The sequence below is a fragment of the Bacillus cereus group sp. MG20 genome, from assembly GCF_040459885.1.
GTDB lineage: Bacteria > Bacillota > Bacilli > Bacillales > Bacillaceae_G > Bacillus_A > Bacillus_A cereus.
The window spans coordinates 634,388-691,744 of sequence record NZ_JARVHF010000001.1 but is presented as its reverse complement, the minus strand read 5'-3'; the positions used below and the strand labels follow the sequence as shown (position 1 = coordinate 691,744).

The following is a 57,357-nucleotide window of genomic DNA, read 5'->3' as shown; positions in this document are numbered from 1 at the left end:
AAAATACAACTTTTTCAGGAAAACGAATAAAGCGCGGCATATATCGTTCAGCAAATAAAACTTTAATTCATGCAGATGTAAATGCTGCGGCTAACATTTTACGAAAAGTAATCCCAAATGCATGGACAAATGGGATAGAGGGGTTAAGCGTGAAACAGCTCGCTAATGTGTTAACTCCCCTGACGTTAATCGTCCGTTAGGTCGAAACGTTAGAAACCCCCACTTCAAGCTTTGCTAAGTGGGGGAGTGTTCATTGCTTTAGAAAATGATGTATGATATATTGTCAACGCAACTTATTAAAAGTGTTTAATAAGTATGTTGATTAAGGTGGTGAGCGATTTGAGTGAACAATTTGTTACTCAAAAATCGATTAAAGAGACGATCCTTCGCGGCATTCGTACAGCTCTTCTAGAGCGAGGTAGTGCAACGAAAGTTGAACTTAGTAATACATTAGAAATCAGTTTTCCAACGATAAGTAAATTTATAGAAAAAATGAAACAAGACGGTGAAGTCACTTTAGCCGGTTTAGATGATTCAAGTGGTGGAAGAAGAGCAAAACGATATGAATATAATCCAGAATATATGTTAGGTTTAGCGATATTTTTAGAAAAAAATGAGACGAACTATACAATTTTTAACTGTTTAGGGGAAGTAAAAGAACAAGGCAGTACTTCAAGTGCATTAATCGATACGGGTCTAAGTGTATTGACAGAACATATAGAAAGTCTTATAGCTACGTTTCCAAAGATAAGTTCAATCTCAATTGGTGTTCCTGGTGCTGTCGATAATGGGCGTATTTTCTATATTCCTGGATATGAAAAGTTCCAAAATTTTAATTTGAAAAGTCACTTGGAGGAACTGTTTTCTATACCAGTAGTAATAGAAAACGATATGAATGCTGCAGTACTCGGCTATCATAAAAATACTGGAAACAATGAAAATTCCTCTCTTGTATATTTGTATTCAGGTCAAAATGGCCCAGGTGCGGGGATTATGGTAAATGGAGATGTCGTACGCGGAAGCACATTTTTCTCAGGAGAGATATCTTTCGTCCCGCAGTACGATAATAAAAATTTCTTGCAAGCTTTGAGAAGTGAAGATTCGAATAATCCAGAGGAATATAATATAGATGCTATTACTCGTTTAATAGCTACATGTATAGCTATTATTAACCCTCATGGATTCATCTTCTGTGATGATGAAGTGAACCAAATTGTAATAGATCAGATTGTAAAAAGTTGTCCGCAGTACATTCCGGCAGAACATATTCCGAAAATAACAGTGAGCAACTGGAAAGAAGATTATTTATATGGGTTAAAAAGCCTTGGACTTGATCTTATGATTACGAGAACAAATAAAGAAAATTAAATGTAATGGCAATGAAGCATCCAATTGCCAGTTGAATAACATAAAAGAAAAGGTGTCGATTATGAAAATTGAACATGTAGCAATTTGGGTGAATGATTTAGAAAGAATGCGTGATTTTTATAAACAGTACTTCGGTGGTGAAGAAAATAGCTTATATCACAATCCGAAAAAGCAGTTTGAATCTTATTTCATAACTTTTGAAGGCGGTGCGCGTCTAGAACTTATGAAGCAGGTAGGGATAGACGAGAAAGTACAAACACAAACAATAGGATATGCGCATATTGCTTTTTCAGTAGATAGTAAAGAAAAAGTGAACGAATTAACTAATACATTAAGAGAAGCAGGATACTCAGTGTTAAACGGGCCGCGTACTACAGGGGATGGTTATTATGAAAGTGTAGTAAGTGATCCTGAAGGAAATCAGATTGAGATAACAATCTAACATTATATTTACTAATAATTGATAAAAAATAAAATTTTGTTGTTCCCCCAAATGTGTACGAGAAACTTATTATTTCTGCAGAAAGGGGGGACATAACGTTGAGTGAAATCATTTTTATTTTCTGTATATATCCATTGCTTGTTTGTATTGTTTCAATAGCTGGAGCATATAAAGTAGGTACATTTTATGTGATGCCAATAGTAACATTTCTTATTTTTCTTATGTTAAATGTTACAGTGCACGATCCAGCATTTTTCTTTTGGGTGGGCATGTATACTATTCTTTCATTTATTGTTTCTTATATAACTATCCTTTTTATAAAGGGATATAAAGTTGTAAAAAGAGAGCGTTAATATCATTTTGGGGAAATAGGGATTTACGGTGAACGATAACAACCTCATTTCACGTTGTAATGATGGGAAATGAGGTTGTTTGATTTCTATTTTTTATTGGAGTGATGAAAATCGCGAAGAATCTTCTCAATGACTGGATGAAGAGTACTAGGTAACTCATCAAGCGGAAAGAAACGTAATTCTTTTGACTCAGTTTTATCACATACAAGCTCCCCATAAAATTCTCGGCAAATATAAACAACGAGTACACCGTGTACTTGATCGCCATTTGGATAGATTTGAAAGAAATCTGGCCCTGAGTATGTACGGAATAGTTCTGGATTTTTAATAATAAGTCCAGTTTCTTCAAACACTTCTCGTTTTAAAGCATCTTCTAATGTTTCGTTATATTCTAAAGCACCGCCAATAATGCCCCAGCGGTTAAAATCTGTACGGAGCTGCAGCAATACTTCATCTTTTTCATTTACTATAATGGCGTGCGAACCTATTAAAATAAGTGGATGATTTCCTACTAGATTTCTCATATCTTCAATATAACCCATGTCATTGCTCCTTGTATTTAATAATAGTTAGGAAGTTCTTTTAACATTCTTTCTGTTTTACGTGCTGTAAAGGCTAAGTTATGGTCATCTTTCGTTCTAAAAAATAATGTGCGTAAAAAGGTTTTAATGTTGGCACATAAAATACAATACTCATTAAGCGAAAGGCGTTTTCTAATTTGAGGAAGCCTTTTTATTTTTTTTTGAATAATAGAAATTAACTCGTTTTGAGGAAAATCATGATACAGCATTGCTAGTAATGGAGTAACGATGCGCTCATCTTCGTTATTATGAAAAAGGTCAGATGGAATAAAGATTTTATTTAATAAACAATGAATTAATTCTTCGTACCATTCAAAAGTGGTATACGTATTATGAACAATTTCAGTAAAGGCATCAGATACGTGAGCAAGACAATGAGCCCATCCTTTATTTTCGATATAGCCCCGAAAATCTGTTTCTAAGTTTGTGTAAGTAATGAGTTTATTTTTTATTTCTTCGATATCCTCCTCTGTACAAAAGTAGTGCGAATTAGCGAATTGGAGTATTAACGCAATTAACGAAACAGTGTAAGAACGTGTGAAAACCCCATCTGTATGTGGGGAGTAAATGTCACAATATAAATACTCATCACTTAAACAAGTTTGCAGAAGTAATTTCAGTTGATCATCCATAAGGAATTCATGATGAATGAAATGCGCAAAACATTTATATATAAGTTGGTAACGAACGTAGCTATCAGTCGTTCCGATATACTGAAGCATGTTCAAAGTTAACTCATTTACGTCTATATGCTGTAGTTGCGTATAGTCATTTTGTTGTATAAGCTCTAACTGTTGTTGCAATGCTGTAATATCCACTGGAGAACCTCCTCCGCACTTTAAAGATGCGATCTTTTCTAGTATTCTATATATTCAAGGACAATCCTGCTCATGCAAGGAGAACGATTAGAAATTCGAGTATGATATAGATGAGGGAAGAATATGACGACGATAGAACAGTTAGAAAAATATTTTAAAATAAGAAGAAATGTTTCTTCTATTATGATAAAAGAAAATAATGCAGAGATTTTTACAGAAGAGCAATTAGAGGAAATGATGCAATATTGCGTTGTTGAAGCTAAAAAAGATGGATTAGAAAAACTATATTTTGAAATCTCTTCAAAAAGTCCAAATTATGATGTGTATAAAAAATGTTTTGAAACGTATTCATTTGAATATGTTACGGAAAACATGATTGTATTTAAAGATATATATGAAGTAGAAGATGTAGAAAGTGAAATTGATTTTAAGCTTATTGAAGAAGTTGGAGAAGAGGCTTTTTATTCACTGTGGAATGAAGCGACGGGAGAACCAGTCGCTCATGATCAAGTTGTGCATATGATGCTACAAGAAATTGGTGAGCAATGGAAAGAACATTGCTTAACAGCGAGTGTCGATGAAAAGCAGATAGGAATTGTAATCCCGCATATTGAAAGAGGTACGTTAGAAGAAGGGAAACTTATGTACTTCGCAGTTACTCCAAATATGCGTAATAAGGGATATGAAGAGGCATTATTTGCAGGTGCGATGTTTGTCTTAAAGGAAATAGGTGCATCTTATTATATTGGTGAGACAAATATACAAAATGAATGGATGAAGGATGTTTTTGAAAAGAATGGATGTCAGTTGCTGAGTTGTACTGAGCGGTATGTGAGGGAGTTTTAAGATATACTCTGGGACACATCTAGTGGGAACCCGTGTACAAATTTTGAACAAGTAAAAGAACTTTTCGCCTGTTTGTAAGATAAAAAGAAAAATGAGAACGACAAAGAAGTTATTCCTATAATAAAATAGAGTAAGATTTGACTATAAGAGAAAGCGTTGGTGAAAGAATGGAGCAGCAAAGAAATTGGCTACAAGCAACTGTAGAGAGAAATGAAGATAATACGTTACAAATAAAATGGGAAAATAATATAGAAGAAGTTCGTATTTATTGGAGTACTTCACCAGAACATGTTGAAGAAACTGGAGAATTACTTGCAACGGTAAATGGAGAATTATCATATACAATTGAAAACCCGAGTGAAAATGAACGTCCATATTTTAGATTAGTAGGAAGTAATGGACAAGCAGTAACAGTAGCTGAGCGTAGACTGCCATTACAAGGCGCGTTTAACTTCCGTGATATGGGAGGATATGAAACGACAGAAGGCCGTAAAGTGAAATGGGGCAAATTATACCGTTCTGAAGAATTAGCCGGACTAACAGAATGGGATATTGCGTATTTACAAAAGTCTGGCTTAAAGTTAATTTGTGATTACCGTACAGACTTTGAAGTGAAGCATAAGCCGAATCCAGAAATTACAGGTGCTCGTCAAGTGTGCTTACCAGTTATGCAAGACTTAGCGAAAGACTTAAATATAAATGAGTTTTTCCAAGTTGGTGACCTTTCTATGTTAGGAAAACCAGGTGAGTATCTTGTGAAAATGAATCAGGATTTTGTAAGTGGCAACGAGGCATTCGTGAGCTTCTTAAACTTAGCGCAAAACCCGGAAAACTTACCGTTAGTAAACCACTGTACAGCTGGAAAAGATCGTACTGGATTTGGTTCAGCATTATTATTACTTTTACTAGGTGTACCGGAAAAAACAGTAATGGAAGATTACTTATTAAGTAACGGATTCCGTGAAAAGTTAAATGAAAAAATGATGGCCTTTTTAGGTGCGAAATTACAAAACGATGAGAGCAGAGCGATATTAGGTGCAATGTTTGAAGCGCGCGCCGAATATTTACAAGCTGCGATTGATGGAATCCAAAAGCAATACGGATCAGTTGAAGCATACGCCGAAAAAGCTCTTGGCTTTACGAAAGATTCGTTAGAAGAAATGAAAGTGTTATTGCTGGAAGATTAATAATGAGAAGGAGGCTGATTTGGATTAGCCTCCTTTTACTATTGTTGTTATAATTTTGTTAATGAGGATGTTGTGCACCGAGGAGAAAATGGATGAAAAGAACTTAAGAATCGGGGGATAAAATGATTCATACACGTGTAAAAGCAGAGGGGTTAAGAGAAAAGCTGGTAACAATACTAAGTCAAGAGTATAAGGAACTAGCTATTCAAGATTTAAAGGTGATTGGAACGGGAGTGCAAAATATTGTTTTTCAAGGAGATTCAGAAAAGGGGTCTTTGGCATTTCGAGTACCGTGGGAAAGGGAAGTGGAAAATATAAATGAAGACTTATTTAACAGTCGGATTTCGTTGCAAAAGGAAGCGGAGCTGTCTAAGTATTGTCATTCAAAAGGTATTCCAGTACCAAGGATACACGGATTGCATCTTTCAACCGAACTTGATTTTTTAATTTCGGATTGTGTGTATGCTGATCATATGCCAATTTCCGCATGCAAAATAGGGGAGTTAGTGAGCAAGCTTCATAGTATGCCAATTGATGGTTTGTATTACAAACAAAATATTAGAGAGCCCATTAGTAAGTATATAGCAGAACGAATTGTGAAACGGATAGAAGGGTTTAATACAATCACAAACTGTAAAATTAATCTTCCGGATACAAAAACAATTGAATATATTCTTAGTACAGCAGATCATGTAAAATGTTTATTACATATGGACATTCGACCAGCCAATTTAATCGGGTATAATGGAGAAGTTAAAGCAATAGTTGATTGGGATAACGCTTTAATTGGTCATCCATTACTGGAGCTTATGAGAATAGCTGAAACAAATGAGGTTAGTTGGGATGAATTTAAAGATGGATATAAGAATGATAGTATCTTTAATGTTACTCCTCATATTGTTAGTTTATTTTATAGACTAGATACAGCAGTCATGCTAGCAAACTTATTTATAGCACATTTGAAAATAAAAGATAAAGGTGTATTCTATAAAGAGCGGGTTAAAGCGCTTCATCACGAAATATATAAAAGTTTATAAGCAATGAGAACGAAGCTTTTAAAATAGGAATTGAGGAGAACATCATGAAATACAAATTTATATTATTCGACGTAGACGATACATTATTAGATTTCCCAAAAACGGAAAGACACGCATTACACAATGCGTTTGTACAGTTCGGCATGCCTACAGGGTATAATGATTATCTTGCAAGCTATAAAGAGATTAGTAATGGATTATGGAGAGATTTAGAAAATAAAATGATTACGCTAAGTGAATTAGCAGTAGATCGATTTAGACAATTATTTGCACTTCATAATATAGACATAGATGCACAGCAATTTAGTGATGTATATCTTGAAAATTTAGAGAAAGAAGTACATCTTATAGAAGGCGCAGTACAATTATGTGAAAATCTACAAGATTGCAAGTTAGGTATTATTACGAATGGATATACGAAGGTGCAACAATCAAGAATCGGAAATTCGCCTTTATGTAATTTCTTTGATCATATTATTATTTCTGAAGAAGTTGGTCATCAAAAACCAGCACGTGAGATTTTTGATTATGCATTTGAGAAATTCGGAATTACGGATAAATCAAGTGTACTAATGGTTGGAGATTCGCTAACTTCTGATATGAAAGGTGGAGAAGACTACGGCATTGATACGTGTTGGTATAATCCGAGTTTGAAAGAGAATAAGGCAAGTGTTAAGCCGACTTATGAAGTGGAGAGCCTGCTACAAATTTTAGAGATTGCAGAAGTGGCTGAAGAAAAGGTAGCTTCATTTTAATTGTGTTGAAATTTAATGAATCGTCGATATAATTTCATATACTAAGATATGGAACAAAAAAGATGGCACCAAGTCAAAACAATTTTACTGAAGAAAACAGAAATAAAATCAGAACCATTTAAACAAGCTGGAATTAAAATTGAGGGTTAATGTGGAGAAGGTTTTGGAAAACAGAAATAACACGAAATAATATTTTAAGCAATTTGTAATGACAAATTACAAACTGCTTAAAAATAAAAAAAGATTGCCTCTTAGGATATGAGCAATCTTTTTTATTTTGTTAGGAGATGAAATGTATATTTTTGTACCCTATCTCCATCAAGTAAAAAAATGTTTGGTCCCTAATAATGAAAAAAATGAATTTAATTTTCATAAATAACTGTAAAGTGGTAAAAATTTCGTTTTGGAAGTAATTCGAAATTTTAAGTTAATGGGCATAGGTTGGAACCATTTCCTTGTTTAGACTGGATATCCGCCTGTTGGCGGTGGCCAAGCACTAAATAATCTGCGGATCAGCACAATTTCTCCTAAATGGTAGGAGTTGTGAGATGCAATATTGCGTAGAACACCGCCAGTGGTTTCACCAGGCCATTCCTCCAATATTTTGTCCAATTGAACAGTTTGGGCAATCGTGCATGCCTGTTCAATCCCTTGAAGAAAATACTGAATAATCTGTTGCCACTCTTCTTCACTGGCAGGACATTCTTCTTCAGGCCAGCTCTCTTTTACATGGGCGGGCAATGCAGGCTTCTTCCCCTGGGCGGATAATAAGAGAAAATCTTGCCAGTAGGTCATGTGTTTTACTAATTGATAAATAGAATAAGGTAGTTCCTCTCTGCGTTTTCCCGCAAGCACCATGTCTATATCCGACAAAGCATTTTTGATGGGAAGATGTCCTCGTTCTCCTCTTAACGATTTTACTAATGCTAGGCTAAATGCCTTATTTGATTGATCCATAATAATTGACTCCCATCCTGTTTTATTTTCTAATTTGCTGATTTTAAGGTTTCGTCTCTTTTATATGTACTAAATAAATTATAGAAGATTTACGACTATTAAGAGAAAGTAAAATAAGGAAAAAATAACAAGAATCACTTACTTCTTAACGCACAGGAAATCGTTGTTTTTTATTTGAATAGTACCTTAATATACAATTGTAGTAACAGATAAATCAAAGGTTCGAATAACAATATCCAGGTCTGCGATAATGTCAGCCACTTTTGATTTTAGCTATTCCAATCCCTACTGAATTTTGTCCAATTGATTTTATTGTGAATGAACTATGAGTTGATTATAATGGTTAGAGTGAACTCTAAGTCAAGAAAAAATAATAAAAGGATAGTTATTCTATTATGAGGGAGTTCGTAAAGCGAAAATAGTGTTTCTATACTAAGGTCATTTACGTGTTATAATACATAAATTAAATGTGTATATATACATAGTTTCTCAGAGTGCTGCAATGTTAGGTATGAACTGTGTAACAACTAGAGGTGAATAAAGGATGTTAACGTTTTTATTTGAGTTAGACAAGAATCTCCCGCAGAAGGATGAGCCACGGTATGTTGCTTATACAAATGGTTTTATCGAAGGGGATTTAACAATTTGTATGGGTGACAGAGTATTTTTTCAAAAATCATGTATGAAGGTTGCAGAGCTGGGCATTTATTTAGGTCAGTGGATGGAACAAGTTCAACACGGGCAAAACGTGCCTATGAAATATGAAACGGCTGACCGTGAAGAGGTCATTCTTGGTTTCTTCTATGAAGAGGATCATAACCAATGGAATGTTTCTTCCAGCTGGCAAGAATTTGAACTTCAAGAGCGTATCTCTACTGAAACATTAGTAGAGAGCGTTCAATGCTATTTATATGAGCTAAATAAGGAACTGCGTGCGATAGAATATCCTGTGACGTTTGATCAGTACTTAAGAGGAGAGCGAATGATGCAGCTTTCTTACAAACGACTGTGTGATAGCAAAGCAGATACGACGCCGATAGAGTTTTATAATGGAAGTGAGCAAGTAGGCGTAGTACGGGGTTATTATAAAAATACGTTGATGAGAGTGCTGGACTTCATTCCGAAAATTGGTAGTAATATCATTTATGAAATAAAGGATAGTAAGGGAAATATTCGCGTCATTGCAAAGGATGTAAGTAGGCAACGCCAAAGAAAGATTTTAGTAACGTACATCGATAATAATGATGCAGAGCATGAAATACTTGTATGTGACGGAAAGTTATTGGATGCAAATTTTATATTTACCTTTACATATAAGGCAGAAGAATATGTTGTTCATAAAACTTCATTTGGAATGGGAAAATTATTACGAAAAGGCTATTTAATCGCAGATTGGAATATTCGTCTTGAGGAAGATATGTATTACATCGAGATGAATGCATATGATGGAGATTACATGGAGGATCAATACTTACTATTAGGCGTATTTCATGCGGTTTTATATGGATAATCGATGAGAAATACCGTCATTCTTCTTGGAAAGAATGACGGTATTTTTTTATGTGATTCTTGTGACTAGACGCCTTTAATTAATCCTCGAAAATAAAAATCTCATCAATCGTACTATGTAGTGCCTTCGCTATATCGTGAGCAAGTTGTAAGGAAGGATTGTATTTACCTTTTTCGAGATGACTAATTGTTTCACGTCGCACACCAACGCTCTTTGCTAAATCTTCTTGTGTCATGTTCAATTTGGCGCGGTATTCTTTTATCCTCGTTACGAACGCCATGGTGCATCTTCCATTTCATCAACAGGTTTATCATAAAAGAACATAGAAAAACCGAACGTAAGAATGAGTGTGCCGAAAATAAGAGCGATATCAATTTCTTGTAGCGCCGGGTTTGAAAATAACATTTCAATAAATATAATGATAGCGGTAGTGAGTAATGTAACGATAAATGCATTGCGACACGATTTATTGACAATTTGTTCAAACAGTTCATCGTGTTGAACTGTTCTATACGATGTGAAAAAGGAGAAGAAACAGAACATAGTAAACAATCCTTTTTCATAAAAAAATCCGAGGAAACCGAAGAAACCGAGAAATCCTAAATATTTTATCCAAGTTGTTTTCATGATAGGTCCTCCTTACGTTGTTAGAAATAAGTCACGTTATGTTACAAATATATCACAATTGGATAGGAATGGTAATAATAGTTTTCCAGTTTGCTTCATAATAATAGTAAAAAGAGGAAATATGCTGCGAAATAAAGAGGATAATATTGTAAAATGATTGTAAGGAGGGGGAGGAAGAAATGCTAACTTGGATCATGATTGTTGTATTACTTGTAGTGATTACTGTCATTGCGACGGTGTTAATTGGGCGGAATGGTGATGCAAATTATAGCAAAGCGACAAAGGGGAATATTAAACGATTAACAATGATTTATATTATACTAGCTGTCGTTTTAGTTGTTGGATTAGGGGTGTATATTTATTTTAAAGGTTAAATAAACTGAAAAATGTAAAAATCTTAAAATAGAAGTATGCTATAATATCAATATAGTTATTTGGTAATTAAGGAAAGGATTGGATGGAATGATTGAAATTAAGAATGTGTCAAAAAGTTATAATGGGTCTACCTATGCAGTAAAAGATTTAAGTTTATCTGTACCTAGCGGCGAAATCTTTGGATTTTTAGGACCGAATGGTGCGGGTAAATCCACGACAATTAAGATGATTACTGGCATTCACGGGGTGGACAAAGGGACTATTACGATTAACGGAAAAAATATTATGGAAGAGCCGATGGAAGCGAAGAAGACGTTTGGTTATGTGCCGGATAGTCCAGATATGTTTTTACGTTTAAAAGGAATTGAATATTTAAACTTTATGGCAGATATGTATGAAGTGCCGAAAGAAGTAAGACAAGAACGAATAGAGTCTTTAGCGAAGAAGTTTGATCTTTATAATGCATTATCTGATCAAATTCAAAGTTATTCGCACGGTATGAGACAAAAAATCGTTATTATTGGTGTACTCGTGCATGAGCCAGATGTATGGATTTTAGATGAACCGTTAACAGGGCTTGATCCGAAATCTGCATATATTTTAAAAGAAATGATGAGAGAGCATGCGGATAAAGGAAAGATTGTATTTTTCTCTACACACGTATTAGAAGTAGCAGAAAAAATATGTGACCGCGTTGCGATTATTAATAAGGGGAATTTGCAGTTTAAAGGAAATTTAAATGAAATGAGAGATCATTTTAAATCCAATGAATCACTTGAAAAAATGTTCTTGGAGATGACGGGAAATGAGTAAAATTTGGACGTTAACGAAAGTATTATTGAAATTAAATTATGCAGATTTCATAACAGATAAGAAGAAGCGATGGGCGTATGTATTTTCATTTGCAGCTATTTTATTTGTTGGCTTTTTAATGTTTGGTTCTATAACGCACGCAATGTATGAGGGAACGAAACAATTAGGGCAAGACCCAGGAATGATTATCGCAATGGGACTTGCGATTGCGAGTATATGGGTATTTTTAATGAGTATTACGAACATTTTAACTGTATTTTATTACAGTAATGACATTGAAATGTTACTACCATTACCATTAAAACCAGCGCAAATTATTTCGGCAAAATTTTTAACAGTATTAATTACACAATACGTAATGAGTTCATTCATTTTATTACCAATCTTTATTACGTACGGGTTAAAAAGTGGCGCATTTATTACATATTACATATACATGATTTTGATTTACTTACTCTTCCCGATTGTGCCGTTAGTATTAGCTTCGTTACTTATGACAGTAATCATGAGATATACAAATATAGCGAAAAATAAAGATCGAGGCAATATATTTATCGGAATCGTAAGTATACTATTTATTGTAGGAATTAACGTATTTATGCAGTGGAAAAATAAAAGTGCGTTTTCTGAAGATGCAATTGCGAGTTATCTTGCGAATAATCAATCCTCTCTTTTAGTACAAATGACAAATTATTTTCCAACTACATATTTTGGAGCAGTGGCATTAGTAGAAAATGCAAATTGGAAGGGACCTTTATATGTAATAATCTTTGCAGTTATTTCATTTGTCTTCTTTGTGTTGTTTTATTACATAGCAGAGCGTACATATTTAAAAGGGGTTATTGGACTTTCAACGAGTACAGCAAAGAAACAAGTTATTTCGGCGGAAGATTTACAGAAATCAACAGCACAAAGTTCGCATTTAAAAGCGTATGTGAAAAAAGAATTTAAAACGTTATTCCGTACACCACAATTTTTCTTAAATTGCATTGTACAAACTTTCGTTATGCCAATTATGTTGTTCTTTATTTTATTTGTGCAAGATGGAAATTTAAAGTTTATTACAGAGTATATTAACAATCCAAAGACAACGGGATTTGCAATTGGTGTTGGCCTTTGTGCATCGTTATTTTTAATGGGTAGTAATGTCATTGCAACAACGTCATTTTCGCGAGATGGAAGCTCTTGGTTTGTGAATCGTTATTTACCAGTAAAGGCTTCGGATATCTTTTTTGCGAAAGCAATCACTGCTTGGTTAATTAATGTAATCATTTTAGCAGTATTCGGTATTACGATGGCAGTTGTAGCTGGGATTTCTCCAGTCTTCATGATACTGTGGTTTTTACTAAGTGCGAACGGGTTACTGTTAATTAATTTAATCGGAACACGCTGGGACGCACAAACTGCAGATATTCATTGGGATACAGAGCAGAAACTATTTAAAAGTCGATATACAACTTTATGGAATTTTTTAGCTAATATTTTAATAGCTTTAATTATTGTGGGGGGAGTAAGTGGATTATACTTCTTCCTTCAAGTAGGACTTTGGGTTATGTTTATCGTTTTATTTGTAATGTTTACGATTGTAAACTATATCTTTATTAAAATGTTAAAATTAGGTGCTGAACGTATACTGTCAAATATTCAATAAGAAGATAGATCCTCTGTATTCATGCAGAGGATCTGTGTATAGATGGAGGAGAAAAAGGTGAAGAAAATAGCAATTGTAACAGGGGCAACTCGTCTGAATGGAATTGGTGCAGCTGTATGCAAGGTGCTTGCTCAAAAGGGGATAGACATTTTTTTCACGTACTGGCCAAAGTATGATAAAGCGATGCCATGGGGAATGAGTGATCAAGAACCCTTTTTGCTGAAAAAGGAAATTGAAAGTTACGATGTACGATGTGAAATGGCAGAAATCAATTTATCGCAGTCTTATTCGCCAAATCGTTTGTTTTATATGGTATCAGAACGGTTAGGTGATCCATCTATTCTAGTTAATAATGCAGTATATTCTACTCATACGAGAATTGAGGAATTAGATGTAGAGCAGTTGGATAAACATTATACAGTTAATGTTCGGGCTACTATGCTATTAAGTTCATTGTTTATAAAACATTATTCACTTAAAATGGGCGGGAGTATTATTAATCTTACTTCAGGACAGTCAGTAGGTCCAATGCCAGATGAACTAGCATATGCAGCAACGAAAGGGGCAATTGAAGCATTTACAAAGTCAGTAGCACCAGTTGCGATGGAGAAGGGGATTACAGTGAATGCTGTAGATCCAGGACCGACGAATACAGGATGGATTACAGAGGAGCTGAAGCATCATTTAGTATGGAAGTTCCCGCAAGGTAAAGTAGGAGAACCGGTGGATGCTGCGCGCTTAATTTCTTTTTTAGTAAGTGAAGAAGCGAAATGGGTTACTGGGCAAGTCATTCACTCGAATGGTGGTTATTCATAAAAATATTATGTTAACAAATGTTGAGAAACAAAAAACGAAAGAAAATTTTATTTTTTTGTATAAATAAAATGTCAAGAAAGATAAAAATTTGATAGAAGAGTATATCGTCATATGAAGATAGTAATTCTTAATGTGACAATATACTCTTTTTCTTTTACTTGCAAGTAGAAAAATGAAGTAGAAGAAACTCGAATATTAAAATGAGTTTATCAGTTTTTGTACGTATTATTATGAAGATTACTGTCGGAAAGATGGTAATTCGTATGAAAAGGGATTTTTTAAGGGGGAATCGAATCGTAAAGGGGAGGATAAATTATGTAAAACATAGGGGGATTTATATGAAAATGAAAAAGGTCGCTATCGCATCGATAACAATTGGTACAATGCTTACTATGGCAGCTTGTAGTCCTTCAGCAGATAAAGAAACGGAAAAGAAAGAGCAAGTAACTGCGCAAAATGATGGAGAAGCAAAAACGACAAGTGCAGATGAAGCGTCAAAAACAACGAAAGATACTGAAAAAGAAACAAATACTTCTTCAAATGAAAAAACAGATAAGGATGCAAAAAATACGAAAGAATCATCAGGGACAGAAAGTAACGGAAAAACGTCAACTCAAAACGAAAATGTAAAAACAAAAGAAAAAGAGACGACAGGAAAAACGAATGATCAAACGACTAGCGGGAAAACAACAGATCAAAGCACAAGTACAAGCACAAACAATAACGGAAAGACAACGAAAGATCCGAAGAAAAGTGTTGCTGTGAAAACGAATGTTAAAGAAGTTGTAGCATTAATTGATAGCTTGGACAAGCAGTTAGCTGCTAATCCGAAATTGGAAACAGTGAATAAGCTTGGCAAACAAATTAATGAAAAGTGGGATGTGATTGAAAAAGAGCTAGAGGCATCACATCCGACGGATTCTAAAACAATCGGTCAAAGTATGTATCCGTTAATTGTAGGAGCGGAGAAAGAAAAAATCGATATTAATAAAATGAAATCTTTAACGACGAAAACGAAAAAAGATTTAAATCAGTTATTGACGAAACTTTCGTAGTTTCAAAAGCCTACTCGTGTCAGTAGGCTTTTTTGGTTGTTATACTGTGCACAGTATAACTTATTTATTTTCATTTTCAATTACGATGCGAAAGGAACTAAATGCTTGTTGACTGATATAATCTTCTTCGCTAACTTTATAAGGAAATGGAAAAGCGACGAGTTGAAAATTACTTTCCTGATCCACTGAAGGCAATATGAAATTAAAGATTTGCCTCGTTTCAGGTGCAACTTTAGTATAAACGACTTTTCTATTGTTAAATATTTCAACTTGTTTCCAATCTTTAAAAGCCACGATTGCGTAAGTCATTTCATCATTCGTTTCATTACCGTTTGATAGGGTTAATTGCTTGCCTTCCTTTTCAAAGAAGACAGTTTGTAAGTTCTCTTCACGGTTCGTAACAAATAATGGTTCGTAAAGACCATCTTTTAAAATAGCATCTGGATCTATATGGGAGAGTTTTATTTTTTCGCTTTCTTTCTGAGGAAGACGCATTGAGTATCGCATACTTAGAATATCTTCTAAAATGGCTGCTTTATTTAAGTTATTATCTTTTAATTTGTATTCAGGTTTTTTAATTATTAAAAAGGTTAATTCACTTGCATTAGGAGAAGTGTGTAAAGAGATTTTCGTAGTCATTGAACTGTTTGGCTTCATATCAAAAAAATAGTGTGATATTTCATTAGTAGTATCTTCTATTTTAAAAGGTTTTTGTTCGTAATCTTCTAGAACAATTAATCCATATTTTCGGTTTTCGTTAATAGTATGTACGAATGATAATGATACATTAATTTTATTATCCTCACTAGTAATTGTACTACCGTTGTTAATATGTTGGCCTTGATTATCCTTCAATCCGTAAGAAATAGTATTGGTTTGTTGCCCTCTCTTATTTTCTTTAGAAGGTGGATGAGGTTGTATGATTGAGGTATTGAACAAAATATAAATTGTAAGTAATGAAATGAGTAAAACACCGATAATAATATATATTTGTTTCATAAATAGCACCTCAATATATGTAAAGTATTAGAGAAAAAAGATATGCAAGATGCATATCTTTTTTCTCTTTCTTACCAGAAGGCTTTTGTTTCGTGATTCACATCATTATAACCACTTAATTTATAGGTATGATTACCGATAGCGTAATCATCTCCATAATAAACGCTTGTGTTGGTCGCTGTAGCACTGACAAAGGATGATTTTTTTGCACTATTACTTTTCGTATTTACTAATGAGCCATCGCCATTGAAAGTTCTTGCTTTTGCATAAACATAGTCTTCGGTCGTAGTTGATTTCGATTTAGCAACTGCATATGGGTTACCAAAAAAGGGAGTATATACGCTAATGTTAGAGTCATTCTTAGGTGCAGCTGCAACAGTCAAACTAGGAACACTAGATGTTTTTGTTGATTGAATTGTATCAAAGTCAACTAAAACGGGCTGCTTGTCTACAGTATCGACCTCTGAAGCACTTGCGTTATTAGTAAAACCAAAACCTAAAACCGCTAACCCTAAAGTTGTCACCGATAAAGATTTTTTCATATTCACTAATTTTCCCACCTTTTTAAATTTTTGAGTTCGAACTCAATTCATACAATATATGAAAATTTCGAAACTCTCAATGGTTTATCCCATACTTAACTTTTCTTTTACTTTCGATTCAAAATGTCTTCATTTGCAAAAAAGCGAATATATCTTCTAATGCTTAGCCAGCAAGGGATACAGGTTTAATTTTATGAAATTCATGTAAATTTAAATCTATTCATGTCAGAATCTCTGTTATTTTTAAGTTCATATGGGAAACTTATTAAAAAAAGGATGGTGACAAAAATGACAATCGATCGAATTTGTACAATTGGACCCGCAAGTAATAATAAAGAAACGTTAGCACAGTTAATAAAGAATGGTATGAAAATTGTTCGACTGAATTTATCGCATGGCACGCATGAAAGTCATAAAGACATCATTCGTTTAGTGAAATCATTAGATGACTCTATTAAATTTTTGGGTGATGTACAAGGTCCTAAAATAAGATTAGGTGAAGTGAAGGGAGAGCAAATTACACTTCAGGCAGGAGATTCTTTTATTTTACATACACAACCAGTTACAGGGAGTAATACAGAAGCAAGCGTTGATTATGAAGGAATTGCGAATGATGTGAAAGTAGGCAGTAGAATTTTAATTAATGATGGAGAAGTTGAATTAATTGTTGAAAAGATAAGTACGGATAAAATAGAAACGAAGGTAAAAACAGGTGGCAATATCTCATCTCATAAAGGAGTTAATTTACCAGATGCGGCTGTTCGTTTACCAGCTATTACAGAGAAAGATAAAAAAGATATTCAGTTTCTTTTAGAAGAGAATGTTGATTTTATCGCGTGTTCTTTCGTAAGAAAACCTAGTCATATAAAAGAAATACGAGATTTTATACAACAGTATAAAGAAACGTCACCTAATGTAATTGCAAAAATAGAAACGATGGAAGCAATCGAGAATTTTCAAGATATATGTAAAGAAGCAGATGGAATTATGATTGCAAGGGGCGATTTAGGAGTAGAGTTACCGTATCAATGCATTCCGCTTTTACAGAAAATGATGATTCAGGAATGTAATCGAACGAATACATATGTCATTACAGCAACACAAATGCTTCAATCTATGGTAGATCATTCTATTCCAACAAGAGCAGAGGTGACTGATGTGTTTCAAGCTGTACTGGACGGGACGAATGCAGTTATGCTTTCAGCTGAAAGTGCATCAGGAGAACATCCAATCGAAAGTGTGAGAACATTACGTCTCGTTTCAGAATTTGCGGAGCATGTTAAAAAAGATGGACCTTTTGCGATGAAAGATGTACTGGAGTTACTGCATAAATCACTGAATGAGTGATGAATAAAAAAAAGAGGGTGGATATGCATCCCCCCTCGTGTTTACTCTTGTTCTTGTTCATCTAAAATCTTATCAAAAGCAGCAGATACTTTATCAAACTCTTCATCATTTTCAATGTATGAAAACTCATTATCTTCTTCTACTTTTAAAAAGAAAATATCAATGTCTTCCTCAGTTTCTGTTTGGATATCTTCAACAAAGGCAACTGCAATATATTCTGCACCTTCGACATCCATTGCTCCAAGTACTTCTACTTCCTGATCCTCATTATTCTCATCGCTAAGTGTAAACACTTCGCCAACTTCAATATCAGACATATTCATTCTCCTCCTGTTCGACTCTAAAAATAGAGCACTCAAACTGTATACATACTAACATATCTTTCCATGAAAAACCAAATTCATACGTAAGAAAACAATTGATTCTTCTTTAGTATGAGTATACAGCTATTAGGAGCATTATTTGTCTGTGCTATATTACTTAATCCATTCAACAATTGTATCCATAGTCTGTCTTGTTTTATCACGCTTTGGCTCTTCTTTACGGTAACCAAAGGCAACCATAACTGATACTTCAAGATTATCGCCTTGTATAATGCCTTCTTGACGAAGTAAAGAATCTACTTCCTCTTTATCAAATCCTTCTATTGGACAAGAATCAATACCGATTTGAGCTGCACTCGTCATCATATTACCTAAAGCAATATAAGTTTGTTTAGATGTCCAATCAAATACAGCACGATCGGATTGTAATAAGTTAAAATCTGTTTCCTGGAACTTTTTGAAGAATGCATATCTAATTTTTTGAGTGTCTTCAGGCAATCCAATAATATCGTTCATCATATATTTAATATACTCTGCATCATAATGCATATCTTTAATGTTTCTTGAAAGAACAATAACAAAATGACTAGCTGTTGCAAGTTGCCCACCAGCGCCCCATGAATACGGTTGTAGTTTTTCTCTTAATTCTTTATTTTGTACGACAATAAATTTCCAAGGCTCATATCCAAAAGAAGAAGGAGATAATCTGCCTGTTTCTAAAATGAATTTGAAATCCTCTTCTGAAATTTTGTGCATAGGATCGAATTCTTTACATGCATGTCTGAAATGAAAAGCCTCCATAATTTTTTCTTTTGTAATTTCTTTTGTAATTTCTTTTGTATTTGTCATAAAAGTTCCTCTTTTCATGAATTTATTTTTGTAAGTAAATTATATTTTTAAAGTAACATAGATACAAGTACGCACATTTATGTGGTATAGTATCAAAAAAGATACTAATGTTAAGGGAAGGGATTTATTATGGATTGTCCAAACGAAAATAATATAAATTACCCATTTTTAAATAAATATTCTTGTCCAGTTGAAGCTATGGTTGAGGTGATTGGAGGGAAATGGAAAGGGGTAATTTTGTATCATTTATTAGATGGTACAAAGCGGTTTAATGAATTAAAAAGATTAAAACCAAATATCACACAAAGAATGTTAACACTGCAGCTGAGAGAACTTGAAGCAGATGGCATCATACATCGCGAAGTATACCGTGAAGTGCCGCCAAAAGTAGAATATTCATTAACTGAGCTTGGTGAATCTCTTCGTCCAATGATTTTATTAATGATGGAGTGGGCAACTCATAATATGGAGAAGGTTTTGGAGAGTAGGAATACGAAAGATAATAATTAAGAGTTGAAATTGGTATAGATGAGATATGTGAAATAGTTGTAGAAATAAAAGGTGTTTCCATACGTGAAAACACCTTTTATTTCTATATTTTTACTTTTTAACTTCAACTGCTGAAGTTGGAAAGTTATTTAAGTTTGCAATTTGACCATACCAATCAGCATGTTTAAAAACAACACCTTTTCCATATCCTTCAGTTGAAGTACGTTCCCATAGTGTTGTTGAATAGCTAGCGGTAGGGGATGCTGTACGTACAGAAACAATTTGATTTTGCCAACTAGCAGACAAGTTTTTATAACCGCTACTTAGAGAAAAATACTCGCTACCTTGATTTGTGCGTTTATAGAAGTCTGTACTACCAGGTCCGCTTCCTCCAACACCAAGGGGAGTGATTGAATTATTCAACCTTTGTTTATCTTTTTCAATAAAAGCCTCTAAACTTTCTTTGCTCGAAAATCCATAAGATAACCAGTCACCATTTTGATTTTGTTTCGGTAGAACTAACGTTATTTTTACGTCTTCCTTTAATGGAGCACTCAATTTGTTAAATGAATCAACAGTCTTTTCATCTACAGTTACATATTCGAAAGAGGAAATCGTATAATCTTTTTCGGTACTAGCTGATACTAATCCCATTCCTCCAGTTAACGACGAAACAGTTAATAATGCACCTGCTACCAACTTTTTAAGCATGGATTCATCTCCTTAAAACTTAGATTTTTTACATAACTAAAATGTATGTTAATTCGAATGTATTATAAATATTTAGAAATTTATAAAAATTAAACAGAATATTCTTTTATTAGTCTTGAGTAAGGAAAGTAATTAAAAATGAAAAAAGGTTTACTTAAAAAGTAAATCCTTTTTGCCGACCTATCTCAAAACTCTATGGATTAAAGTTTCATTTTATCCATCTATGAATCATACACTTCTTTTGCATTCATAGAAACAGCATCTAATAAAAGAAAAATGGCTGCTATAATATGTAGAAGGATTTCTATATAAGGAAAGAAGGCAACTAGAGTAACGATAATACCTATATAATGAGCGTACGTATTCATCCCTGCTTTTTTAGCTAATAAAATAGTAGTGATATGTAAAGCAATCAATAGTAGTAAAGGTAATCCATCTAGGTTAACAAGACTTGGAAATAAATAATAACAAGGAATTAATAAAAGATGATAGATTCCTGTGATCCACTTTAGTGCTTGTATGTAAGTTTTCAAAGTGAACCCTCCTAAAACAATCCATATCTGTATATTACCAAAAATAATAGGTGATTGGATATTAAATACTTGTGGTTTTTAGTTGAATATAATCTTTTTATGTTAACTAATTGTTTCTTGTTCTATAAAATAGAAAAACCACCCAAACGAGGGTGGTTCGTATTATAAATAACTACTTAAAGAAGAAAGGGAGACCTTCACCTCACTACCTTCCTTCATATTTCGCAGCATAACGGTTTCTGTACTAAGTTCGTCTTCACCAATGATAAGCACATAAGGGATATTCTCTTTATTGGCATAATTAAGGGCACGTTTTAATTTGCGTCCTGCTAGTTCAAGTTCAACTTTTAAGGAAGTGGTAGAACGTAATTGCTGGGCAATTTGTAAGCATTGTAATTCTGTCCCGAGTGGGATGATAAATAGATCCGCTGTAGAGGATATTGTTTCTTTCTGCGATAGTGCTGTATAAATAACGTCTAAACCGAATGAAATACCAACTGTTGGATAGTTCATATTATCACCACGGAATGCTCCGATAATGTTATCGTAACGGCCGCCACTACCTATGCTAGATGTAATTGAGCCATCTTTTAGGAAGATTTCATATACAGTCCCTGTATACATTGTGAGTCCTCTTGCTAAAAACGGATTGAATATCGTATTTTCATTTATTCCGAGAGCGATTAAATATTGCTGTAATTGTTGTAATTCGTTTACGCCATCGGCAACGAGTTGGTTATTGAAAGCTTCTTTAAAGTCAGCAATTGTAAGCTTTAGACAAGATAATACAGTATTACATATTGTATCAGCCATTTCTTCAGAAATTCCGCGCTCTAATACATCTTTTCGTACACCATCAATCCCAATCTTTTCGATTTTGTCTAATGATAAAATGACGTCACTCGTTAGTTCAGTAGGGATGTTAATGGACTCGAGAATACCGTTTAATAATTTTCGGTTATTATATTGAATCGTTACTTCTAAGTTTAACGTTCGGAATAGTTCAAACGCCATGCTCATAAGATCAGCTTCTGCCATGACGGATTCTACACCGACTATATCAACGTCGCATTGTATAAATTCACGGAATCTCCCTTGTTTAATTGGCCCATCTCGAAATACTTTCCCAATTTCATAACGTTTAAAAGGGAGGCGAATATTCGGATTCATCGCCACGACTTTTGCGAATGGAATGGTTAAATCGTATCGTAAGGCAAGGTCGCGTTTTCCTTGATCCTTTAGCGTATATATTTCTTTTAATATTTCATCGCCACCGCCGTACTTGTAAGACATAAGCTCATACATATTTAACGTTGGTGTCTCTAACGGTTTGCATCCGTATCGTTCAAACGTATCTTCACAAGCCCTTTTAATTTTATTTCGCAGCACTTGCTCCTCTGGTAAATAGTCTTTCGTGCCTTTTACATTTTTCATTTCCATTGTAATCACTCCTTTTTTAAATTAAAAAAAGCTATGCAGGTATAAAAATACCCACATAGCTTTATGAACGCTTCGTGGGTCAACAGGAAAAGCCCTGTACCCACGAAGAAAAATTTTTCTTCGGATACACGGCGTTACGTATGATGATGAAGTTGGAAAGAAGTATTAAAATTTCGCATTACAAATCTCTCCTTAACATAAGTTTTTCCAAATTATATCAGATGATTTTTGAATTATCAATATTTTTAGTTTTGAAATATACGTGAAGTTATGTAGGAGAAATGGAAAAGGGTGTATAATAAAACTTAATAATATGAAATAACCTTTTAAGGAGAACGTTATGAAAAAAGATAAAACAAATGCGATGCGAATATTAGATAAAGAAAAAATTGAATATTCGATGATGTCATATGATCCAGACGATGGGAAAATTGATGGCGTATCAGTAGCCGAGAAAATTGGACGAGAAGTGAGAGAAGTATATAAAACGTTAATCGCTCAAGGGAATAGTAAAAATTATCATGTGTTTATTATTCCGGTAGATGAGGAACTAAATTTAAAAGCTGCCGCAAAAGCAGTAAGTGAAAAGAAGATTGAAATGATTGCTGTGAAAGATATTACGAAAGTGTCAGGATATATTCGTGGTGGTTGTTCACCAGTCGGAATGAAGAAGTTATTTTCTACATGTATTGATGAAAGTGCCCAATCACTTGAAACGATGATAGTAAGCGGCGGGAAAATTGGTATACAAATTGAGCTTAAAGTAGATGACTTGGCGAAAGTGACGAGAGCGCAGTTTGGAGAGGTAACGAAGTAAATATACATAGGAAAAGAAGTTCTTGTTTTATTAAATTTAGATAAAGATTTATAGGATAATTAGTCCATTATGAGGACGGATTATCCTTTTTTCTTGCTACTGATCATGAGACGTTATGTTAACCGAGTGTGTATACAATATTCAACCGAAAACAAACAACATATCAACTCTATAAAATGGTAAAATAGGGAAAAGGGCATTCTGAATAATACCTTTAGAAACCACTATTTATCACATAGGGGTTTTCAAAAAAGTAAAGGGGGGGATAAATGAAATATATTAATGGATTGTACATAGCACTTATATTGATGATGTTCATTAATTTACTTAATTTCACAATTTTTGATAATAAATACTCAGGGATAACAATGTATCTTTCTTCCGTTATATTCATAATTGGGAGCGCATTTTTTGGAAGTGCAAAACGGCTTAAAATGAGTGAGAAAAAATAAACCTTTTAGGAGGTTATAATCATTAATGAAACAACAAGAACAAGTAATCTTTCGTGAGGTTCAGCGATCCCCAATTTGGGTATGGATACTCATATTAGGGATCTCCATGCTGATGTGGTATGGATTTATTCAACAAATTATTCTTGATATCCCGTTTGGAGATAAACCAGCTTCTAATGGTGTCTTAATTGTTATGTGGTTGTTGTTCGGGATTGCCTTTCCTGTATTAATGCTTGGAGTATTGAAACTGATCATTGAGGTCCGTGAAAAAGGTCTTTATGTCCGCTTTGTTCCTTTTCATTTTCAATATAAGCAGTACCTTTTCAAAGATATACACCATTATGAATGCATTACTTACAGTCCAATAAAACGATTTGGAGGATGGGGAATTCGTTTTAACCTTAAGAATGAAAAAGCCTATAACATGAATGGAAATAAAGGTATAGAGTTAAAGTTGCAATATAACACAGTAGTAATCGGCACTCAAAAATCAGATGAATTAAAAAAAGCACTGGACTCAGTACAAAAAGTATAATGAAAATTAAACTTTAACAAATGGGCACAATTCAACAATTTCTACTAGGTATACCTACTTTAAAAACAACTTAAATTTACTTCCAATATCGAAAATTATGTAAATAAGTTGTTCACTGGATTCCCATAGAAAACTGTGATGAGATGAAATGTTTGATTTTGAAGCAATTCAAAATCTTAGCTAGATGGCTATGTATCGGTACCGACATTAAAAAGGCAGGAACATATCAAATATGTTCCTGCCTTTGATTTTAGACAGATGTTTCCTAACAGTTGATTTTGTAAATGAAAGTCGAATTTAAATCCATATTTTGTGTGAAATATAAAACATATAATAAAAGTATGAGGTGATACAGTGAGAGAGATTCATATTCATAAAATCATTGCGAATAAGAGAAAAGAAAAGGGAATTACGCAGGAAGAGTTAGCGGCGTATATCGGTATTACGAAGGCATCTGTTTCCAAATGGGAGACGGGGCAGAGTTATCCGGATATTACATTTTTACCACTATTAGCATCATACTTTAACATTAGTATAGATGAACTAATTAGTTATACACCACAAATGGAGCAGGAAGATATTAAAAATTTATATCATCGACTAGCCGAAGCTTTTAGTGAAGAACCGTTTGATGAAGTAATGATGGAGTGCAGGGGAATAATCAAAAAATATTATTCTTGTTTTCCATTATTAATTCAAATAGGAATACTTTTTATTAATCATCACATGTTAACAGAGGACACGGATAGAGGAATTGAAATTTTAGAAGAGGCAATGAATCTCTTTAGCAGAGTGCAGGAAGAAAGTGACGATGTTTCTCTTGTGAAAGAGGCGGCATCGTTTCAAGCAACTTGCTATCTTATACTCAATAGACCAAATGAGGTGCTTCAATTACTTGGCGAAACGATACGTCCTAACTTTCCAGAGGAAGATCTAATCGCACAGGCGTATCAAATGCTTGGAAATAATGAGAAGGCAAATGAAGTGATGCAAATTAGTATGTATCAACATTTAATACAACTCGTTGGGACAATACCGAATTATGTAGTAGTAAATGCTTCAAGCGCTGAAAAAGTAGAGGTAATTTTAAATAGAGCTTTTATGTTAATAGATATATATGAATTAGAAACGTTACATCCCAATATGACTTTAAAAGTATACTATGCTGCTGCACAAGTATATTGCATGCAAGGGAATTTTGAAGGTTCATTAGAAATGCTACGGAAATATGCAGCGGTTTGTACGAATAGCTTCACAGTAAATAGCCTGCATTTACACGGCGATTCCTATTTTGATGCGATTGATGGATGGTTTGCAGAATTTCCACTTGGTGCTAAAACAGTTAGAAATGAAGAGATTATAAAGCGAAGCATGCTACAAAGCATTGCAGAGAACCCGGCTTTCGTTCCGATGAAAGATGTAAGAGAGTACAAAAATATAATAGCGAGTTTGAAATTCAAATTAGATATAACGGAATAGAAGGAGGATTAATATAATGATCTTTGATGAATATGAAGTAGCGGTAAAAAGTGAATTAACTTTGCAAGGTACGATTACAAAGCCAAAAGCTGGTGGGAAGCATGCTGCTGTTGTAATTATCGCTGGATCTGGAGAAGTTGATCGTGATGGAACGATAGTACCGCTAAAGCTTGAGTCGAACATATATAAAGACTTAGCACATGTAATGGCGCAACTTGGAGTAGTGACGCTCCGTTTCGATAAGCGCGGAGTAGGAAAGAGTAACGGAGAAATTCTGAAGACTGGAATGTGGGATTTAGTTAGTGATATAGAGGCCATGATAACGTATTTAAAAGAACAACCATTTGTTGATCCAGAAAATATCATTTTAGCTGGTCATAGTGAAGGGTGTATGTTAGCCACTGTAGTAAACGCAAGAACACCAGTTAATGGACTCATACTTATTACAGGAGCTGCAGAATCATTAGAAGAAGCTACAAAAAGACAAAGAGAAATTGCTTATAAAGAACTAAAAGAGCAGAAAGGAATAAAAGGAAAACTAATGCGTCTTCTTAATGTAGAGAAACGCGGAGAAAAACAGATGGAAAAAATAAAAGAGAAAATGATGAACACAGAAAAAGATACGATTAAAGTTGGTTTTAAACCGATGAATGCAAAGTGGTTTAGAGAGCATTTTCAGCATGACATCTATAAAGACTTACAACAAGTAACATGTCCAGTACTAGCTATTGCTGGTGATAAAGATATTCAGGCTGACCCTGAAAGAGCGAAGCGGATCGGTGAGTATGTGAAGGGTGATTCTGAAGTACGTGTAGTAAAAAATATGGATCATAGTTTAAAAAGTTTTGAAGGTGAATTTAAAGCATTAGAGTTTAAAAAGAATTATGAAGAAGGGGCAGGAAAGCCACTTCATCCAGAGTTGGAAGAAATAATTGTGAATTGGATGGAAGCACATTTTATCCAGGGCAGTAAGGCTTTTACATCAAAATTAGGTGAGGAAGTTGGGAAAGAAAGAAACTGCTTGTAAAAGATTGGTTGTTGAGTGGGAATCTAGTTTAGTATATAAAATTTTTTAATGAAAAAAATCTGTTAAGAGATAGGTTTTTTATCCTATTTTCATTTAAAAACGAACATTTTGAGTTATTTAATCGAAAATGTTCACTTTTTTTCTTGCGCATATACTAGTAGTTTGTTATATTATCCATATAATAATTTTGAATAACATCACTCGTATATACTCGGTAATATGGTCCGAGCGTTTCTACCTAGTTCCCAATGAAAGAACTGGACTACGGGTTAAAGTATTCGGGCGCTCTATGTAATGTGCGCTACCGATTTATAATTTTGCATGTGCTTAATTAACTTTGACTACCGTAGTTCTAGAAAGTAGAGATTCTTCTACAATTTCTAGAACTTTTTTTGTTTGGACCAAAAGCATCGAGTATAGAAAACAACAAGAGAAAGAGGAGATTATTTATGAAGAAGAATATGTTGAAAAAATGTGCTGCCCTAGTAACTACTGTTGCATTGTCATTCTCGATACTTGCGGGATGTGATGCGAGTCCGAAACAAGTTGAGGCAAAAAGCAATCAAAAACCAATCTTAATTCAAGGGCCAATGCCGATAGAAGCAGAAAAGTTTGCGAAAAGGCTAAAAAATGTGAAAGAAGAAAAGTCTGGAACTTTTGTATTTTATAAAGGAACTGTCGACAATTATCCTGTAATCGTTGCGAAAACAGGTAAAGGAATGGAGAATACAGCAGCTGCTACAGCGGTGGCTATTGAAAAATATAAACCTACAGCAATTATTAACCAAGGAACATCAGGTGGACATGATCCAAATTTAAATGTATTTGATATTGTGTTAGGAAAACAAGTTGCAAATATAGGTTCATTAAAAACAACAAATATGGATGAGAACCAAGGAATTGAGCCGACAAAATGGATATCTATGGACTTAATGGCTTCTGAAGGAAGTGCAGGAGAAGATCCAAATGCTGAGAAAATCCGATACTACGAAGGAGATAAGGAATTACTTGCAGCGGCTCATGCAGTGAAAGATAAATATACAAAAGGTAAAGTAGTTGAAGGTACGATTGGTTCAGCAGACGTTTGGAATAACGAAGTTGATAGAATTAAGTGGTTCCATACAAAATACGGTACATCTGTAGAAGAAATGGAAGGAGCTGCTGCAGCTCAAATCGCAAAAGCTTATGACGTCCCGTTTTTAGGGATTCGAGTATTATCTAATAATAAAACAAACGGTGGGAAATACAACCCAAATACAGCAGCGGCAAATCAAGAATATGTATATGAAGTAGTTAAAAAATATATAGGTTCAATGCAAAGTAAATAGTAGTAGTTCTGTCCAGCATAAACGTCAAGTAACTGTAAATGTTTTCGAGACGGATAAACTTGTCTTAGGAATGGTAGTTGAAAAAGAAAAGCTTGTTTCTTATAAAAAATATAAGAAACAAGCTTTTTTATTTAAAATAAATTGGATAATTAAACTATAACATCAATGTGTATCGTTGAATATCATAATAATATAATGGAGGTGATGTTATATGGCTCTTACTACAGGACCAATTGAAAACGTAGGAAATCAACCTGCTAATGCAAATAGAGTTAGGGTAAAAATCCTTAACCGTACTGCGGGCCCGCTTACTGGAGTAGCTAGAGTTTTTAGACTTGACGGTTCATTAGTATTAATTGAACAGGTAAACTTCAATGTAAATTCTAATGCTTCTACTTTTGCAACTCTAAGTTTAGTTCATCCTGCTCTTGGACAAGCATTTGAATATGAAGTTCAAATTGTTCCTAATCAACCTGGTGGACTATATAGTGTTTATGGACTAACAGCTGACAGTGTTATCATTACTGCACAACGTATTGTGAACTCAGAATTGACACAGTTTCTTTAATTAAAATAGATTGGTGCCTACATGGTATCCAATCTATTTTTGTACGTATTATTCAGAGAAAGAAAGGTTTTACACAAAAATAAAGACAGTTATGGAAAAAGGAAAAGTCGAGCTATCATCTTAATTTTTATTATTTCTGTCTTAGACCGTATCTGTTTTGTGGCACGGTTTTCTTTGAATGCATTTTATTCAAACTGTTTTTTTAAGTATTTATCAAATATGCATTATTGCATAAATAAATTTAAATTTATAAGTTAATATTAAACTACTTTTTAATTGTAAAGAATATTTTAATAATCTTTACGGGAGAAGGATATTTCTTGTGAAAAGTAAAATTGTTTGGAAAGTAGATAAACAAAAAGTTTGGAAATGATATAAACTCAATAGAGTTTTGTATTAAATAAAAAGAAAAGGGTGGGTATGGGTTTCTAAAAGTTTTGGGGGGAGAAAGCATTTTTTAGTTAGTAGCTTCAAATTATATTTTAAAGGGGAATGGGTATATGAAGTTTCGAAATACAAAGATTGCTATGATTACACTATCTTCATTTTTTATTTTAGGTTCTGCATCTCTATCATTCACAGATACTATACACGGTGAAGTAGCTTCTGCATCAGCACAAGAGATTATTGTAAAAAGTTATGACGATACATATTATAATAATGCAATAGGAAAAACGGGCTTAGAATTAAAGAAGGAACTGCATAATATTATTGATAATCATACAAAGTTATCATACAGTGCGGTTTGGGAAGCACTAAGAGATACTGATGAAGATCCAAATAATAAAAATAATGTGATACTCTTATATACTGGTCGTTCGCAAGGGAAGCTTACGAATGGATCAGGAGTAAATAACTGGAACCGTGAGCATGTTTGGGCAAAATCTCACGGTGACTTTGGAACGACTGCAGGACCTGGAACAGATCTACATCATTTAAGAGCGACGGATGTATCTGTAAATAGTTCACGTGGGAATTTAGATTTTGATAATGGTGGCGTGAATCATTCTGAAGCGACAGAATGTAAATATGATAGTGATTCTTGGGAACCTCGTGATAGTGTAAAAGGAGATATTGCTAGAATGCTGTTTTATATGGCTGTTCGTTACGAGGGGGACAACGGCGAAATAGATTTAGAACTAAATGAAAAAGTGAATAACAATAAAGATCCATACATGGGGAAACTATCGGTTTTATTAAAATGGAATGAACAAGACCCGGTCGATGATTTAGAGCGAAAGCGTAATGAAGTGATTTTTACAAAATATCAACATAACCGCAATCCTTTTATTGATCATCCTGAATGGGTAAATAAAATTTGGAACTAAGATTTTTAAAGGTATTATATTTTGATAGAAGGGATTGATCATTATGATCAATCCCTTCTTATATTTTTACTAGAATAAATGATTTTTATAGGATTGAAGAGGAGAATAGGATAGATATTTTATCAAGTTAATTATATATGGGTATTTTAGTACGGTCCCCACTCAATATTCACCCCAACAATAAGAAAAACAAGTCCAATGATAAACCAAATGAGTGCAAGTGGAGCCATGAAACGAATCCATTTCCCATAAGAAATCCCGCTCGCGGCGAGAACGCCCATTAAAACACCAGAAGTTGGATTTAAGCAGTTTACTACACCTTCCCCAAGCATAACAGCCTGTACTGTAACTTGGCGTGTAATGTGCATGAAATCAGCTAATGGAGCTAATATCGGAATAAAAATAACCGATTCTCCTGTCCCGGATGAAATAAGGAAATGTAATGCGGCACTACTTACGTACATACCGATAACGCCAAATACAGGGCTTTGTCCTTCAAGAGCTTGTGCGAGTTGGTTAACGATTGTATCAAGTAATTTGCCTTGTTCTAAAATGACTGAAATACAACGAGCCATTCCGACGATTAAAGCACCGTATATGAGATTTTGGCAACCTGCTAGAAAAGTAGAAGCGATATCGTTTGCTTTCATACCACCTATTATTCCGGCTGTAATTGCTATGAAAATAAAAGTAGCAGTCATTTCTGCGTCCGTCCAATGTAGACGAAAAGCGCCTATTAAAAATGCAATTAATGATAAAGCTGAAACGAGTAAAATTAATTTATGACGTATCGTCCAAGGAACTTCTTTTTTCTCTGTTTCTTTTTCGTTTGAAAGAGCGTTACTTGGAAACCAGTTGTCGCCGAGAATGCTTCCTTTATTTGATTTTTTCAAGCGTTTTACATACCAATTTATATAAAGGGTAGTGGCAAGTAAAAAAGATATATAGATTGCGGTGCGTAAACCAATCCCGGAAAACATCGGAAGTTCTGCGATCTTTTGTGAAATGCCTAAAGGTGAGGGAGATAAAATAGTAGCATTAAAACCAGCATAAGTGCCTAAATAAATAATTGCTACACCGACGATAGCGTCCCATTTTAACGTGCGTGCAACGATGATGCCGATGGGGATAAAACCGATAACTGAGTTAACGATAATACCCGTCGTTCCAAGAATAGAAAAAAGCGCAGCAACTATACAAATGAAAAGTAATTGCTGATTACGAAATTTGTTAATAACATGATAGATTAAACCGTCAAGAGCACCTGTTTTTTCAAGAATTGCAATAGCTCCACCTGTAAATAAAATTAGAAAGATAATAGGAGCAGCAAGTGTCATTCCTTTTTCAATAGCGGTAAAAAAAGAAACAAATCCTACGGGTGATTGCGGAACAGAATGGTAGCTACCTGGTATTGTCGTTGTAACGGTCCCGTTTGTAACCCTTTTAAATTCTCCAGCAGGAACGAAGTACGTAGCAATGGCGCAAAGTAAGGCAATAAAAAATAGTAGTACGTACGCATCAGGCATTTTAAACTTTTGTTTACTAGGTTGTTTTTTTGCCTCAGTTTGTATTTGCATAAAATCCCTCCTTCTTCACTTGGTTAATTTTTAATATTCTGAATTTAATCTGTGAAGTAGATTATAATAAAGGTAGCTTTTTAAGGCAATAGTTTTTGTATCCTTTTCCCGCACATACAAATTATTGCAATATTAGACAGGGAAACGATAATAAGCCAAGAATATGTTATGTAGAAAGAAAAAGGAAAAGAGGGAACAAGATGTGGAAAACTACTGATTTATGTGATGAATTTGAAAAGGAATTACAAATATGTCGACAGTCTTTTCGGTCTTTTGGGAAGAAAGAACAATTCTACGGAAAAATTGCAACTGTAAAAGTGAAAGATGATAATGTACTAGTGAAGGAAGGATTGCAAACATTACCAGAAGGAACAGTATTAGTTGTTGATGGCGGAGCGTCTACGAATTGTGCGTTACTCGGTGATAATTTGGCAGCTATTGCGGAAGAAAGAAAGCTAGCAGGAATTATTGTGAATGGGTATGTTCGTGATTCTAGTGAACTAAAGAATATTAATATTGGTATTTTAGCATTAGGAACGATGCCAAATAGAAGTGTGAAAGAAGGAAAAGGAGAACGAAATATTTCATTGCACTTTGGACAAGTAGAATGGAATCCAAATGAATATGTCTATGCGGATGAAGATGGCGTCATTATTAGTGAAAAGAGTTTACATAGTTAAGAGTTAATAAGTTATTATTCTTAGAAAATAAATCCGATAAAGCATGGACAAAATTCTTTGTCAATAGTAAAATAATACAGAAATTTAAAATTTACAGAATGTATAGGTTTATCGTTTTACGATAACTTAAATGGAAGTAAGTTGTGCCAAGAAAAGTGAATGTTATCACAATGATACGTTCATAAACAAAATTATTTTTCCTATACAAATATAGCCGCGAATAATGCGGGTAGGAGGTGTTGTACATTTTTGTTCGACACTTACAAAAAGAGAGTGTCAATCGCACGCCCTTGAAGGGCCTTTTTTTGTGTAAATGGTAGTAAGGGAGGAAATTTTGGGATGGCAATGTTGAAAAAATGGCTGCTTACGTCTTTAATGGCAGTGACACTTGTATTTGTTTCTTTTGCGAATACAGTACATATTACGTTTGCTGAAGGAAATACAGCAAAACTTGCAATTATTGGGGAATCACAAAAAGGCATTATGTTATGTCCGAAAGAAGAGCAAATTAAAGATGGGGAAACAGCTTTAAGTTTGCTGCAAAAGGTCATGGGGGACAAAGTAGAATCTGAAACGATGTCGTTTGGAACATATGTAAAAGGCATCGATGGTTTAATGGCCGGAGCTACAAGTGGTTGGACATACGATGTAAATGATACATCTGCACAAGTTGGGGCAGATAGTTATAAATTAGAGTCTGGTGATGTGGTTGTATTCCGTTTTGTTTCAGACTGGAGCAATATGAGCCAGGAAACATTGAAAGAAACGTTAGATAAGTTCGGAACGTGTAAAACAGAAGAACCAAAACCAGAAGGTCAAGACGGTAAAACACCAGATGGGAAAAATCAAGGTGACCAAGACGGTAAAACACCAGATGGGAAAAATCAAGGTGACCAAGACGGTAAAACACCAGATGGGAAAAATCAAGGTGACCAAGACGGTAAAACGCCAGATGGGAAAAACCAAGGTGATCAAGACGGTGAAAAACCAGATGGGAAAAACCAAGGTGATCAAGACAGTAAAACGCCAGATGAGAAAAACCAAGGTGATCAAGACGGTAAAACGCCAGATGGGAAAAAACCAGAACAACCACAGCAAGAGAACATTCAAGTTCCAAGTGCACAATTAAATGAAGCCATTTCTAAAACATCAGACAAGATGTTACAAGATGGAATTGAAAGTGATTGGGTAGCTGTAGCGCTTTCTCGTTCTGGAAAGAATGTGCCAATTGAGGCAAAATTAAATTATGTTAAGTCAGTAACTGAAAAAGTAGAAAAGCGCATTAATCGTTTTTCAGCGACAGATTTAGCTAGAACAATTATTATGATGAATGCAATGAGTGCAGACCCTAAAAATGTAGGTGGACATAATTTAGTTCAAAAATTGTATGAGTCAGATAAAGTGAATTCTGTTACAGGTTATGCATTTGCTTTACTTGCATTTGATACGAAGAAGTATGAGATTCCAGTTGAATCAAAATGGAACAGAGTTGCTCTAGTGGAAGCACTGTTAAATAATCAGCATACAGACGGTGGATGGACTTATAATAGTTCAGGTAGTAAAGATAGTGCTAGTAGCGTTGATGTAACAGGTATGGTTTTATCAGCATTAGCTCCTTATCAAGAGCGATCAGATGTGAAACCAGCTATACAAAAAGCTGTTGCGTATTTATATAACGAACAGCTGCAAAATGGCGGTTTTTCAGCTGATGGACAAGAAAATTCAAATAGTACTGCGCAAGCAATTATTGGATTATCACTTGTTAAAGATGTAGATCAAAATCGTCTTCATAAGGCAATGCAAAACCTATTATCATATCAACTTTCAAATGGTGAATTTAAATGGTTACCAAGTGATCAAAATGGTAACGGAATGGCTACAGAACAGGCTCTTTTAGCATTACTTCAATTTAAGGAAATGGGAAAATCTATTTATGATTGGTCTAATGTAGACGCTGGTGATGTAATTAAGCCAAAACCGATTGAAGAGCCAGAAAAGGTCGTTGAACCAGAAAATAATGTAGTAGAAAAAGAAGTTACTGAAGAACCGAAAGAACAAAACCAAGTACAACAAGAAACAAAAGATGAAAATCTAAAAGTAGTTGTAGATAACGAACCGGTTAAGAATAAAAAAATCGGAAACGGTAACAGTCTACCAAAAACAGGAGCATCTTCTCATAGTGCAGCAACAGAAGTAGGTATGGGTGTATTATGTATTGCTTCTGCATATGTATTATGGAGACGTAAAGCAGCTTAACAAAAAATTAGGAGCAATTATTTGCTCCTAATTTTCGTATGAAAGGTGAGAGATAGGATGAGTAAGGTGAAATGGTTCATTTCTTTACTGCTTTCGCTTGGGCTACTTGCCGGATGTGAAGAGGCAGCTGTAAAGCCTGAGAAGAAGGTAGAACCGAAGCAAGAAGAGGTAGCGAAACAAGAAGAACAAAAAGATGAAGCGAAGCCGGAAGAAAAAACAGAAGAAAAGCAAGCTGAATCAGAGCAAAAGCAGCAAGAAGAGCAGAAAGAGAAACAAGAACAAAAAGTAGAAGAGAAGCCGAAAGAGGAAAAGCCGCAGGCACAACCAGAGGTAAAGCAAGAAGAGAAACAACAGGAACAACCGAAAGAACAGCCGGCTGTAAATAAGCAACCAGAGCAGCAACAAGCACAAGAAGAGAAACAACAACCGAAAGCACCAGAAGTAAAAGAAGAAGCAAAGGTTGTGAATCAGCCGAAAGAAACACCGAAGCAGGAGCAAAAGAAAAAGTCAGAAGAGAACAATAGTGTACCAGCTCCACCAACACCGGTACCACCACCAAACCCAGTGCCACCACCAGTACCACCAGTACCTAAAGCAAAACAAGTAACAATCTCGGTAAAAGGAAATAACGGATATATAATGGGTGCGAAAAAGATGGATGTACAAGATGGCGATACTGTGTATAAAGTATTACAACGTACAGGATTAGATGTTGATGCAAGCGGATCTAGAGATAGTATTTATGTAAAAGGTATTAATGATTTATATGAAAAAGATATTGCGGATACTAGTGGATGGAAATATCGTGTGAACGGTGCTTTTCCAAACCATAGTGCTGGTGTAGCTACGGTAAAACCAGGAGATACAATTGAGTGGGTATACGTATTACAATAAGAAAGGCATTCGGTAAAGGGCTATGAAAATAAGTTTTTCTTCTTTACATCCTTTTGTGAATTTTTTCTATTATATCGGGGTGATGATGCTATGTATGATGTGTCTTCATCCTCTTTTTTTAATTGGAGCAATAGTATTAATTATTATGTTAAATGTGATGCAAGGAAATAGCGAAAAGATAAGAAAGATGCTACCGAGCACAATTGTTTTCTTTTTTATGGTAATTTTATTTAATTCGTTATTAACGCATAGAGGTCGAACTACGTTGTTTTGGTTAGGTGATAGCCGTATTAAGCTTGAGGCGATTATGTTTGGAATAGTAATGGGGTTATTACTAGTTGCAGTTATGTTTACGTTTGCGTCATACAATGATATTATTTCCAGTCACAAATTTTTATATTTGTTTTCAAGAATTTCACCGAAAGTTGCATTGTTAACGATGATTACAGTGAGATTTGTTCCTTTGTTTATAAGGCGATTAAAGAAAATCACACTCGTTCAAAAGACGAAAGGTGTGCAGGTAGATTCAGGTTCGATAATTGAACGCGTCAAAAATGGTATGCAATTGCTGCAAGTATTATTAATTTGTTCATTGGAAGATGCACTGCAAACGGCAGATTCTATGCAAGCTCGTGGATTTGGTGTAACGAAACGTACGACATATATTCGCTATAGAATGGAAAAACGAGATTGGTATACGCTCAGTTATTTAAGTATTCTATTTATAATTGCTATCATATGTAGTACGTATGGCGGAGGAAAGTTAATCATTTATCCGAAAGTCGAATCTATTTTATTTCAGCAATACGATGGGATGATGTTTATCGTATTTACGATGTTTATTAGTTTACCAATTATAATGGAAGGAAGGGAATGGTTATGGTGGCGCATGCAGAAATAAACAATTTATCATTTGTATATGCTGATGAAAACGAAAAAGCGTTACAGCATATTTCTCTTTCTGTTCAAAAAGGAGAGTTTATTGCACTTGCCGGCGGATCAGGATCCGGGAAGACGACTTTATTAAAACATTTTAAAAAAGAATTACTTCCAATTGGTAAGCGTACTGGGGATACATATTATGATGGTACTTTATTAGAAAATGTACCTGATTTGTTATCTGCTCAAGAAATTGGTATGGTATTTCAAAATCCAGAAAATCAACTCGTAATGGATACAGTTATTCAAGAATTAGCATTTTCTTTAGAAAATATTGGGTTACCATCACATATTATTCAAAAACGAATAGCAGAGCTCATTAGCTTCTTAGGATTTCAAGATTTATTGCATCAATCTGTTCACACGTTATCTGGTGGGCAAAAGCAACTTGTTAATTTAGCTGCGGTATTAGTTATGCAGCCAAAGTTATTATTATTAGATGAACCGACAGCACAATTAGATCCAATTGCTGCGAAAGAGTTTTTAGGATTGTTAAAGCGTATTAATGAAGAACTTGGAATTACGATTGTTTTAAGTGAACATCGTTTAGATGAAGTGATACCACTTGCAACGCGCGTGATTTGTATGAATAACGGCCGAATCATGTATGACGGTAGTCCGAAAGCGGTTGTAGCGAACATGTGGGAAGTAGAAAAGTTCCGTCCATTTATTCCGCAAATTCCAAGGCTATTTTTAGAGTGGAATGTGAGAGATATTCCGTTTACGGTGCGAGAGGCGCAAATGAAAATGAATAATTTTTCAGCGATATCATATGTAAATGAGCCAATAGCACAAAGTGAAAAGCAAGAGGTAATTTTAAGCGCAGAGCATATTTCGTTCCAGTACGAAAAAAATAGTCCGCTTATTTTACGTGATTTATCAGTTTCGATTGAAAAAGGAAAATGGGTAGCGCTCGTTGGGAAGAACGGTACAGGTAAGTCTACACTGTTAACGATTTTAGCAGGATTACAAAAAGCGAGAAGAGGGAAAGTAAAGTGGAACGGGAAAGTGATACATAAAATCGATTCGAAAGAACGGTTTAAAAGTATTGGGTATGTATCGCAGCATCCATATTATCATTTTACATTTGATACAGTGTGGGACGAGGTGTATGAACGTGCACGTGAATTATATGGAGAACAAGGAAAAGAAATAGCAGAAGATACGCTAAAACAGTTTTGGTTGTATTCGCTTAAAGAACGCCATCCGCATGATTGTAGCGGAGGAGAGCAACAACTTCTTGCATTATGTACAACGTTATTATCAAAGCCAACGTTATTATTACTTGATGAACCGACAAAGGGATTAGATCCATGGAAGAAAGAAAGAGTAGGAGAACTATTTAGGAAGCTGCAAAAAGAAGGAACAACAATTGTAATGGCAACGCATGACATTGAGTTCGCTGCGAAATACGTTGATCAATGTATGATGTTATTTGATGGGACAGTCATTATGAATGATGCACCGAAAGAATTTTTTAGCGGCAACTTCTTTTATACAACATCTATCAATCGATTCATTCGAAAAGAATTGCCATATGCATTAACTTGGGAGGATGTGTACGAAGCGTGTCCAAACGATATGTTGCATTCATAATATGTATCTTTGCAGTAATAATCGGCACATTACTTCTTACGACACTTGTCATGGACGGTTATTACATGTTAAGTAGTTTGTTTATATTAGCGGTTATTATGTTACCTTTCTATATCCGTTTTGAAAGAAAGGCGTTTGTTTCACGTGAAATTGTTCTCGTTGCTGTATTAGCAGCAATTGCAGCAGTTAGCCGCGTACCATTTTCGATATTGCCAAGTGTACAACCGACTTCATTTGTCATTATCGTTTCTGCAATTGTGTTTGGGAGTGAAACGGGTTTTATGATTGGTGCCACAGCAGCGATTGTGTCTAACATCTTTTTAGGGCAAGGTCCGTGGACGCCGTGGCAAATGTTTTCATGGGGTATGATTGGTTTTATAGCTGGATTATTGCGTAATACATTTTTAATGAAAAAGCTATGGGGAAGACTCCTGTACGGATTGTTTGTTGGATTTTTATTTGGCTGGATTATGAATTTCTGGGGACTTCTCGGTTTTATAAGAGAGGCAACGTGGGAAACAGTCATTTCGTATTACATCGCAAGTTTTTATTTCGATTTGAGCCATGCAATTTCGAATGTTGTCTTCTTACTATTATTTAGTACTTCTTGGATTACGATTCTCACAAGATTTAAAAAGAAATACGGTATATTAGATGAGCATAACGTGACATAGAAAAGCATACTCATATAAGGTAGGGTCGCGACTTACATATTCGTTTGCCTCTTTCATGCTTCTTACATATTGTAAGGAGCATTTTTTTGTCAAAAAATAGATTCAATATGCATCCGCTATTATATAAAATTATTTGTATAATAGTACGTGAGAACTCTTTTCAAGAGGGAGGTGTATAGTTAATGAAGTTAGTTATTCCGAAGCAACATGGTGCATGGGCCATGCTTGTTATACCTTTTCTATTAAGTATCATACTTGGGAAACCTACTATATATCACATTCCATTGTTTATAGCATGGTTCTTTATCTATTTAGCCACGTATCCATTTCTTACGTACATAAAGCAAAGAAGAAAAAAAGAATTTTTACATGCTGCCATTGTTTACTTTACTATCGCGTTCCTATTTGGGATGATTTCTTTATTATATGAATGGCGCATTCTTTTATTCGTAATAGTCATGATTCCACTATTTATAGTAAATATGCATTATGCTCGTCAAAAAAATGAAAGGGCACTATTAAATGATATTTGTGCGATCATTGTGTTTTGTGTTGGTGGGTTAATTAGTTATTATTTTTCAATGAAACAAATCGATCATACAGCATTATTCATTGCACTTATTTCATTCTTATACTTTTTAGGTAGTACGTTTTATGTGAAAACGATGATACGTGAGAAAAATAATCCGAAGTATCGTTTTATATCTTGGGGTTATCATATTCTATTAACAATCATTGTATTTGCAATTAATCCGTGGTGCTCCCTTATTTTTATACCAAGTGTCATTCGAGCCATTATATTGTATGGCAAAAAAATTTCTATTATAAAAGTAGGGGTTTTAGAAATTGTGAATTCTGTATATTTTTTAATCATAACGGCAATAATTATGAAGTATGCCATTTGAAAAAACTTCCCACCTTATGATGGGAAGTTTTTTCAATCTTGTTCTAAAATGTGAACGGTGTAATCGCAGCGTTGAATAGCTTGTTCGATCGCATAAAGGGATTGCTCAATACGAGCGCGATTAAAATCTTTTTCAACAGTCTGTAGTGCTTCTTCTAAACAATGTTTTGCTTCTTGTAATGATTGAAAAGAATCTTGTACATATCCGCGAGCATTTTGATGCATTTCATAATCCTCCTTGCATATTCATATATGTATAGTATGAACAGTAAAGAAGAAAATATTATTTGTTATATTTGTTTGACAATTAAAATGAAATTACGTATAGTAAGAATTAAGTGAATATTTTCTTATCCAGAGAGGTGGAGGGACTGGCCCGATGAAACCCAGCAACCGCGATGCAGGTGCTAATTCCAGCAGAACATATTTGTTCTGGGAGATAAGACGAAGATATATACGTAACTTCTTCTTATCGGAGAGGTTTTTTTGTTGCAAAAAAACCGATTACGAAAATTTATACTAAGAAGAAAGGGGTTGCGCATTGCTGTGACACTCGAAAAATACGTAAAACTGCGTAGTACAGTTTATGAATATATGATAGAGCAAGATAAGCCAATATCATTGTTAGATATTCAAGAACATATCGTTTCGCATCATGAAGGAAAATTCACGAAAAAGATGTTACATCAATTTTATTTATCAAGACTATTAGATGAACTGAAACTGGATGGGAAAATTACATTAGCTGATGAATATCTCTATACTGAAAAAGGGGTATTTTATAAGGCGAGAAAAGGGAGCTAAGCTCTCTTTTTTTTAAAATAACGGAGTATGTAGAGTAAAAGACTGCTTAAGCAGCCTGATACAGGGAATGGTGTTGAGTGTGTAGTGTCAAAAATTGAATGTGCCTGAAAGAGGCAATTCGTATCGGCTGCAAATGAAAAGAGACACCTTCGCCGAATAGGTGTCAGTCGTTTTGCAAAATAGACTTGCTATTTAACAGTTCTTAGAATAACATGCAGGGTTTTGGAAGTCAAAAGGGAATTAAAGGAAGGGGTACAATTATGTACGCTTACTTATTAAAAGATATAACGAAATGGATCCCAAAGTACGTTGTAGATAAGGGATATGAATATTATGAAGATGGACATGTAGAAGATGTTGAAATACAAGATAACAAAGTGTTTGCTTTCGTTACTGGAAATGCAGGGAATTATGAAGTAGTTATCGATCTCGAAGATTTTTCAAAAAGTAGTTGCGAATGTCCGTATGAAAATTATTGTAAACATATGGCGGCAGTTGTTTATGATATTCAAGGTGCTGGTGAGAGTGCAGTTAAAGAGAAACTGAAAGATTTAGAAAAAGAAGAGTTACTTACTGTATTAAATCGACTGTTGCAAAGTTCGAAAAACGTACAAATTGTAGAGAAGTTATTAAAGAAGGGGTAATTTTAACGATAGAGGGAGTTGTTTTGTAGTGAACGTACTGATTATATACGCTCATCCTAATCCTTCAAGTTTTAACGGGGCAATTTTAGAGCATGTGCAAAAAGGGCTACAGGAAACAAATCATTCGGTTACGTTGCTTGATTTATACAAGGAACAATTTGATCCGGTACTTGTATTCAATGAAGAGAAGAAAAGACGTGATTTAATAAATGAAGAAGAGACAGCGCGGTATAGAAAATTAGTGGAAGAAGCAGATACACTTCTCTTTATATATCCGATATGGTGGTGGGGGATGCCAGCTATTTTAAAAGGTTTTATTGACCGTATTTTCGTAGCTGGATTTGCTTATAAATATGAAGGGGCTCTGCCGAAAGGATTATTGCAAGGGAAAAAAGCGTGGGTTATTAATACGTTAGACTCACCTCTATGGTACGTCGCATTGTTATATCGATCAGCAGATTGGATTATGATGAAGAGAGGTGTTTTACGTTTTTGTGGCATTCGTGATATAAAACGGTCAGTGTTTCAATCTGTGAAAACGAGTAAAGTATCAAAGCGTGAAAAATGGTTATTACAAATAGAAGAAAAGGCTCGTACATTATGAATGAAGTCGATCGTATTATAAACTGTTGTCAGTATGATAACGAACTTTTTCGGAAGTATATTACGTGTTTACTTCAATTGAAAAAATGCAGCGATACATTTCAACAAATTCAAATAGAGTTAAGAAATGATTATTTAATAAGAGGGATTTGTGAAAGAGAAGTTGATGAGGTAGTACGGGGAAGTAAAGAATATGAAATGCATTTTCTTCCTAAAGTATTACAGTGGAATTTCTTGAGGGAAAATCCACATTTAATTGAAAGAGTGTGTGAAGATTTTTTTGCGTTTGAGTCATTACATCTTACGGACATAGAGTGGAAGACAGTTATAAATTGAATGGGAAATGAATGATTTATTATGTAAAAAAGCTAGTATAAAACTAGCTTTTCGTTTAAATAAATAAAAAGCATAGACTAATGATGAAACCTGCATATAGTAAGTTAATAACGCAAAATCCCATAATGTCACGAGCACCTAAACCAGCTATCGCTAATGCTGGTAATGCCCAGAAAGGTTGAATTAAATTCGTCCAAGCATCGCCCCACGCAATGGCCATTGCAGTTTTTGCAGCAGGTACACCAAGTTCAGCGCCAGCTGGAATCATAATTGGTGCTTGCACGGCCCATTGACCGCCACCAGATGGAACGAAAATATTAACGATACCAGCACTTAAAAAAGTAAAGAGCGGGAAAGTTGATTCGTTTGAAATGCTAATAAAGAAATTAGAAATAGCCCCTCCAAGTGAAAGTCCTTCACTATTTGCTCCAATCATCATGCCCATAATTCCTGCGTAAAACGGAAATTGAAGTAAAATGCCAGAGGCACTTTTCGTAGAGTCTGAAAAAGCGCGAATATACTGAATCGGAGTGCGGTGGAAAATAAGTCCAGCAATTAATAACATAAAAATCACGATATCGAGAGTAAGATTAAATCCTTTCGTATAAAAGTAATTGAAAATATAAATGAGACCTAACAATCCAACACAAAGTGTAATAATGATGCTATTTTCCATTTTTTCAGCGAATGTATTTTTTTCTACTTCTTGAGCAGCAGCTTCTTCATGGAACACGCTAGGATCTACAGTTATCGTATGTTTTTCATCTGGATGCATCGCTTTATTAATGAGAGGCATCGTAACGAGAAAAATAATAACTGGAACGAGAGCGTATGGTGAGAATAACGTTTCTGTTATCGGAATTGCCTCTTTAATACTTCCAGCAGTCGTTTTAATTAACGTTTCACCGCCTGTTGCTAACGTAAGAGGGATAGAGGCAGAAAGACCGGCATGCCAAATGAGAAATCCAGAGTAAGAAGAGGCAATTGCTAGTCTATAATCTAATCCGTCCAGTTGCCTTGCCACTTCTTTTGCGTATAAAACAGATACAACAATTCCAAAGCCCCAGTTTATGTATGCACCAAGTAAACTTACAATGGAAATGGCAATAATACCTTGTCCATTCGTTTTCGGTAGTCTGGCAGCTTTCGTTAATCCTTTTTTAATAAGAGGAGCATTTGCTAAAGCAGATCCAGTCACGAGTACAAGTGCCATTTGCATAGAAAAGGCGAGGAGTCCCCAAATTCCATTACCCCAGTGATTAATCATTTCTACAGGTGTTTGGTGAGTCGCAAACATACCAAAGAAGATAACGAAAACAGTTAGTAAACATGATAAAATAAACGGTTCTGGCAAGAAGCGCTGCACTAAGGCGACGCAACCATTTGTAAAGGAACGAAACAAAATAGATCAACCTCCTTATGTATATGTATTACAATTATTCGAGGTTGTTTCGTTCATAACCTTTTAGAATCGGAAAATTCTGATATTTTAAAAGGGATTGAAATATTTTCAATAAGAGTAGTACCATCATCACCCTGACAAAAAAATGATGGTAGCGGCATATAAGCAAATATTTTATACCGTAAGTGCTGAGCTACCTAACAATCCATCCAATCTGTTTGATAATAGTGTTTACTTTTGATGAGTTAACTCGTAAAGGAGTAAGTCATTCAGCTCCACCTGTTATGGTTTCAAATGTAGCTTATGGTAGAACGATTTATGTAAAATTAGAAACAACATCTAAGAGCAAAGATGTACAAGCTGTTTTTAAATCCTTACTTAAGGATAACAGCGTTGAAACAAGTGGACAGTATAAAGATATTTTTGAAGAAAGTACCTTTACTGCTGTAGTATTCATATTTCTTATGGCTGTATCAATGTTTTTAATGATTGCATTTCCCATTATTAAATCCCCATAAATATAGCCTATCTTAGGTTGATAGTGATGCATGGTGCCTCCATGTATGTAAATGCATCTTGTCGAAATTATTAAAAAGGGGAATCTTTCTATTTGAAGAACTAATAATTGATTGTCAATATGTATTAGAAATCTCAATCTAAACTAAAGGAGAACAAAATGGGACAAAACAATAAGGGCTTTTCTGAAACAGGATTGCGCAAAATGCGCAATATATTGGCGCGGCATGTCGATTCTGGAAAGATTCCTGGGCTCGTCGCCTTAGTCAGCCGAAACGGCGAGACGCACGTCGAAGCACTTGGAACAATGAGGCATGATGGTGGTGCACCAATGCGTCGGGACACGATTTTTCGATTGGCGTCCACTAGCAAGCCAATCGCAGTTTCACCAGTAATGGTTTTGCTCGATGAGTGCAAACTGCATTTAGACGACCCAGTAGACAAATGGCTACCGGAACTCGCCGACCGGCAAGTGTTGAAACGACCCGATGGCCCGCTAGAAGAGACCGTCCCAGCACGGCGTCCTATCACTGTACGAGACTTGTTGACCTCCACATTCGGGCTCGGAGTGGATCTCACGTTGATGGGTTCTCCAATCATGAACTCGTTCTTCGAGAGTGGGATATTCGACACGCCAGGGCAGGATATGCCCGATCCAGATGAGTTTATGCGTCGCCTAGGTGCACTTCCGCTAAGCTATCAGCCCGGAGAGCGGTGGCAGTATCATATCAGTATAGAAGTAATCGGCGTTCTTGTTGCCAGGGTCACGGGTCAGACGTTCGAGTCGTTCTTGCACGAACGCATATTCGATCCGCTAGAAATGAAGGACACTGGATTCTACGTACCTCAGCTTAAGATTGATCGGCTTCCACCAGCCTTCACCCCCAATCCGGAGACAGGTGAATTCATCGTGTGGGATGAGGGGGCGGGTGGACGTTACAGCAAACCTCCAGCATTCCAAGCAGGCGGTGGTGGACTGCTTGGAACCGTCGACGATTATCACGCGTATTTGCAGATGCTTTTGAATAAAGGGATGCACGGCACTAAACGGATCCTGTCTAGGCCCGCAGTACAGCTGATGACCACCAACCGTCTTACTCCGGAACAACAAGTATACCGAGACGATTTGGCCAAAAATAACGTCCATTTGTCGTTCGGACAAGGGATCCAAGGTGGCTGGGGCTTTGGGATGGCGGTGCGTACCTATCTTGGAGACTACGCGTCTATCGGTCAATTCGGCTGGGATGGTGGAACCGGTACTTCAGCTTACGCTGATCCAGATAAACAGTTTATTGGAATTCTGTTCACCCAGGTTGGGATGTCGACTCCGGCCCCATCGCATCTTATCCAAGACTTCTGGACCACGGCCTACCAAGCGATCGAAGACTAGGGTATCGTTTAAAGGAAAACGCCAAAACGGATAGATAATCATGGGCTTGATGGCCATGATCACCACCATGGTTAAAAGTGAAGTACTGCGGTAACAGTTAGGCATTATTAATAATAGCACAACAAAAACTCCTCTTGAATGCAAGAGGAGTTTTTTATTGGGAATAGTAAGGATGAGGGGAGGTGCATTACATATGGGAAAAGGTAGAAGTAATAATGCAGGTAAAAAGCAACCAAATTTCGATGATTCATCTAATTTCGCTAAACAAAGCCAACCGACAGAAAAGAAGAAGAAATAAAAAAAGGATCTCTCTATATCAAGAGAGATCCTTTTTTATTATATTGACGTTTTAGCACAACAGATTGAGTGTTCAATTAAATAGCCATAACTGTGCAAGGTTTAAACTCCTGCTTCCACTACCGTGGAAGCTTCTCTAAATGATGTGCAATATCAATATACATATTTGAGTAAACTGAATGTATTTCATTACTTGGCGTAGCGTTAGAAGAGAAGTGGACAATTACCATATTTGCTTTCGGATCAATGTAAAGTGTTTGTCCGTAACTACCTAACACTTCAAAAGCACCTTGTTCATTGTGCGGAATCCACCATTGATTATGATAAGAAATGGAAGCTCCAGGGCTAATTGCAAGTTCACCTTCTTGGACATTTTTTATATCTTCAGTAATAGAAGAAGGGAGAATTTGTTTTCCGTTATATTCCCCGTTGTTTAATAGTAATTGCCCGAATTTCGCCATATCTCTAGCAGTTGCATTTAAGCCAGCGCTTGCTTGTTCTATTTTCGTTTCATCTGTAACGTAATACGCGTTTTCTTCCATACCAATTTGAGACCAAATTCGTTCGCTAACATTTTCAGCTAATGATTTACCAGTGATAGTTCGAATAACCCAAGCGAGCGTTTCTGTTGATACGTTATTGTAAGAAAAGGCAGAACCAGGCGGTGCAGTTTCTTCGGCTTCTCGTAACATATCATAAATTTTCATCGGACCATCGTAATTTTTGTCGCGGGGTAAAATATTGCTAGCTAAATATAATTGTGCATCTTGATTTTCTAGCCCAGGTTGCTCATATCCATGAGTAGGATATTCAGCTGAAACTTGCATGTCCATTAATTGCTGAAGTGTGGCATTACCGAATGGTGTATTTTTTAATTCTTTTATATATGTGTCAGCTGTTTTTTCTAAGTCAATACGTTTTTCTTCAGCGAGAGATTGTATAATTGCCCCGGTAAAGACTTTTGCTAATGATGCCATACCATGAGGTTCATTCTGTTTATACCCATTGAAATATCGTTCATAAACAAGTTGTCCATTATGTACAACGACAAAAGCATCTGTTTTGTTATCGTCTAAAAGTTTTTTTAGAGGAGTTGTATTTCCGAATCTACGCTCCACAGCAAAATCGTCTAAGTTTTGCAATGCGAAAGGGAAGTGAGCAATTTGGTCAGGATTTTTTTTTACGTCATTAACTAAAGTGAATTCTTTCATATGGGTATACGACCAACGTAAGTAAGGGTCATTTAACCAGTTTTCTTTTGTCACATTATGTTTTGATGGGGTCGTTTTATTTTGTTTGAAGTAAGTAAACCCAAGCCCTGTAATTACAAATATGAATGTTAGTATAAGTAAGAGTAGGGGAGATTTTTTTAGTTTCATATATGGCCCTCCTTTTTATTTCTACTATAAGTATACGCTCGTCTTGAAGGAAATACAAAATAAGGAAAGTAAACGGGGAAGTTTACTTTCCTTATTAACGTTAAGCGGAAATTTTTCCGTCTGTAGGTTGTTGTTTGAATTTTTGTTTTCGTCCGTGTAATCCATAATATAAAAGTAAAGTGAAAGCAACGATAATAGCTGCGATAAAATACATATTATGATAACTAGATTTCGCTGCGACAATACCTAAAATGAAAGAACCAAAGCCAATACCACTATCAAAGAATGAGAAATACGTAGCTGTCGCAGAACCACGTCTATGGTTTGGAGCAGCAGAAATCGCAATCGTTTGGAAACTCGGAATTAATGTTCCGTAACCTAAACCGATTAGCATACCTGCGCCAAGGAACCAAAATGAAGTTTGTGCTTGGCTTAATATGAACATTCCGATTGTGAAAATAATGATAGCAGGGTAAACAAGTACATTTTCACCGAAGCGATCAAAAATCTTTCCTGTAAATGGACGAGAAATGACAACGACAAGTGCATATACAATGAAGAAATAACTTGCAATTTCACTTAAACCGAGTTCTTTCGCATAAATAGGAATAAAGGATAAAATACCACTATAAGAAAAGGCTAAAACAAATCCTGTAAGTGCAATCGGAATAGAAGATGGTTCGATTAAGTCTTTCCATTTCATTTTTTCACGTTTTTGTTTGCTCACAGGTGCTTCATGCGGAATATTTACAAGTAGTCCTAATAAAAATGCAAGTAATGAAAATACGGAACAAACGATAAATAACACAGTAAACGAAAAATGAGAAATAATTGTTAAACCTAAAAAAGGACCAATTACCATCGGCAGACTCATAAATACGCCGAAATATGCAAGTGCTTCGCCTCGTCTATGAGCTGGCGCAACATCAGTTACAATCGTACCAGTAGCTGTCGTTGCCATCCCGAACCCAATACCGTGCAAGAAGCGAAGGGCAAGTAATAAGAATAAACTTTGCGCACCGAAATACATAACAGTAGCGGCTAAAAATAATGAAAGTGAAATAAATAATATTTTCTTTCTTCCTAAATCATCGAGCCATTTTCCTGTGAATGGTCTACATAAAACAGAAGAAATAAGAAACACAGTTGCAACTAAACCAATTTCCTCAGGTTTTCCTTTTAGGCCGTCTATTACATAGACAGGCAGAGTAGTCATAAGCATGTAAAATGTTAAGAAGAGAAATAGACTACTAAAACAAGTTCCGAGGAAATCCTTCGTCCAAAGTTTCTCACTTTGCATCGTCATCCCTCCAATTTAATCTAAATTTTTAATAATTTGTTGTAACACTTGAAATGCTTGATGTAAATCATCTTCATTAATACCTTCTAGCGTTTTTTCTTCGAAAGTGTCAACTTCTTCTTGCCATACTGGAATCATCTTTATCGCTGTTTCGGATAAAGAAATGAGCTTCTCGCGGCGATCTTTACCTTCTGTACGAATAATCCATCCCATCGTTTCCATACGTGTTAACGTACGAGTCATCGTTGGTGATTCAACATTTAAATATTGGCATAATTCTGTTTGCGTACAAGAACCAGTTTGATTAATGCGGAAAATAACAGCCCACTGCGCACTAAATAACCCAGTTGGAGATACACGTTCATTAAATTTCTTCGTAAACTTTCGAGAAGTCTGGCTGACGATATGAAAAAAATGTTGTTTTTCGTCCATGTATTTTGATCCTTTCAAATTAGTTACCTAGCTAACTATATACTTTTTTATAATAATTGTCTAGTAATAGACATGTTGATTTATGTAAAAAATTCTTATAGGTTTTATGTTGCGAACGTATATTCTACGTGCTATTCTTTAATTAAGTAAAGAATTTTCTTTCTATTAAATAGAATGGGGGAACTTGTGATGATTAAGCCTGCAACAATGGAGTTTGTTTCACTATCGAACGGAGAAACGATTGCATATCAGGAAGTTGGAAGGCGAAATACAGATATTCTTGTACTCATTCACGGGAACATGACATCGTCACAACATTGGGATTTAGTTATTGAAAAGTTGCAAGATCAATACCATATTTACGCTCTTGATTTAAGAGGGTTTGGACAATCAACGTATAATCAGTCGATAGATTCACTACAAGACTTTGCAGAAGATGTAAAATTATTTATCGACGAGTTAAAGTTAGAGAAATTCTCATTAATGGGTTGGTCAATGGGCGGTGGTGTTGCGATGCAATTTACAGCGAATCACCCAACTTTTGTAGAAAAGTTAATTTTAGTAGAATCAGTAGGAATGAAAGGATACCCAATCTTTAAAAAAGATACGAATGGGCAGCCAATCGTATCAAGTTTAGTAAAGACGAAAGAAGAAATTGCGCAAGATCCAGTACAAATCGCTCCAGTATTAGACGCGATAAAAAATATGAACAAACTATATTACCGTACAGTATGGAATCTATTAATATATACACATAATCAACCTGAACCAGACCGTTATGAAAAGTATTTAGATGATATGTTAACGCAACGTAATTTCGTAGATGTGAATTATGCGCTCATTACATTTAATATTTCGGATGAACATAATGGGGTTGTAGAGGGAAGTAAGCAAATTCATCATATTAAAGCGCCGACACTCGTCATACAAGGTGATAGAGATTATGTCATACCGCAAGTAGTCGGTGAGGAATTAGCGAAACATTTGCCAAATGCAGAGTTGAAGGTATTAGAAGATTGCGGACACTCACCGTTTATTGATTGTTTAGATGTATTTATAAAACATGTAGAAGATTGGCTAGAATAGAAAGAATCCCCAAAATGAAAAGTTTTGCATATACTATAACATTTGTATGTATAAGGGGAGATTATCAATGCATAAACCATCCTTAATCGCTTATTCGCCATATGATCATCATATCTATACAAAAATAATGATAGATCCGATGTATATGCAAGTTTCACCAGCTGTAGTCCCTTTACAAATGCAGCAGCCACTAACAGCTCATATGCAACATTACTTATATGGATCTTCATTTTATGAAAATCCATATTTTAAACACTTTCATTACAATGTGAAAGCACAAGTTTGGGAAGGGTAGGAAGCTAAAAGGTTAATTCTTTTAGCTTCTTTTTTATTGTGAATATTCGTACACGCATTTGAAAAAACAGTTTATAATGAAAAGTGGAAGCGTGAGAAGGAGAGGGACAAAGGATGTCAATGCGTTTTACATTTTGGATTATGGTTGGGATTGTAGCAATTTCTGGTTTATCACAAGGAATGCTCTTACCTGCCATTGCAATGATTTTTGAACAAGAAGGGGTTAGTTCAAGTATTAACGGTATTCATGCGACGGCATTGTACATCGGGATATTAGTTATTTCGCCGTTTCTTGAAAAACCGATGCAAAGGTTTGGAATGAAGCCAATTATTGTTATAGGTGGGTTTCTCGTTATTATTTCATTATTCTTTTTTACACAAACATTTTCGTTTTGGGTATGGTTTATCCTTAGATTTCTAGTTGGAGTCGGAGATCATATGCTTCATGTCGGAACACAAACGTGGATTACGACAACATCAGACCCAAGTAAAATAGGGAGACAAGTATCGATATACGGTGTATTCTTCGGAATTGGTTTTGCTGTTGGTCCGTATTTAGCAAGCACTGTGCAGTACGGTCTTGCAACACCATTTATTATATCTACTATACTTTGTTTAATAGGTTGGCTTTTACTACTTCCAACAAAAAATGCATTCCCAGCGCAAGATGAAAGAGAAGTGAAGAGTGAATCATCATTTTCTCGTTATAAACAAGTTGTTGGATTAGGGTGGATTGCGTTACTAGGACCACTTGCATACGGTGTACTTGAGGCGATGTTAAATAGTAACTTACCAGTATACGCACTTCGTAAAGGGTGGTCTGTTTCAGATGTATCCTTCTTATTACCAGCATTTGCAGTTGGGGGTATTATTACACAGATTCCGCTCGGTATATTGAGTGATAAATACGGAAGGGATCGTATATTAACGTGGACGTTTAGCATAAGTACGGGCATTTTTCTACTTGCCGCCGTATTTGATCAATATTACTGGATCGTCTTTGCCTGCATGCTTTTAGCGGGTATGGTTATTGGATCGTGTTTCTCTTTAGGGCTTGGATTTATGACTGATTTATTACCGAGACATTTACTACCGGCAGGTAATATATTATCCGGAATCGCTTTTAGTTTAGGAAGTATTATGGGGCCTGTATTAGGCGGCGTATTTATAGAGAAAATACAGTATACAAGCTTTTTTATTGCGGTTATGATTATAATGGGAATTCTAGCAATGTTATATATGGTCTACATGAAGAATCAATTCGCATCAAGAAAAATAGAAAGTAGGTTAGGGCATGACAAAACAACCTAATAAAAAGAAATTTGAAGTACTAGAAAATGAAACAATTACAGACTGCTTAGCACGTATGGAGCAAGAAGGCTACGCTCCGTCTCGTCGTATGGAAGAGCCGATCTTTCATGAAGTAAAGAAAGACGGCAAAACAGTAGTTGAGCCGTGCGGTAGGAAGATTGTTTTTGAAGGGAAATTGAAGTAATCCAATAACAAATTCTCTTTATCGTATAGAGCCATCCAATAGCTGGGTGGCTTGTTTTTTTATTAATCAATGAAGGAAGGAATTAATTAAAATGAATCTCCCTTTCATTTCTCCTAATTGGCTTCTTTATATGGGTCAAAAGATTGCTACTTTTTTTGTATATTGGTAAAATAAGTTCTTGGGTCTTACTTATTGTTATCGGTATAATGTTTGTCGCTTAACGTAAAGAAATTAGTTACAATGATTCCATAATATTTAAAGGGGGTACAGCAACGATCCCCTCTTTTTGGAGCCACTCACAAACGTAAAGCAAGAGAAGAGGCTATATGAACTATTCTTCTATCTTGTTTAGATTAAACGAGTTACTGCAATTGGAACAGGTATATGAAACTAGTCGACATCCTGATGGATCATGTTTCTCTAGCAATCTATCAATTCTGATGGAATTGATAGATTGCTAGAGAATGGAAAATGATTATCTGTATATTCCGAAGCAGATGTAACAGAGTGTCCTTCCATAATTAAGGGTAAAACCAAAATACGTTGTTTTAAAGAATGATTTGTTAGAACTGGTTATAAGTAATAAAACAGAAAAGAGGATCACATGTTAGATACTTTACAGAGAAGTAAAAAGTTTTTTTTATTATGTCTTATTTTTTTAGTGCTTTTAACTGCTTGTGGTAATACAGATGTTAAGACATCTAAAGCTTCATTACCACCGGCTGAATCTAATATAGATACATCATTAAAAGCACCAAATTGGGTAGAGAAGAGTCCTATCCAACAGTCTCCTAATTTTACGGAAGATAAAAAAGTAAAATCGGTTGTGAATTTACTAGCAACGGGTGATAATTTATATCATGACGCAGTAATTAAAGATGGCAAACAAAAAGACGGTTCATATGATTATAACTATATTTATGAAAATATCAAAAAAGCTGTTAAATCAAGTGATCTTGCTATCGTGAACCAGGAGACTCCAATTGCAGGAAATAATCTAAAAGTACAGGGATATCCGACTTTCAATACACCTGAAGAAGTAGGCCAATCTTTAGTGGACACTGGATTCAATATAGTGACTCAAGCGACAAATCATGCTATGGATATGGGTATTAAAGGTGTTGCGAATACAAGAGAATACTGGAAGAAATATCCGGATGTTATCCCAGTAGGTATTAATGAGAGTCAAAATGAGCGTAATGAAATAAAAACAATTACAAAAAATGGTATTCGTTTTGCGTTACTAAATTATACATATGGTACGAATGGAATTAAAATTCCGGCTGATAAGTCTTGGGCTTTAAATTTAATTGATAAAAAAGCGATACAAAATGATGTGGAAAAGGCAAAGAGTAGCTCTGATATGGTGATTGTTATGGTGCATTGGGGAGTAGAATATACATCTACACCTTCAAAGCAACAAAAAGAAGTTGCACAATATTTAACAGATTTAGGTGTAGATGTAGTAATTGGAAATCATCCACATGTAATTCAACCAATTGAGTGGAAACAAAATAAAGATGGACATGAAACGCTAATCTATTATTCACTTGGAAATCTTATCTCTGCGCAAGAAAAATTAGAAACATTGGTTGGAGGATTATCTTATGTACAATTTGTTAAGTATGAAGATAAAACTTTTGGTATACGACAAGCGGCAATCGTACCGACAGTAACCGACTACGCTGATGGTAAGAAACAATTTAAAATTCAATTTTTAAAAGATTATTCGGATGAAGATTCTAAAAAACATGGAATTAAAAAATTTGTCGGCCCCGTTTCTTTGAAGGATTTCAAGGAGATTCCTAGAGACGTGTTGGGAAATTGGTATAAAGACTAATAAACAAAAAGGGAATGAGATACAATTAAAAAATTTATAATTTTAGCATTGGTATTGGCAATGGGATGGAGTCTTGCTGCTTGTAGTGGAAAGCAAACATCTCAGGAAACTACTAATAATAACGATAAAAATAAAAAAGAGATACATGCGAATAAAAAAGATGTTTTACCTATCTCTGATCCTAATGATTGGAGAATTATTCTTGTAAATAGAGAGCATATGTTATCAAAGGAACTAGGAATTGAATTAACAAGTATTACCCAAAATGCTAAGCCGAATATGAAAATAGATAGTAGAATTGCAACTTCCTATCAGGATATGGTAGCAGCTGCAAAAAAAGAGGGAATCAATCTTTATTTAAGATCAGGTTATCGAGCTATAAAATTACAACAAACGTATTATGATGCTTCAGTTAAAAGCTATAAATCTCAAGGTTTGTCGGACAAAGAAGCTAGTGCTAAAGCATTGGAATATCTTCAGTATCCTGGTGCAAGTGAACATCATACTGGATTAGCGTTAGACATTATTTCAGTTGAATGGCAGAATACTGTAGAAGATTTAAATGCAAAATTTGAAACTACCGATGCATTCAAATGGTTAGATAAGAATGCTGCAGAGTATGGATTTACTCTCCGCTATCCAAAAGATAAAGAGAATATTACTGGCATTAAGTATGAGCCATGGCACTATCGTTATGTAGGAAAAGAAGTTGCTGTTTATCTAAAAGAAAAAGGGTTAACTTTAGAAGAATATAACGAAAAAATTAAGTCTGGTAAGTAAAAATACACTTTGATTCTATTAAAAAGTCAGATTTGGAGGGTGTGTTAATCTTCCTCCTAGAATTGCGAAAACAGTGTATGATAATGTAAGCACGTATGAACCAGTTATCGTGTGAAACGATGTATGTATAAAAAAGTTACATTTATAAAAGAAGCAATGAAAAAGGATCTGATATTCATATCAGATCCTTTTTCATTCACAACATAGAATACTTACTTAACTAAGCCTTAAAGACTGCCTGCTTTTCAGGTACTACAATAGTAACCTCGCTTTTTTATTTTGGATGTTCGTTTTTCTTAGCTTGATAGACATGTGGAAGTAGTTCAAACAATGCGATTAGCATTTTTTTGTTTGCATGATTTGTGCACCGGATATTCACTATTGATTTCAGTTCAGTAATAACGAATTCTACAATAGATGACAGAACGTATATTTGGTATAATGGAAATATACTACTTAAAATAATGTACATGAGTTATAAAATCTATGTAAAGAGGTAAGGACTACATAACAATAACTAAATGTAAAAGTTCTAGTACATATAGGGTTCAGTTCATGTTAAGCAAATTCGTTATGAGAAAGGAAAAGATGTAATGAATCAAATTTCATTTGAAGATTTATTTGAAGACGAAAAAGAAGATAAAAAAGAAAAGGTAGAGGTAGCCGAAATACCTGCACCTTTATCAGCATTGCAAAAAGATATATTGGAATTAATGGATTCTGAAGAAATAAGTGCACTGGAGTTATGCGAACAATTAATACGATCTGGTAAAATATCAGATGAAAGATTTACAACGAATAAGCCAAAAGCATATGGACAAGTATGCTTAGCATTGGAAGGTTTTGTTACAGAAGGAAAGCTTACTTTTGTTAAAAACGATGAGAAAAGAGATAGGGTGTATAAAGTGAAAGAAGAAATTTCTAACATATAAGTTGTAAAGAGGGAAATGAATTATTTTTAGGGAGGTAGTTCATTTTCTACTTCTACATTAAAAAAGGTGCCAATCTTTCTTGATTGACACCTTTTTTAATAATCTAACATCTAACGTATTTACGTTTGAAACCAACTCTTCCTCTATCGACTTCTTTCTGAATACTTTCGGAAGCATTTAACAAACTGCTTTTTTTATTATCACGTTTTACTTCAACTATACCAACTTCTTTTGCAGTCTCGACTGCTTTTTCGTGTAGTGGCACATATGAAATTGCTACAGTATTTATAAAATTATTCATAGCAGATTTTGTTCGTTCTGGCGCAGCATGAATTGTATTTTTTACAATTTCAAGCATATCGGAAATTTTGCTTTCGGCAAATTCATTGTCTTTGCGATTTCCTAAAAGCCAGCAGTAGCAACTCCAGCCCGCTGACATTCGTAGCTCATCCCCACTTGCAATCCATTTATCCGCAACGTCTTGGGCGATAGTTGACTCCGATAAAGTTACTGCTACCACATAATCAGATAGCATATAAAAATATGCCCCGTCCATCCAGCGATCAAAATCAGACTCATTCATAGCTTTTGGATCTGCAATAATGCCTGCAAAGTACATAGCATCGTAGTTACCTGTAGCATAAAGTTCCTCAGCTAACTCTTGATTTACTTTTATTTTCTTAGCGATTGGTTTCATAGCACCTGTAGCTACGCCAAAAACCGGCTCGTGTGCACCGTTAGAGATGTATGTTTTTTTCGTTCTTTCCTTACCAAGGGCTTCAAGCTCTTGCATGACTGTTTTAAAATCCATAGCTGTGCACTTCCTTCCTTAATATAAGTAATCATCTAGCCTATATATTTTCAATTCTAATACTAATCGTATGTGAGTAGGATGTCTACTTTCTATAATATTCCCGTATTAATTTTGAAAGCCTAGCTATTCATACTTATGAGGATACTATATTAATGTAAAGGGAGGGACAATACGGATGTAAATAATATTTTATTTTTGGCTCTTTCTCTGTATTATCATGTTATTTTATAATAAGGAAATAAATAGCATTTTAAATTAAGTATGTGAGGTTAGTTATAAATGATAAAGAAATTTACTAGAGTAGTATTAACTATGGTTATGCCAATCAGTCTTATTACAGGTTGTGGAGCTGCTGAAAAAACTGAAGCACAAAAGCCGAAAGGGGTACAAAAGGAGAAAAAGGACTATACGGATTACTCATATGGTAGCAAAGGTATACTAGTAAGCGGAAAAGCGAAAGAACGGCAACAATACGAGATTGGATATATAGATGATAACAAGTTAATTGGGATTGATGAAAATATTGAAGACTGCATTATTTTAGATAATAAAGATGAAGTAGGTCTCATTTGGAAACAAATAGAGCGTGGATCTATTATTGAAGTGCAATACGGTAAGGATCGCAATGATATTGTAGGCGTGCAATTCGTAGGAGATCGTGAGCCATACGAAATTAGTGATAAGTTTGATCGAAATACGATAAACGAAATTGTCGGACAAGTTAAAGGTAATTTGTAATAGTATATAATGTGAAAGAAATAGCATTTACTATAGCTATTAAAGTGTGGATTGTTGAAAATGCTTTTGACGGTATTGGTAATTAGTTGTAAAATAATTTTTGTTGACGGATTTTGTAAAAAGTATGTTAGATGAAATTCATTTGTAGGGATGACATATAAATATTTTCTTAACGGGCATAAAATAATGAAATTTAAATATATAAATAAAAAAATAAATTAGAAGTACATAGTAGATTCATATTTTAAAAATTAATGTGACAACAAAGGGAGGTTAAGATATATACACGGCGGGAATGTGTATATATCTATTTATAATAATGAGTAAGAAAATCAAACAACAAGTAATCGCACTATCAACAAGTCTAGTGATTTTAGGGAGTGTACCTTTATCAGCATCAGCAGAAGAGATAAACAAATCTCAAACTGATCAACTAAATATTGCTGAAGGAGAACATGGAACGAGCGGATTAAATTATTCTAATTTCAAGTTGGCAGTTCCTGATTATGTACAAATTAACGAAGCAGAAGTATCTGAAAATGAAAAAATTCTTTTAGAAGAATATAAGCATAAACATGATGAAACAGAAGAATTAAACAAAATGAAAGATGCAAAGAAGGGGCAAGTAGCAGAAAAGGAAGCTATTTCAAATATTGAAAAGGCATTTGAATCTGTAGATGGTCGAAATGATGGATCTGATCGTCAAATGAAACCTGTTGCAAAGCCAAGAGGTATTCAATATAGTGCACCGAGTACGAAGAAATATGGAACACTTGCAGGAGTTCCATTTGTAGAGT

The 57,357-nt window shown here is 34.9% G+C and carries 64 protein-coding genes, 1 pseudogene and 2 riboswitches (2 of these 67 only partly in view); of the genes and pseudogenes, 46 read left to right on the top strand and 19 right to left on the bottom strand.

The genetic code is table 11. The features are described from left to right. The 4 genes from QCI81_RS03585 to QCI81_RS03570 all read left to right on the top strand — a co-directional run. Positions 1-200 carry the 3' end of an RNA-guided endonuclease InsQ/TnpB family protein gene (locus QCI81_RS03585; protein WP_065484525.1) on the top strand. Its footprint begins 1,270 nt before the window's first position, so only the last 200 of its 1,470 coding nucleotides appear in the window; its start codon lies off the left edge, out of view; the stop codon is at positions 198-200. Between the two features lie 139 nt (positions 201-339). Next, a complete protein-coding gene (locus tag QCI81_RS03580) occupies positions 340-1,368 on the top strand; it encodes an ROK family transcriptional regulator (protein WP_000003038.1) in 1,029 nt (342 codons plus the stop codon). Positions 1,369-1,429: 61 nt separating this feature from the next. Continuing rightward, complete coding sequence (locus tag QCI81_RS03575; RefSeq protein ID WP_000687573.1) at positions 1,430-1,810, top strand: VOC family protein; 381 nt, start codon at positions 1,430-1,432, stop codon at positions 1,808-1,810. Positions 1,811-1,908: 98 nt separating this feature from the next. Then, entirely contained in the window at positions 1,909-2,163 is a 255-nt protein-coding gene (locus QCI81_RS03570; protein WP_001289515.1) for a YbeF family protein, read from the top strand. Positions 2,164-2,249: 86 nt separating this feature from the next. Here QCI81_RS03570 and QCI81_RS03565 read toward each other — a convergent pair whose 3' ends face one another. Next, entirely contained in the window at positions 2,250-2,705 is a 456-nt protein-coding gene (locus QCI81_RS03565) for an NUDIX hydrolase (RefSeq protein WP_071731038.1), read from the bottom strand. Between the two features lie 17 nt (positions 2,706-2,722). After that, positions 2,723-3,562 (bottom strand): DUF2785 domain-containing protein, encoded by an 840-nt coding sequence (locus QCI81_RS03560; RefSeq protein ID WP_053563955.1) that lies wholly within the window; start codon positions 3,560-3,562, stop codon positions 2,723-2,725. 123 nt (positions 3,563-3,685) lie between these two features. Here QCI81_RS03560 and QCI81_RS03555 point away from each other — a divergent pair, with 123 nt between their 5' ends. The 4 genes from QCI81_RS03555 to QCI81_RS03540 all read left to right on the top strand — a co-directional run bounded on the left by QCI81_RS03555 (position 3,686) and on the right by QCI81_RS03540 (position 7,387). Beyond that, positions 3,686-4,408: a GNAT family N-acetyltransferase gene (locus QCI81_RS03555; protein WP_023522529.1), complete on the top strand. Its 723-nt coding sequence runs from the start codon at positions 3,686-3,688 to the stop codon at positions 4,406-4,408. A 167-nt stretch (positions 4,409-4,575) separates the two neighbouring features. After that, on the top strand, positions 4,576-5,595 hold the full coding sequence (locus tag QCI81_RS03550; RefSeq protein ID WP_071731039.1) for a tyrosine-protein phosphatase: 1,020 nt from the start codon (positions 4,576-4,578) through the stop codon (positions 5,593-5,595). 122 nt (positions 5,596-5,717) lie between these two features. Further along, positions 5,718-6,632 (top strand): phosphotransferase family protein, encoded by a 915-nt coding sequence (locus QCI81_RS03545; RefSeq protein ID WP_071731041.1) that lies wholly within the window; start codon positions 5,718-5,720, stop codon positions 6,630-6,632. 44 nt (positions 6,633-6,676) lie between these two features. Continuing rightward, on the top strand, positions 6,677-7,387 hold the full coding sequence (locus tag QCI81_RS03540) for a YjjG family noncanonical pyrimidine nucleotidase (protein ID WP_071731043.1): 711 nt from the start codon (positions 6,677-6,679) through the stop codon (positions 7,385-7,387). Between the two features lie 459 nt (positions 7,388-7,846). Here QCI81_RS03540 and QCI81_RS03535 read toward each other — a convergent pair whose 3' ends face one another. After that, positions 7,847-8,344, bottom strand: a complete 498-nt coding sequence (locus QCI81_RS03535; protein WP_016080905.1) for a DinB family protein — start codon at positions 8,342-8,344, stop codon at positions 7,847-7,849. A 544-nt stretch (positions 8,345-8,888) separates the two neighbouring features. Here QCI81_RS03535 and QCI81_RS03530 point away from each other — a divergent pair. Next, entirely contained in the window at positions 8,889-9,854 is a 966-nt protein-coding gene (locus tag QCI81_RS03530) for a tubby C-terminal domain-like protein (protein ID WP_071731045.1), read from the top strand. Between the two features lie 79 nt (positions 9,855-9,933). Here the strand turns inward: QCI81_RS03530 and QCI81_RS03525 are convergent, their stop codons facing one another. Together QCI81_RS03525 and QCI81_RS03520 are read right to left on the bottom strand one after the other, a co-directional pair. Next, positions 9,934-10,134: a helix-turn-helix transcriptional regulator gene (locus QCI81_RS03525; RefSeq protein ID WP_000896323.1), complete on the bottom strand. Its 201-nt coding sequence runs from the start codon at positions 10,132-10,134 to the stop codon at positions 9,934-9,936. Next, positions 10,122-10,481: a DUF3796 domain-containing protein gene (locus QCI81_RS03520; RefSeq protein ID WP_071731046.1), complete on the bottom strand. Its 360-nt coding sequence runs from the start codon at positions 10,479-10,481 to the stop codon at positions 10,122-10,124. The genes QCI81_RS03525 and QCI81_RS03520 overlap by 13 nt, the downstream gene beginning before the upstream one ends. A gap of 179 nt (positions 10,482-10,660) precedes the next feature. Between QCI81_RS03520 and QCI81_RS03515 the strand changes: the two genes are divergently transcribed. From QCI81_RS03515 to QCI81_RS03495, 5 genes are all read left to right on the top strand, one after another. Next, positions 10,661-10,855, top strand: coding sequence for a hypothetical protein (locus QCI81_RS03515; protein ID WP_000958863.1), 195 nt, complete (start codon positions 10,661-10,663; stop codon positions 10,853-10,855). 88 nt (positions 10,856-10,943) lie between these two features. Beyond that, positions 10,944-11,669 carry an ABC transporter ATP-binding protein gene (locus QCI81_RS03510; protein WP_071731047.1) on the top strand — a complete coding sequence of 242 codons (726 nt, stop codon included), beginning with the start codon at positions 10,944-10,946 and terminating at the stop codon, positions 11,667-11,669. Continuing rightward, positions 11,662-13,320 (top strand): putative ABC transporter permease subunit, encoded by a 1,659-nt coding sequence (locus QCI81_RS03505; protein WP_071731048.1) that lies wholly within the window; start codon positions 11,662-11,664, stop codon positions 13,318-13,320. The genes QCI81_RS03510 and QCI81_RS03505 overlap by 8 nt, the downstream gene beginning before the upstream one ends. A 57-nt stretch (positions 13,321-13,377) precedes the next feature. After that, positions 13,378-14,136: an SDR family oxidoreductase gene (locus QCI81_RS03500; protein WP_353810612.1), complete on the top strand. Its 759-nt coding sequence runs from the start codon at positions 13,378-13,380 to the stop codon at positions 14,134-14,136. Positions 14,137-14,474: 338 nt separating this feature from the next. Continuing rightward, entirely contained in the window at positions 14,475-15,191 is a 717-nt protein-coding gene (locus QCI81_RS03495) for a hypothetical protein (RefSeq protein WP_000782545.1), read from the top strand. Positions 15,192-15,251: 60 nt separating this feature from the next. On the opposite strand, the gene QCI81_RS03490 is transcribed toward QCI81_RS03495, so the two are convergent. Beyond that, positions 15,252-16,190: a hypothetical protein gene (locus tag QCI81_RS03490; RefSeq protein ID WP_000810150.1), complete on the bottom strand. Its 939-nt coding sequence runs from the start codon at positions 16,188-16,190 to the stop codon at positions 15,252-15,254. A 71-nt stretch (positions 16,191-16,261) separates the two neighbouring features. Further along, positions 16,262-16,738 (bottom strand): hypothetical protein, encoded by a 477-nt coding sequence (locus QCI81_RS03485; RefSeq protein ID WP_001056356.1) that lies wholly within the window; start codon positions 16,736-16,738, stop codon positions 16,262-16,264. 282 nt (positions 16,739-17,020) lie between these two features. On the opposite strand from QCI81_RS03485, the gene QCI81_RS03480 reads away from it, so the two are divergent. Beyond that, on the top strand, positions 17,021-18,079 hold the full coding sequence (locus tag QCI81_RS03480) for a pyruvate kinase (RefSeq protein WP_000151078.1): 1,059 nt from the start codon (positions 17,021-17,023) through the stop codon (positions 18,077-18,079). 41 nt (positions 18,080-18,120) lie between these two features. Here QCI81_RS03480 and QCI81_RS03475 read toward each other — a convergent pair whose 3' ends face one another. After that, a complete protein-coding gene (locus QCI81_RS03475) occupies positions 18,121-18,402 on the bottom strand; it encodes a DUF1292 domain-containing protein (protein WP_003271045.1) in 282 nt (93 codons plus the stop codon). Between the two features lie 153 nt (positions 18,403-18,555). Continuing rightward, entirely contained in the window at positions 18,556-19,269 is a 714-nt protein-coding gene (locus QCI81_RS03470; RefSeq protein ID WP_422666867.1) for an NAD(P)H-dependent oxidoreductase, read from the bottom strand. Between the two features lie 111 nt (positions 19,270-19,380). Here QCI81_RS03470 and QCI81_RS03465 point away from each other — a divergent pair, with 111 nt between their 5' ends. After that, positions 19,381-19,761, top strand: a complete 381-nt coding sequence (locus tag QCI81_RS03465; protein WP_071731050.1) for a winged helix-turn-helix transcriptional regulator — start codon at positions 19,381-19,383, stop codon at positions 19,759-19,761. 90 nt (positions 19,762-19,851) lie between these two features. On the opposite strand, the gene QCI81_RS03460 is transcribed toward QCI81_RS03465, so the two are convergent. The 3 genes from QCI81_RS03460 to QCI81_RS03450 all read right to left on the bottom strand — a co-directional run bounded on the left by QCI81_RS03460 (position 19,852) and on the right by QCI81_RS03450 (position 22,424). After that, positions 19,852-20,451, bottom strand: coding sequence for a hypothetical protein (locus QCI81_RS03460; protein ID WP_069355953.1), 600 nt, complete (start codon positions 20,449-20,451; stop codon positions 19,852-19,854). Between the two features lie 221 nt (positions 20,452-20,672). Continuing rightward, a complete protein-coding gene (locus QCI81_RS03455) occupies positions 20,673-20,984 on the bottom strand; it encodes a hypothetical protein (protein WP_000860701.1) in 312 nt (103 codons plus the stop codon). Positions 20,985-21,146: 162 nt separating this feature from the next. Beyond that, positions 21,147-22,424 (bottom strand): histidine--tRNA ligase, encoded by a 1,278-nt coding sequence (locus tag QCI81_RS03450; RefSeq protein ID WP_000425313.1) that lies wholly within the window; start codon positions 22,422-22,424, stop codon positions 21,147-21,149. 340 nt (positions 22,425-22,764) lie between these two features. Here QCI81_RS03450 and ybaK point away from each other — a divergent pair, with 340 nt between their 5' ends. From ybaK to QCI81_RS03410, 8 genes are all read left to right on the top strand, one after another. Then, complete coding sequence (gene ybaK, locus QCI81_RS03445) at positions 22,765-23,241, top strand: Cys-tRNA(Pro) deacylase (protein WP_000710852.1); 477 nt, start codon at positions 22,765-22,767, stop codon at positions 23,239-23,241. 269 nt (positions 23,242-23,510) lie between these two features. Further along, the gene (locus QCI81_RS03440) at positions 23,511-23,693 is read left to right on the top strand and encodes a hypothetical protein (protein ID WP_000875160.1); all 183 of its coding nucleotides are present in this window, start codon (positions 23,511-23,513) and stop codon (positions 23,691-23,693) included. Positions 23,694-23,718: 25 nt separating this feature from the next. Then, complete coding sequence (locus QCI81_RS03435; RefSeq protein WP_000813121.1) at positions 23,719-24,228, top strand: DUF6141 family protein; 510 nt, start codon at positions 23,719-23,721, stop codon at positions 24,226-24,228. 354 nt (positions 24,229-24,582) lie between these two features. Then, on the top strand, positions 24,583-25,707 hold the full coding sequence (locus tag QCI81_RS03430) for a helix-turn-helix domain-containing protein (protein WP_071731051.1): 1,125 nt from the start codon (positions 24,583-24,585) through the stop codon (positions 25,705-25,707). A 16-nt stretch (positions 25,708-25,723) separates the two neighbouring features. Continuing rightward, complete coding sequence (locus tag QCI81_RS03425) at positions 25,724-26,734, top strand: alpha/beta hydrolase (RefSeq protein ID WP_000575473.1); 1,011 nt, start codon at positions 25,724-25,726, stop codon at positions 26,732-26,734. A 181-nt stretch (positions 26,735-26,915) separates the two neighbouring features. Next, positions 26,916-27,019: riboswitch (purine riboswitch) on the top strand. A gap of 164 nt (positions 27,020-27,183) precedes the next feature. Beyond that, positions 27,184-28,062 (top strand): 5'-methylthioadenosine/S-adenosylhomocysteine nucleosidase, encoded by an 879-nt coding sequence (locus tag QCI81_RS03420; RefSeq protein ID WP_071731052.1) that lies wholly within the window; start codon positions 27,184-27,186, stop codon positions 28,060-28,062. A 211-nt stretch (positions 28,063-28,273) separates the two neighbouring features. Next, positions 28,274-28,630: a hypothetical protein gene (locus QCI81_RS03415; RefSeq protein ID WP_001229424.1), complete on the top strand. Its 357-nt coding sequence runs from the start codon at positions 28,274-28,276 to the stop codon at positions 28,628-28,630. Between the two features lie 500 nt (positions 28,631-29,130). After that, positions 29,131-29,958 (top strand): endonuclease I family protein, encoded by an 828-nt coding sequence (locus QCI81_RS03410; protein WP_000672183.1) that lies wholly within the window; start codon positions 29,131-29,133, stop codon positions 29,956-29,958. A 146-nt stretch (positions 29,959-30,104) separates the two neighbouring features. Here the strand turns inward: QCI81_RS03410 and QCI81_RS03405 are convergent, their stop codons facing one another. Then, a complete protein-coding gene (locus QCI81_RS03405; protein ID WP_071731053.1) occupies positions 30,105-31,535 on the bottom strand; it encodes a YfcC family protein in 1,431 nt (476 codons plus the stop codon). 200 nt (positions 31,536-31,735) lie between these two features. On the opposite strand from QCI81_RS03405, the gene rraA reads away from it, so the two are divergent. The 7 genes from rraA to QCI81_RS03370 all read left to right on the top strand — a co-directional run bounded on the left by rraA (position 31,736) and on the right by QCI81_RS03370 (position 39,479). Continuing rightward, positions 31,736-32,215 carry a ribonuclease E activity regulator RraA gene (gene rraA, locus QCI81_RS03400; protein ID WP_000266049.1) on the top strand — a complete coding sequence of 160 codons (480 nt, stop codon included), beginning with the start codon at positions 31,736-31,738 and terminating at the stop codon, positions 32,213-32,215. Between the two features lie 339 nt (positions 32,216-32,554). Beyond that, positions 32,555-34,471, top strand: a complete 1,917-nt coding sequence (locus QCI81_RS03395; RefSeq protein WP_353810611.1) for a DUF4430 domain-containing protein — start codon at positions 32,555-32,557, stop codon at positions 34,469-34,471. Between the two features lie 57 nt (positions 34,472-34,528). Next, positions 34,529-35,365, top strand: coding sequence for a DUF4430 domain-containing protein (locus QCI81_RS03390; RefSeq protein WP_071731055.1), 837 nt, complete (start codon positions 34,529-34,531; stop codon positions 35,363-35,365). 22 nt (positions 35,366-35,387) lie between these two features. Next, positions 35,388-36,266: an energy-coupling factor transporter transmembrane component T gene (locus QCI81_RS03385; protein WP_071731056.1), complete on the top strand. Its 879-nt coding sequence runs from the start codon at positions 35,388-35,390 to the stop codon at positions 36,264-36,266. Beyond that, positions 36,239-37,900: an ABC transporter ATP-binding protein gene (locus QCI81_RS03380; RefSeq protein ID WP_071731057.1), complete on the top strand. Its 1,662-nt coding sequence runs from the start codon at positions 36,239-36,241 to the stop codon at positions 37,898-37,900. Before QCI81_RS03385 ends, QCI81_RS03380 begins: the two co-directional genes overlap by 28 nt. After that, entirely contained in the window at positions 37,873-38,574 is a 702-nt protein-coding gene (locus QCI81_RS03375; RefSeq protein ID WP_071731058.1) for an ECF transporter S component, read from the top strand. Before QCI81_RS03380 ends, QCI81_RS03375 begins: the two co-directional genes overlap by 28 nt. Positions 38,575-38,756: 182 nt before the next feature. Next, positions 38,757-39,479 carry a YwiC-like family protein gene (locus QCI81_RS03370; RefSeq protein WP_071731059.1) on the top strand — a complete coding sequence of 241 codons (723 nt, stop codon included), beginning with the start codon at positions 38,757-38,759 and terminating at the stop codon, positions 39,477-39,479. A gap of 32 nt (positions 39,480-39,511) precedes the next feature. On the opposite strand, the gene QCI81_RS03365 is transcribed toward QCI81_RS03370, so the two are convergent. Then, positions 39,512-39,703, bottom strand: coding sequence for a hypothetical protein (locus QCI81_RS03365; protein WP_000554029.1), 192 nt, complete (start codon positions 39,701-39,703; stop codon positions 39,512-39,514). A 122-nt stretch (positions 39,704-39,825) separates the two neighbouring features. Beyond that, a riboswitch (SAM riboswitch) is annotated at positions 39,826-39,924 on the top strand. Between the two features lie 40 nt (positions 39,925-39,964). Between QCI81_RS03365 and QCI81_RS03360 the strand changes: the two genes are divergently transcribed. The 4 genes from QCI81_RS03360 (at position 39,965) to QCI81_RS03345 (ending at position 41,865) form a co-directional block, all read left to right on the top strand. Beyond that, a complete protein-coding gene (locus QCI81_RS03360; protein WP_002094089.1) occupies positions 39,965-40,282 on the top strand; it encodes a hypothetical protein in 318 nt (105 codons plus the stop codon). Positions 40,283-40,542: 260 nt separating this feature from the next. Then, a complete protein-coding gene (locus QCI81_RS03355) occupies positions 40,543-40,926 on the top strand; it encodes an SWIM zinc finger family protein (protein ID WP_000271534.1) in 384 nt (127 codons plus the stop codon). 28 nt (positions 40,927-40,954) lie between these two features. Beyond that, on the top strand, positions 40,955-41,530 hold the full coding sequence (locus tag QCI81_RS03350) for an NAD(P)H-dependent oxidoreductase (protein ID WP_063547993.1): 576 nt from the start codon (positions 40,955-40,957) through the stop codon (positions 41,528-41,530). Next, the gene (locus QCI81_RS03345) at positions 41,527-41,865 is read left to right on the top strand and encodes a group-specific protein (RefSeq protein WP_071731060.1); all 339 of its coding nucleotides are present in this window, start codon (positions 41,527-41,529) and stop codon (positions 41,863-41,865) included. Before QCI81_RS03350 ends, QCI81_RS03345 begins: the two co-directional genes overlap by 4 nt. 55 nt (positions 41,866-41,920) lie before the next feature. On the opposite strand, the gene QCI81_RS03340 is transcribed toward QCI81_RS03345, so the two are convergent. Next, entirely contained in the window at positions 41,921-43,267 is a 1,347-nt protein-coding gene (locus QCI81_RS03340) for a short-chain fatty acid transporter (protein ID WP_053563982.1), read from the bottom strand. 136 nt (positions 43,268-43,403) lie between these two features. On the opposite strand from QCI81_RS03340, the pseudogene QCI81_RS03335 reads away from it, so the two are divergent. Together QCI81_RS03335 and QCI81_RS03330 are read left to right on the top strand one after the other, a co-directional pair. Next, positions 43,404-43,719, top strand: a pseudogene (locus QCI81_RS03335) (thiol-activated cytolysin family protein); the annotation flags it as partial. A 224-nt stretch (positions 43,720-43,943) separates the two neighbouring features. After that, positions 43,944-45,173, top strand: coding sequence for a serine hydrolase domain-containing protein (locus QCI81_RS03330; RefSeq protein ID WP_353810610.1), 1,230 nt, complete (start codon positions 43,944-43,946; stop codon positions 45,171-45,173). Positions 45,174-45,589: 416 nt separating this feature from the next. On the opposite strand, the gene QCI81_RS03325 is transcribed toward QCI81_RS03330, so the two are convergent. From QCI81_RS03325 to QCI81_RS03315, 3 genes are all read right to left on the bottom strand, one after another. After that, positions 45,590-46,849, bottom strand: coding sequence for a serine hydrolase domain-containing protein (locus QCI81_RS03325; protein WP_071731896.1), 1,260 nt, complete (start codon positions 46,847-46,849; stop codon positions 45,590-45,592). A 100-nt stretch (positions 46,850-46,949) separates the two neighbouring features. Then, entirely contained in the window at positions 46,950-48,149 is a 1,200-nt protein-coding gene (locus tag QCI81_RS03320; protein ID WP_071731897.1) for an MFS transporter, read from the bottom strand. A 15-nt stretch (positions 48,150-48,164) separates the two neighbouring features. Next, entirely contained in the window at positions 48,165-48,581 is a 417-nt protein-coding gene (locus tag QCI81_RS03315; protein ID WP_000343680.1) for a MarR family winged helix-turn-helix transcriptional regulator, read from the bottom strand. Between the two features lie 189 nt (positions 48,582-48,770). Between QCI81_RS03315 and phaZ the strand changes: the two genes are divergently transcribed. The 7 genes from phaZ (at position 48,771) to QCI81_RS03280 (ending at position 55,008) form a co-directional block, all read left to right on the top strand. Beyond that, positions 48,771-49,667, top strand: coding sequence for an intracellular short-chain-length polyhydroxyalkanoate depolymerase (gene phaZ, locus QCI81_RS03310; RefSeq protein ID WP_071731898.1), 897 nt, complete (start codon positions 48,771-48,773; stop codon positions 49,665-49,667). Positions 49,668-49,734: 67 nt separating this feature from the next. After that, the gene (locus QCI81_RS03305) at positions 49,735-49,962 is read left to right on the top strand and encodes a hypothetical protein (protein ID WP_000549497.1); all 228 of its coding nucleotides are present in this window, start codon (positions 49,735-49,737) and stop codon (positions 49,960-49,962) included. A gap of 113 nt (positions 49,963-50,075) precedes the next feature. Then, positions 50,076-51,272, top strand: a complete 1,197-nt coding sequence (locus QCI81_RS03300; protein ID WP_000062798.1) for an MFS transporter — start codon at positions 50,076-50,078, stop codon at positions 51,270-51,272. After that, positions 51,256-51,456 (top strand): NETI motif-containing protein, encoded by a 201-nt coding sequence (locus QCI81_RS03295; RefSeq protein WP_000166303.1) that lies wholly within the window; start codon positions 51,256-51,258, stop codon positions 51,454-51,456. The genes QCI81_RS03300 and QCI81_RS03295 overlap by 17 nt, the downstream gene beginning before the upstream one ends. A gap of 604 nt (positions 51,457-52,060) precedes the next feature. Further along, positions 52,061-53,296: a CapA family protein gene (locus QCI81_RS03290; protein ID WP_071731899.1), complete on the top strand. Its 1,236-nt coding sequence runs from the start codon at positions 52,061-52,063 to the stop codon at positions 53,294-53,296. Between the two features lie 48 nt (positions 53,297-53,344). Further along, positions 53,345-54,076, top strand: coding sequence for a M15 family metallopeptidase (locus tag QCI81_RS03285; protein WP_000241993.1), 732 nt, complete (start codon positions 53,345-53,347; stop codon positions 54,074-54,076). A 593-nt stretch (positions 54,077-54,669) separates the two neighbouring features. Next, entirely contained in the window at positions 54,670-55,008 is a 339-nt protein-coding gene (locus QCI81_RS03280; protein WP_001071898.1) for a DUF3895 domain-containing protein, read from the top strand. 103 nt (positions 55,009-55,111) lie between these two features. Here QCI81_RS03280 and QCI81_RS03275 read toward each other — a convergent pair whose 3' ends face one another. Continuing rightward, positions 55,112-55,819 carry a DNA alkylation repair protein gene (locus tag QCI81_RS03275; protein ID WP_000346347.1) on the bottom strand — a complete coding sequence of 236 codons (708 nt, stop codon included), beginning with the start codon at positions 55,817-55,819 and terminating at the stop codon, positions 55,112-55,114. Between the two features lie 282 nt (positions 55,820-56,101). Here QCI81_RS03275 and QCI81_RS03270 point away from each other — a divergent pair, with 282 nt between their 5' ends. Both QCI81_RS03270 and QCI81_RS03265 read left to right on the top strand, forming a co-directional pair. Beyond that, entirely contained in the window at positions 56,102-56,560 is a 459-nt protein-coding gene (locus QCI81_RS03270) for a hypothetical protein (protein WP_000591650.1), read from the top strand. A gap of 319 nt (positions 56,561-56,879) precedes the next feature. Further along, positions 56,880-57,357 carry the 5' end (the start) of an S-layer homology domain-containing protein gene (locus tag QCI81_RS03265; RefSeq protein ID WP_071731951.1) on the top strand. 1,322 nt of this gene lie beyond the right edge of the window, so 478 of the gene's 1,800 nt are visible here — the first part of the coding sequence; its start codon is at positions 56,880-56,882; its stop codon lies beyond the right edge, outside the window.

Bases quoted from the DNA above. Each gene is read 5' to 3' on its own strand.
- QCI81_RS03575 (WP_000687573.1), top strand. From the start codon at position 1,430: ATGAAAATTGAACATGTAGCAATTTGGGTGAATGATTTAGAAAGAATG.
- QCI81_RS03565 (WP_071731038.1), bottom strand. From the start codon at position 2,705: ATGGGTTATATTGAAGATATGAGAAATCTAGTAGGAAATCATCCACTT.
- QCI81_RS03555 (WP_023522529.1), top strand. From the start codon at position 3,686: ATGACGACGATAGAACAGTTAGAAAAATATTTTAAAATAAGAAGAAAT.
- QCI81_RS03550 (WP_071731039.1), top strand. From the start codon at position 4,576: ATGGAGCAGCAAAGAAATTGGCTACAAGCAACTGTAGAGAGAAATGAA.
- QCI81_RS03545 (WP_071731041.1), top strand. From the start codon at position 5,718: ATGATTCATACACGTGTAAAAGCAGAGGGGTTAAGAGAAAAGCTGGTA.
- QCI81_RS03540 (WP_071731043.1), top strand. From the start codon at position 6,677: ATGAAATACAAATTTATATTATTCGACGTAGACGATACATTATTAGAT.
- QCI81_RS03535 (WP_016080905.1), bottom strand. From the start codon at position 8,344: ATGGATCAATCAAATAAGGCATTTAGCCTAGCATTAGTAAAATCGTTA.
- QCI81_RS03530 (WP_071731045.1), top strand. From the start codon at position 8,889: ATGTTAACGTTTTTATTTGAGTTAGACAAGAATCTCCCGCAGAAGGAT.
- QCI81_RS03525 (WP_000896323.1), bottom strand. From the start codon at position 10,134: ATGGCGTTCGTAACGAGGATAAAAGAATACCGCGCCAAATTGAACATG.
- QCI81_RS03520 (WP_071731046.1), bottom strand. From the start codon at position 10,481: ATGAAAACAACTTGGATAAAATATTTAGGATTTCTCGGTTTCTTCGGT.
- QCI81_RS03515 (WP_000958863.1), top strand. From the start codon at position 10,661: ATGCTAACTTGGATCATGATTGTTGTATTACTTGTAGTGATTACTGTC.
- QCI81_RS03510 (WP_071731047.1), top strand. From the start codon at position 10,944: ATGATTGAAATTAAGAATGTGTCAAAAAGTTATAATGGGTCTACCTAT.
- QCI81_RS03505 (WP_071731048.1), top strand. From the start codon at position 11,662: ATGAGTAAAATTTGGACGTTAACGAAAGTATTATTGAAATTAAATTAT.
- QCI81_RS03495 (WP_000782545.1), top strand. From the start codon at position 14,475: ATGAAAATGAAAAAGGTCGCTATCGCATCGATAACAATTGGTACAATG.
- QCI81_RS03490 (WP_000810150.1), bottom strand. From the start codon at position 16,190: ATGAAACAAATATATATTATTATCGGTGTTTTACTCATTTCATTACTT.
- QCI81_RS03480 (WP_000151078.1), top strand. From the start codon at position 17,021: ATGACAATCGATCGAATTTGTACAATTGGACCCGCAAGTAATAATAAA.
- QCI81_RS03475 (WP_003271045.1), bottom strand. From the start codon at position 18,402: ATGAATATGTCTGATATTGAAGTTGGCGAAGTGTTTACACTTAGCGAT.
- QCI81_RS03470 (WP_422666867.1), bottom strand. From the start codon at position 19,269: ATGAAAAGAGGAACTTTTATGACAAATACAAAAGAAATTACAAAAGAA.
- QCI81_RS03465 (WP_071731050.1), top strand. From the start codon at position 19,381: ATGGATTGTCCAAACGAAAATAATATAAATTACCCATTTTTAAATAAA.
- QCI81_RS03460 (WP_069355953.1), bottom strand. From the start codon at position 20,451: ATGCTTAAAAAGTTGGTAGCAGGTGCATTATTAACTGTTTCGTCGTTA.
- QCI81_RS03450 (WP_000425313.1), bottom strand. From the start codon at position 22,424: ATGGAAATGAAAAATGTAAAAGGCACGAAAGACTATTTACCAGAGGAG.
- ybaK (WP_000710852.1), top strand. From the start codon at position 22,765: ATGAAAAAAGATAAAACAAATGCGATGCGAATATTAGATAAAGAAAAA.
- QCI81_RS03440 (WP_000875160.1), top strand. From the start codon at position 23,511: ATGAAATATATTAATGGATTGTACATAGCACTTATATTGATGATGTTC.
- QCI81_RS03435 (WP_000813121.1), top strand. From the start codon at position 23,719: ATGAAACAACAAGAACAAGTAATCTTTCGTGAGGTTCAGCGATCCCCA.
- QCI81_RS03425 (WP_000575473.1), top strand. From the start codon at position 25,724: ATGATCTTTGATGAATATGAAGTAGCGGTAAAAAGTGAATTAACTTTG.
- QCI81_RS03420 (WP_071731052.1), top strand. From the start codon at position 27,184: ATGAAGAAGAATATGTTGAAAAAATGTGCTGCCCTAGTAACTACTGTT.
- QCI81_RS03415 (WP_001229424.1), top strand. From the start codon at position 28,274: ATGGCTCTTACTACAGGACCAATTGAAAACGTAGGAAATCAACCTGCT.
- QCI81_RS03410 (WP_000672183.1), top strand. From the start codon at position 29,131: ATGAAGTTTCGAAATACAAAGATTGCTATGATTACACTATCTTCATTT.
- QCI81_RS03405 (WP_071731053.1), bottom strand. From the start codon at position 31,535: ATGCAAATACAAACTGAGGCAAAAAAACAACCTAGTAAACAAAAGTTT.
- rraA (WP_000266049.1), top strand. From the start codon at position 31,736: ATGTGGAAAACTACTGATTTATGTGATGAATTTGAAAAGGAATTACAA.
- QCI81_RS03395 (WP_353810611.1), top strand. From the start codon at position 32,555: ATGGCAATGTTGAAAAAATGGCTGCTTACGTCTTTAATGGCAGTGACA.
- QCI81_RS03390 (WP_071731055.1), top strand. From the start codon at position 34,529: ATGAGTAAGGTGAAATGGTTCATTTCTTTACTGCTTTCGCTTGGGCTA.
- QCI81_RS03385 (WP_071731056.1), top strand. From the start codon at position 35,388: ATGAAAATAAGTTTTTCTTCTTTACATCCTTTTGTGAATTTTTTCTAT.
- QCI81_RS03380 (WP_071731057.1), top strand. From the start codon at position 36,239: ATGGTTATGGTGGCGCATGCAGAAATAAACAATTTATCATTTGTATAT.
- QCI81_RS03370 (WP_071731059.1), top strand. From the start codon at position 38,757: ATGAAGTTAGTTATTCCGAAGCAACATGGTGCATGGGCCATGCTTGTT.
- QCI81_RS03365 (WP_000554029.1), bottom strand. From the start codon at position 39,703: ATGCATCAAAATGCTCGCGGATATGTACAAGATTCTTTTCAATCATTA.
- QCI81_RS03355 (WP_000271534.1), top strand. From the start codon at position 40,543: ATGTACGCTTACTTATTAAAAGATATAACGAAATGGATCCCAAAGTAC.
- QCI81_RS03345 (WP_071731060.1), top strand. From the start codon at position 41,527: ATGAATGAAGTCGATCGTATTATAAACTGTTGTCAGTATGATAACGAA.
- QCI81_RS03330 (WP_353810610.1), top strand. From the start codon at position 43,944: ATGGGACAAAACAATAAGGGCTTTTCTGAAACAGGATTGCGCAAAATG.
- QCI81_RS03325 (WP_071731896.1), bottom strand. From the start codon at position 46,849: ATGAAACTAAAAAAATCTCCCCTACTCTTACTTATACTAACATTCATA.
- QCI81_RS03320 (WP_071731897.1), bottom strand. From the start codon at position 48,149: ATGCAAAGTGAGAAACTTTGGACGAAGGATTTCCTCGGAACTTGTTTT.
- QCI81_RS03315 (WP_000343680.1), bottom strand. From the start codon at position 48,581: ATGGACGAAAAACAACATTTTTTTCATATCGTCAGCCAGACTTCTCGA.
- phaZ (WP_071731898.1), top strand. From the start codon at position 48,771: ATGATTAAGCCTGCAACAATGGAGTTTGTTTCACTATCGAACGGAGAA.
- QCI81_RS03305 (WP_000549497.1), top strand. From the start codon at position 49,735: ATGCATAAACCATCCTTAATCGCTTATTCGCCATATGATCATCATATC.
- QCI81_RS03300 (WP_000062798.1), top strand. From the start codon at position 50,076: ATGTCAATGCGTTTTACATTTTGGATTATGGTTGGGATTGTAGCAATT.
- QCI81_RS03295 (WP_000166303.1), top strand. From the start codon at position 51,256: ATGACAAAACAACCTAATAAAAAGAAATTTGAAGTACTAGAAAATGAA.
- QCI81_RS03290 (WP_071731899.1), top strand. From the start codon at position 52,061: ATGTTAGATACTTTACAGAGAAGTAAAAAGTTTTTTTTATTATGTCTT.
- QCI81_RS03280 (WP_001071898.1), top strand. From the start codon at position 54,670: ATGAATCAAATTTCATTTGAAGATTTATTTGAAGACGAAAAAGAAGAT.
- QCI81_RS03275 (WP_000346347.1), bottom strand. From the start codon at position 55,819: ATGGATTTTAAAACAGTCATGCAAGAGCTTGAAGCCCTTGGTAAGGAA.
- QCI81_RS03270 (WP_000591650.1), top strand. From the start codon at position 56,102: ATGATAAAGAAATTTACTAGAGTAGTATTAACTATGGTTATGCCAATC.